Raw genomic sequence first — 57,671 nt, forward strand, 5'->3', positions numbered from 1 at the left:
TGAAGAATAGGGTGCCGATGAAAATCAACAGAATTTTGGGAACTTCGCCCAAACCAAAATAAAGAATTAGGAGGGGAATAAAGGCAGGGGCTGGCATATAGCGAATGATGCCAATGATAGGTTCCAGAAGCGATCGCCAACTCGCAAACGAACCCATTAATACACCCAAAGGGACAGCAATAATCGCTGCTAAGAAGAAACCGCTAAAGACCCGAAACATGCTGTAGGCGATGTCTGTGGGCAGTATTCCTTCCGTCCAAAGGCGTTGCAGTGCTGCTAGAGTTCGCAACGGAGTTGGCAGAAAGATTGCATATACTTCATAGTTTGCAGCGATGTATTCAGAAACCATCCACCAAAGGGCGATCGGTACAGTGATTGACAAAACAATCAGCGTCCAGGACAAGTTCTTAGGAATATCTTCCGCAATTCGCCAAAATACAGTAGGCGGCAACATTCTGGGCGCATCAGAAACATTTTCGTTCCCTATAAACTCGCTAGATTGGCTCATTTGCTTTGCCTCAAAACTGCCTTAAATTTCCTGTGCTTTTGCAAGCAACATGACCTACCTAAATCATCAAATGACTGGTAGGAGGTAAGAGGTTGCCTAAACCCAATTCCTACCTGCTACCTAACCTTTCAATTCTTTATCCCTTCCCTGCCTGTTCTGCGTAAGCTTTGACAAACTGATCGTCAAAGATGTTGCTCACGTCAGGAGCTTCTTGAACCAATTCGCTTTCTACCAGGAATTGGCTAATTTGTTCAGCAGCATAGGGCAAAGAAGACATATCTGAACCTGCTTCAAAAGCCTTGAGGTTGTCCTCAATACTGAAGATGGTTGTGCCCTGGTCGTATTCTTTGTACTCATCAACAGTCACGCCTGCCCGCTTCGACATGGTGTCGAATGCCTTGTCCTGATTGCCTTCAATGAATTCCAGCGTGGCAAACCAGGTGTTAACTAGCGCCTGAACGTCTTCGGGACGCTCATCAATCATTTGACGAGTCACAACTAGGTGATCGGGAATTGAACCCGGATAATCTGCTGAAGTAAACAGTGGTTTGCTTCCCGGACGTTCTAGAGCCTGAGTGGTGAATGGGGCAAACACTCCAACTGCGTCTAACTGACCTGCCGCAAAAGCCGCCGCTGCTGCCCCAGTCTCTAAAGGCTGAAAATCGATATCGTCCTGAGTCATGCCAGCATCTTTTAGACCCAACAACAGTAGGAAATGGTCAACCGTGCCCTCTTCTGCTGCAACTCGTTTGCCGCGCAGGTCTTCAACAGAGTTAATTTCCTCGCTGGCGATAATCATGTCATTGCCAGTCGAGTTGTCGTTGACTAGAACAATCACCTGATCGGAGCCAGCAGCTACTGAGCTAATCGTGTCATTGAGCGTCTGAGTATTTGCGTCAAGCTGTCCAGAGGCTAGGGCATTAATTGAATCGAGATAGCCGTCAAACCACGTCAGTTCAACGTTGACATTGTTTTGCTCAAACAACCCTTCCTCATCAGCTACCTGCCAGGGAATCCAACCGGGCCAAGCGCTGAAGCCCATAACGACAGGCTCAGCAGCAGTATCCGTACCAGGGGTTGCAGAATCCGTGCCAGGATTGGGCGCACAGCTTACTACAACGACTAAACCAAACAGAAAAGCAACTCCCCAAGATAACAGCTTGCGAATTCTCAATTCAGGCTCCTTTAGAACAGGTTGATTAGTGAATGAATAGCGATAACTTTGCTGATGGCTTTAATAAACTTGAACTATTTTCAGTTGGAGATTCACCCAATGTAGATTCACCAAACTGTAGGCTGGGTAGAGTTTAAGAAACCCAACAGTCTTTGAATCAAGCAAGGATTTAGACCTGTTGGGTTTCATGTTTCAATCCAACTTATACAGGTGTCAAGTTTTGCGTTTTAGAAGTCGTTCGAGTAGAAGGAACTTGTGACTGTAGCCAGTCAAACCAAATGGCTAATCCTTCTCCGGTTTTTGCAGAAACGGGAATAATTGTTGCATTTGGATTCATCTGACAGACGTTGGAAATGATTCGGTCTATGTCAATCTCTAAATAAGGGGCTAAGTCCATTTTGGTAATGAGTAAGCAATCTGCTTCTTGAAACATCACCGGATATTTCAGCGGTTTGTCTTCTCCTTCAGTAATGCTTAAAAGGGCAACCTTGGCATGTTCTCCGACTTCAAATTCAGCAGGACAAACCAGGTTTCCAACATTTTCAACTAACACCAAATCAAAATCAGAAGGGTTGTATTGATGCTCTAGCTGATGCAGTCCACCCGCTACCATTTTGGAATCCAGATGGCAGGAACGTCCAGTGTTGATTGCGATCACAGGAACGTTATATTGGCGCAGGCGATCGGCATCTAATTCTGTTGTCATATCGCCTTCAATTACGGCGATTTTTAGCTTTTGGTTTAAAGCTGACAGGGTTTTTTCTAGTAGCACGGTTTTACCTGCACCGGGACTGCTCATGATGTTGAGGCAGGTGATTCCCCATGCGTCAAAGTGGGCACGATTGTGGTCGGCTCCTTCCTGGTTTGCGTGGAGCAGATTAATTCCCAGGGCAGCGTCAAAGGTTTGATGCATAACTTTCCGCAGAGTCAGAACAGTATTCGATTCGGTCAATTTTTAGCTCTCGCCCTGAGCGAATGTCTTCCAGGGGCGATCGACATTCAGGGCAAGCATATTGAACGCCGATTTCAGGGCGATATTCCTGCTGGCAATGGTGACAAAAGGCAATCAAGGGCGTTTCTTGAATGACCAGTTTGGCGGCTTCTAGAAACGTGTTTCGGGTTTGCACTTCAAAGGCAAACTGCAAGCTAACAGGTTCCACACAGGTAAACTGACCGACAGTAAGATGCACATGAGAAATTTGGGGGCGTTCTGGCTGCGCTTCCCACCAATCTCGCACTGTTAAAATCAGTGCCTTTGTCATATCCGTTTCATGCATAGCAAAAAGTCCAAAATTTGCCTCTCGTTTTTCATTCCTCTAGCTCCAATCAACCAGTTCGGGTTGAGCCTCGGGGTGAATGTAGGCAGGTTTTTGCGATCGCGGCAGTTGTCCCGACAGCACCAGATGCGCCATCGTGTCGCAGATGACCCGTGTTGCCATTAATGAAGTAATATCGCTGATGTCGTAGGGAGGTGAGACTTCAACCACTTCCAGCCCACAAACTGGAGCTTTTTCGACAATCTTGCCAAGCAGGTAGAGTGCTTCGCGGGGCATCAGTCCACCGGGCTCTGGCCAACCTGTGCCAGGGACAAAGCCTGCGTCAATGCAGTCAATGTCGAAGCTGATATAGACGCAATCGGTGCCATCTAGGGCGCGTTCTAGAGCAAAGTCAACCGCAGCATCCAAGCCCCGTTCAACGATGTCAGTAACGGTGAGGATGTTAGTGGCGCGATCGCGACATACTTTCACACCCTGACGCGGTACCTGCCAACCGCCGATACCAAGCTGCACCAGATTTTTGGCAGGAGCATTTTTCATATTGGTGGCGTGAAACCAGGGGCAGGTGTGCATCCGCTCGTCTAAGTCGGTTTCCTGAGTATCCACGTGGCGATCGAAGTGAATGATCCCTACTTTTTTGTCACCTAGATGCCGACAAACCCCGCGTACAGTCGGAAAGCCAATCGAGTGGTCTCCACCCAGAATGATTGGAAATGCACCAGAACTGAAGACGTGAGCGACTCCTTTGGAAATCTGGTCAAACGACTTCTCGTTATTGGCTGGAATGGTAAAAATATCGCCAACATCGCAAAGCGTAATTTGTTCGCGTAGGTCGATGCCTAGCTCAAAGTTGTAGGGAGTGTAAAGCGCAGAAATGCGGCGAATTCCCTGTGGTCCAAAGCGGGTGCCAGGACGGTAAGTCGTGCCCGAATCGTGCGGCACACCGATGATCGCCACATCATATTCCCCGACCTTTCGTACGTCTTCTACGTAGGGCGCTTTCAGAAAGGTATTGATACCTGCATAGTGAGGCAGTTCGCCGCGAGAAAAGGTGGGAATGGAGCGATCGCGAATGCTTTCAGCCGCTTCTAGCCCAAACTCTAGCCCTCTAGCGACTTCTTGCTGCCACCCAGTCATGGGCAAATGAGTTTCCCGTTCTAGAGCATATTGAGCCTCTGTTTGAGGTTGATGTCCGTTAGATGGATTTTGAAAGAGAGGATCATCAGTCATGTAAGTCACCCAGAAATCGTTGAATTATGCTAATTCTTTGACTGACCTGGGAAACTCGCTTGAGTTCAATTGAACTGCAAAGCAAAGCCCAGGAGACAGTCTCAGCCATCAGACTGCTTCTCCCGGGCTTTTATCCCGCCGTGTGGCTAGCTCACCTTCCATCTAAATGGCTGCAATGGCTAGCTGGCTTCTCTCGGACCAGACACTCAAATCGTAGGACCTGAACCGGAACCCTAGAAGCGACCTAATTGTTTCTACTAGCTTCAGCAGAGGGAACCTTAGTAAAGAACCCGTCAAAATTCGGTTTCCAAACCAGACCGCCTCTGTTCAAGATTCGAAGCAAAGTGGCTCGAACGCCCAATAGAGTGTTGCTATCCCTTCGCTGACAAACCTTGCAGATGCTTAGTAAAAGAGTTACCAATGGAACTAAATAAAAAATGTCATAGATGCTACTAAAGAACGTCAGGATCGATCAAATCTCTTAATTTTTGTCTTCCCCTGACGGCTTCCGACTTACTCATAAACTGCTGCTAAAGCCTGATGGCGTGCGATCGCCCAAAAAAAACAGCATAAGATAGACAAGAATGTAGATTTTTAGCTTTGCTTAGCCTTGCGCTGCTTTCTTTTGACCAGCCTCACCTAACCAGCCTCAACAGTTGCTAATGACCCCAATTCAATCCAGCAGTGCCCCGTCGATTCGATACCCCCGTCGCGCAGTTGAGCGGGCAGAGCGGGCGGTGCGGTGTGCGCCCTTTCAACTCCATCTGTTCGCTACGATGCGTCAGGAGAGTGTTGGGTTAAAGGCGATCGCCGGACAATCCGGCATCCAAAACCGCTATACCCGTCGCTCCCTGCCCGAGTTAGTGGCAGAAAATGATTTACTTTGGCTGATTCAAACTGGATTGCTGCGAAGAGAGGTAGACGGACAGGGCTTAACAGACAGCTTTCGACTGACGCCACTGGGTCGGCAACTGGTTGAAAAGTGGCAGCACAAGGGTGAACATCTACCTGCACCGAGCCTACTCGATCGCTTACAGAATGCTTGGAATCGTTGGGTTCGCCTACCAGACTGGATACGATAGCTGCCCCAAATCGCTTAAGTATTTCCGAACCAGTTCAACTGGCTCGAAACTGGCTCAAACCTGGCTCAAAAAAATATCTCGAATATAATGACTGGTCGAGGGATTGCGTAAAGCGTCCAAACGTTCATTTTCATATCAGCCATCCCCTCGTTCGGCAAATCTGCCCGATCGCCAGGGATTTCTCGGAGGTTTTGCATGAAAGCCATCATGGTTGTCGGGACAACGTCCCATGCTGGGAAATCGCTCCTAACTGCGGCGCTATGTCGAATTTTGTGTCGCCGAGGTTGGCGAGTTGCTCCATTCAAAGGCCAGAATATGGCGCTCAATGCTTACGTCACTGCAAGCGGTGGCGAAATTGGTCATGCTCAAGCAGTGCAAGCATGGGCTGCTGGGGTTACTCCTCGGGTGGAGATGAACCCAATTTTGCTCAAGCCTCAGGGCGACATGACTTCTCAGGTCGTGCTGAAGGGCAGAGTCGTAGGCAGGGTCGGTGCGGCTGATTATTATGAACAGTACTTTGAACCGGGCTGGCAGGCGATCGAAGAATCCCTGGCGCGCCTGGGAGAAGAGTTTGACCTGGTCATCTGTGAAGGGGCCGGTAGCCCTGCCGAAATTAACCTGAAGCATCGTGACCTGACCAACATGCGTGTGGCTCGTCATCTCGATGCGCCTACTCTACTCATTGCTGATATTGAGCGTGGCGGCGTTTTTGCTCATATCGTCGGTACCCTGGAGCTGCTGGAGCCAGAAGAGCGATCGCTGGTTAAAGGAATTATCATCAACAAGTTTCGAGGACAGCGATCGCTCCTGCAATCGGGCATTACCTGGTTAGAAGAGCGTACCGGAGTTCCTGTTGTGGGGGTCGTTCCCTGGCTCGATCATGCCTTTCCGGCAGAAGACTCCCTTTCCCTGCTTGAGCGGAATGCTAGTCCTGCCAGCAGCGAAATCAACATTGCGGTGATTCGGCTGCCCCGAATTTCTAACTTTACCGATTTTGACCCACTAGAGTCAGAACCCAGCGTCTCAGTCCGATATATCGGCTTGAAGGATTCACTGGGCTACCCCGATGCCGTCATTCTTCCCGGTTCCAAAACGACGATCGCTGACCTCATCATGATGCAGCGTACAGGCATGGCTGAAGCGATTCAAAACTACGCTGCTGCCGGAGGCACCGTTATGGGAATCTGCGGTGGTTTCCAGATGATGGGCAGAATGTTGGCTGATCCAGAAGGTATCGAAGGGCAAGAAGGTCGATACAAAGGGTTAGGACTGCTGCCCTTAAAAACGGTGATTACAGGGCAGAAGGTTGCGCGCCAACGCCTAGTCACGTCTAACTTTCCTCAGACAGGTCTACCCGTCACAGGCTACGAGATTCATCAGGGGCGCAGCCACTTACTAGACGTTGAATCTCCTGAGAATGAAGGGGCTTCTTTCAAACCCTTGTTTGACGATGTGAATTTGGGTGTGGTTGATTCAACCCAATCAATTTGGGGAGCCTATCTGCACGGCATTTTTGACAATGGTCCCTGGCGGCGTGCCTGGCTAAATCGTTTGCGTCAGCAGCGAGGGCTGAAATCGCTGCCGACTGGCATCTCCAACTACCGAGAACAGCGGGAAGCCATGTTAGACTCCCTTGCTGACGTGGTTGAGTCCTACATCGACTTAACGCCGATCATGCCCTACCTGGGCAAATAAATTTCAGGGTTGTGTTATGAGCATTCTGATTCGGTTTTTGCCCGACGATGTCTCTGTTGAAGCTGAGGTAGGAGAACCGTTGCTGCAAGTGGCAGATCGGGCAGGTCTGACTATTCCTACAGGCTGCCTGATGGGTTCTTGCCATGCCTGTGAAGTTGAAGTAGAAGGTGGCGATACGATTTGTGCCTGTATTACTGCTGTGCCATCTGGTCAGCCGCAGCTTACGATCAATTTGTTTGTTGATTCAAGCTGGTAATGGGTGATGGAGGCAAGCGAACACTTGGGCAAACAGGTTAAGCGGGTGGCGATCGCCCTCGGTAGCAATGTCGGTGACTCTCCTGCCATCCTCAAATCTGCTCTGGATATTCTTGATCACACACCGGGCATTGTTCTACAAGCAACGTCACACTGTTACCGCACGGTTGCAGTTGGGCCACCGCAACCCGATGTGTTGAATGCCTGTGCGCTGCTTGCAACAACTCTGGAGCCACAGGACTTGCTGAGTAACCTGCTGCAGATTGAAGCAAAGTTTGGGCGAGTCCGACGAGAACGTTGGGGTCCGCGATCGCTTGACCTTGATTTGCTCTTGTTTGACGACCAGATTTTGCAGCAGCCTGGTCTACAAATTCCGCATCCGCGCATGAATCAACGGGCATTTGTGCTGGTACCGCTTGCCGAAATTGCTGCCGATTGGGTTGAACCCGTATCTGGGAAAGCGATCGCCGAGTTACTTCAGCAGGTGGACTGCTCAGGAGTCAAGGAAATTGTCTTGGCTCACGACTGATTACTCCCTTCCCGGTTAAAGATTAGGGACTAAAAGATTAGGGATGCCCCCACGTCGCGGGGGCATCCCTAATCTTTTAATGGGAGAGTAGATGACCTCAAAGATATCCATGTTCTGCGAGAAACGCCGAACTCACTCCATCATTGGCAGGTTGAATCAGAGTTTCCAGGTCGGCGATCGCCTTTCCTGTTTGATCTCCCCCTAACCGCAAAAACTTTTCCACATATTTACCTAGCACGTCGCCTTCTAGATTGACGAGAGCATTCAGCTTGAGGTGACGCAGATTTGTTTCAGCATAAGTCAGTGGAATCACTGCCACCTTAAACCAGGTGCCCTCTGAATTGCAGTCTGCAACGGTTAGGCTTACCCCATTCACGGCAATGCTGCCCTTGGTGACGATGTAGCGAGCCACTCGCGGATCAGTGACCGCAAAGCTCATTTCCCAGGAGTTCGCCGTTTGCACCGATGCTTGCAGATAACCTACTCCGTCTACATGTCCGGTAACAAAATGTCCGCCTAGCTTACTGCCGACCTGCAAAGAGGCTTCTAGGTTGACGTAATCATCGCCTTCTCGCTGTCCTAACGTAGTGCGGTACAGCGTTTCAGGGGAAGCAGTGGCGATAAACCCGTTTGGCAAAATTCGGGTTACGGTAAGGCACACGCCATCGACCGAGATGCTGTCGCCAATCGCCAAATCTGTCAAAAACCACTCTGGTGCAGTCGTACCGCAGGAGATTTGTAGCTGGTCGTCCCCTAGAGAGTGAATCGTTCCTGTTGTCTGGATTAGTCCTGTAAACACGGTTTTACGTCCGTTTAGGTTTAGTTTGCGATCGTAAAGAATTTGCAAAAAAATTGAACTAACTTCAAATCCTTTTCACCTTAGCCGTCCTGATTTCAAGCTCTTGATCCTGAAACTTGGTGTTGGGGTCAATTTAGACTAGCTGCTGAGATCCCGACAGGCAGGCATCTCCATTGTTTCTCCAGTTAGCAGTCCATCTGCAGGTTTGCTTGAAGTTAGGCTAGAAGCCTGTCCTGAGAGCAGATTTTACTCGCTTGCATCGTGATCTTTTTAGTCAAAGATTCAGGTTTTTGGCTACGGATCAGGGCAAGATCAGGGCATACTGGAGTTCAGTAAAACTTATACGCCGGAACTTGTACAGGGAGAAGCAGGTGTTTGAACCTGGACACTTTTAAGAGTTGAGTGAAAATACTCATCTCAGCTCTGATAATTTTGACCGCAAAGGATATAACGGTAAGTGTCTAGCTATAACCTCACGCCCTTTGTCAGCCTAAATGTTACGTCTATCTGTCATTATGGATTCACTAACCCCAGTTTATCTGTTTGAGTTGAATCGTCCTTGCTCAATGGATTCTAGAGGCTAAGCCAATGATTGAAATGAAAGTCGCTGGAATTGCCCTGGATGCAGCAACCCGTAGCCCTATTGTGCTTTTAAGGGATGCTTCAGACCGTCGCCAGCTCCCTATCTACATCGGGCAGGACCAGGCAAGGGCAATTATCAACGCGTTAGAAAATCAGGCTCCGCCCCGTCCTTTAACCCACGACCTGATTGTTAATCTCCTAGAAGAGTGGGACATGGCTTTGGAGCGAGTGGTGATTCACTCTTTGCAGGACAATACCTTTTACGCCATCTTAACGGTGCGGCAAGGGGAGAATAAGAAAGAGATCGATGCTCGTCCCAGTGACGCGATCGCTGTTGCCCTGCGTACCAAAAGCCCAATTTGGGTCATGGAAGAAGTCGTTGCAGATGCCTCGATTCCAGTTGATCGAGATGCAGACGAAGCCGAACGGCTTGCCTTTCGCGATTTTCTCTCTAACCTGCGTCCAGAAGACTTCACCCAAAGAGGGCGATACAGCAGCGGCGAAGCTTAGAATGATCTGACACAGCCGCCTCAGTTTAATGCGCTATCGTCGCTTTGGCAAAACAAATCTGAATATCTCGATTTTCTCCTTGGGAACCATGCGCTATTTGGCTTCTGAGGAGAATGCTCGTTTGACGGTTGAGCGATCGCTCAAGTTGGGAATCAATCACTTAGAAACCGCTAGAGGCTACGGCAAAAGTGAACAGTTTTTAGGAAAGGCGCTGGTCGATCTGGAAATTCCTCGCACTCAAGTTCACATCACCAGCAAAATTCCTCCAACTGCCGACCCGGCCGCGGTGGAACGCAGCATTGATGACAGCCTCACTGCTCTGGGCACGGATTATCTAGACTGCCTTGCTATTCATGGCTTAAACACAGAGGAACATCTCGCCTGGGTGCAGGCTCCAGACGGCTGCATGAAGCCTGTGGAACGGGCGATCGCCACCGGTAAGGTGCGTCACGTTGGCTTCTCGACCCACGCACCGCTAGAGGTGATTTTGAGGGCGATCGCCACTGACCAATTCGAGTTTGTCTGCCTCCATTACAACTACTTCTTTCAGCGCAATGCTCCCGCTTTGGAACTTGCCAGCCAGAAGGATATGGGCATCTTCATCATTTCGCCAGCTGACAAAGGTGGAATGCTCTATACCCCGCCGCCAATGCTCTCAGAACTGTGCCATCCCTTCTCGCCGCTGGAGCTGAACTATCGGTTTTTGTTGAGCGATCGCCGCATTACGACCCTCAGTGTAGGTCCGGCAAATCCGACAGAGTTAGATGAGCCGCTGGCAGTTAGCAATCAAGACGGCTCACTCATTGCGTCAGAAGTAGAAGCTCTAGAGCGGCTGCAAACTCAGCAGGTTAAGGTTTTAGGGAGCGATTGCTGCAGTCAGTGCTATGCTTGCCTGCCTTGCCCCGAAGCGATCAATATTCCTGAAGTGCTGCGCTTACGCAATCTGGCTGTCAGCTATGACATGACTGATTTTGGGCGATACCGTTATGGCATGTTTGAGAATGCGGGACATTGGTTTCCGGGGAGAAGGGGCGATCGCTGTACCGACTGCGGCGACTGCCTGCCCCGCTGTCCCGAACAGCTTGATATTCCCACGCTGCTGCGAGACACGCATGAGCGACTAAAAGGAAAATCAGGACGGCGGCTCTGGGGGGAGTGATAGCGTAAGGTATGGACGGATTTCTAAATTTAAACAAACCTGCGGGGCTAACTTCCCACGACTGTGTTGCGAAAGTGCGGCGTTTACTTAAGCTCAAGCGAGTTGGGCATGGCGGCACCCTTGATCCGGCAGCTACAGGCGTTTTGCCGATCGCTCTAGGGCGAGCTACCCGTCTGCTGCAATTTTTGCCTGGAGATAAAGCCTATCGCGCCACGATTCGCTTTGGCGTGAAGACAACTACCGACGACCTGGAAGGCGAAATTCTCACGGCTGTACCTGTACCAACCCTAACTCTGGAGCAAGTTGAGCAGGCGTTACCCCAGTTTCAGGGAAAGATTCAGCAAATTCCGCCCAGCTACAGCGCCATTCAAGTGCAGGGCAAGCGGCTGTATGAATTAGCCAGAGCAGGCGAAGCGGTAGAGGCTCCCATTCGCACCGTTGAAGTGTTTCAAATCGATGTGCTGGACTGGCGATCGGGTGATTTTCCTGAACTAGAGGTGGCGATCGCTTGTGGTGCGGGAACTTATATACGGGCGATCGCTCGTGACTTGGGCAATTTCTTGAATAGTGGCGGCACGCTTGCATCCCTGACTCGCACTGCCAGCAGCGGCTTTCTGCTGAAGGATAGTCTGACGCTTGATCAGCTATCTGAGCAAATTCAGCAGGGCACCTTTTGCCCTATTTTGCCTGAATTTGCTTTAGAGCATCTGCCTGCAGTCAACCTGTCGGCACCGGAGGGTAAGCGTTGGTGTCAGGGACAGCGAATTCGCTTACATCCTGAACTCTTCCCAGCACAAGCTTGTCGGGTGCGCCACGAAAATGGTCTTTTTCTAGGAATAGGTCAGCTTGTCGAGCCAGAAGATATTCAGTTAAACGATGCTGAGGTAGAAGACAGCGCATCAGGAAATGGACTAATTCTGTCTGCCCAAGTTGTCCTTGTCCCGGAAGGGTAGGGATGGGTGGCGATCGCTTGCTCTCACCTATCCTTCTTCTATCGATTAAGTCTCACTTTAGCTTCGCGCTCAAGATTAGGGGCGCTAATGCGACGGTACTTGGCATACAGGCCCATGTAAATTCCATAAAGAATGAGACCGAGGGCAACGACTCCCAACAGCCACGGTCCGTAGGGCTGCTCTGCTAGTGCTCCTAATGCACCCCCAACTCCTCTTGCCTGCTCTGGGTTGGATTGGCGTGCTGCCACTATCAAAAAAAGACCAATAATTGTGTAGACAATGCCTCTGGAAGTAATGCCAACTCTGCCAAACCAGGTTGCGGCTTTGCGTTCAGCCTGGCTCATTTCCCTAATTTTGAGTTCCTTACAAAACTTGGCGCTAAATGCTTCATAGAAGAAGTAAAAGCCCAGACCGATTACAAATGCACCTCCCAAACCAACCAGCCATTGCCCAAACGGTTGAGAAAGAATTCGGGCTGTCCAGTCTTGAGCTGACGAGTTACCACCGTCGCTGCTGCCCGCCGCTGCACCAGCAGCAAGCTTAATCGCAGAAAATGCTAGTCCTGCGTAAATTACGCTAGTAGTCGCATAGCCCAACCGTTGAGCAATTCCTTTAGCGTCTGTACCAATGCCCTCTGGGTCAAGAACTGCTTGAACCAATCGCCACAGAACATATCCTGCCAGACCAATTGCGATGATGACGAGCAGAATCTGCCCAAAGGGTTGCTTCACAATTGATTGCAGGGCACCCTGGGTGTCGGTCGTTCTACCCCCTGTGCTAAAAGCCGCTTGAGCCGCCAAGATGCCGACGACGGCATAGACGACTCCTTTTGCGGCAAAGCCAAACCGAGCAAACCGCTCAATCCAGTCCGAAGAATCAGAGGAGTTAAAAGATGGCTGTGTCATTAGCTCAAGGTGAAGTCCTGCAAGCAGTACTGTCGCTCAAATCGCCTAGACGATGCATCTACCTAGAGCCAGAAGTAGGGGGAAAATTAGGAATTTAAAGTGCAAAAGGAAGAAATTAAATAAACCCGTGCATGACTTTTGTGTTTGTATTTTCTGCTTGAATAGGTGATACAAAATCCGTTGCGTAAAGAAAAGTCATTGTCATGTTATGGGTGAAGCATCTAGTGGAGAGGCTAACTAGGTTGCAGAGATTATGACCGAATGCTTTGCCCTCACTGATTACCGCTACTTCAGTAGAACTAAGAACAAGTAGAATTAGTTTTTGGCTTTTCTGAACTTCTAATTTCAACTCATTCTGTAGCGTTTGAACTGTTCTAAAAAATCAGAAGAGATAGTTTGCTTTTCGCCTATTTCAGTGTTTTGGAACAGAACGGTAAAGGCCCCTGCTCCTAATCCAGCCTGAGGAAACATCCGGTAGCAGGGAAGTTCTGATAAGTGGGATTGAAAGTTCTGTAAATGAGAAATTGTTATGGGCTGGAATTGGGGAAACTTTTGCAAAAGCCACTCGCTGACCTGCTCATTTTCTTCAGGTGAATAGGCGCAAGTCATGTAGGCTAAGTAGCCTTGAGGCGCAACAAGCTGAGCAGAATTAGCTAAAATTCTTTTTTGCCGATTTGCGTTTTTGTTGATGTTGACTGGATGAAAGCATCCAGGCGCTTTTTCACCTTTAGCAAGCAAAGATTGACCGGTGCAAGGCGCATCCACAATCACGACATCAGCAGTTTTAGGAATTTTCTCAGCGAGAATCTTTGAGTCAAGGCTAATCACTAGTTTCTCCGCAGTGTGTTGGCTAAAGGCTCCTGAAACGGGACAGCGCTTTAGGTTAGAGACTAGTGCGCCGATTCTTTTGCCAATGACTTCATTACTGATTAGACTTTCAGGCTGCAAGGTTCTTAACGCAAAGAGGCTTTTGCCACCGGGTGCAGCACACATGTCAATGACGAGTTGTATTGGCTGAGTTCCTAACTGAGTTTCTACCTGAGGAATGGCTAAAAGTGAAGAGGCGGCGAAGACTGAAGAAAAGTCCAAGCAATAATAATATCCTTGCTCGTGCAGGGGATGTTTTCCTGGTTTCTCAGTAGCAGAAAGGCGATCGACAAAGGTGGGTTGCCAAGAGAGGGGAGGGGCGATCGCAAAGGGCACTTCTGTGCGATCGCGACACCACAAAATGCAGGAATAATCGGGCTGCGGCTGCATCAAAGCTTCAATAAAACGTTCTTGCTCTGATAAATCTGAGAATAGCCGCCGACTGAACTTGAGTAAAAGATTAGATGGCTTTTCCAAAAAAATAACGAAGAATTGATAATTAACTAAATCTAAACCGGGCTGACTTTAACCCCTTAGTTTTGTCACTTATTCTAGGATATGGGTCAGGCTGATTGTTCTTGCAAAGACGGGGATCTCTACCTTCTCACCCCCATTACCACTCGCACTAACATCCCGAATAAGCGAAAATAGAACCAAACTCTCTTGCCTTACCTTGAGCACCTCACCCAAATCACACACAGCAAATGTGCAGTCCGGTTTGGCCAAAGTCAGACCGCAAGATTCTCACTTTAATCGCGCCCGAGTTAGTTTGCGGCAGGCGCTAAATCAATATACTCAGTTTTTGCGGGTGCCCAAGCGAGGTGGGGGCAGCATTGAGCTTCAGGCTGCAATTAAGGCAGACTTAGACCACATTTCTACAGCGCTCGATAAGCTTAATCACAGTGTTTTTCGGGTGGCGGTGTTTGGGTTGGTGAGTCGGGGCAAGTCGGCGGTGTTGAATGCCTTGGTTGGGCAAAAATTACTGCAAACGGGACCGCTCAATGGTGTGACGCAGTGGGCGCGTTCTGTTTACTGGTCGCCTTCGGTCGCAGGTGAACCCTTTCAGGTAGAACTGATTGACACACCTGGACTAGACGAAATTGGCGGACAGGCACGGGCTACCTTGGCGCGAGAGGTGGCGCAACAGGCTGACCTGATTCTATTTGTGATTGCGGGTGACATGACTCGCACCGAATATCGGGCGCTGATGGAATTACAGCAGGCGCATAAGCCGCTGATTTTGGTGTTTAACAAGACTGATCTTTATCCAGACCGCGATCGCCAAACTATTTACGAAAAGCTGCAAACCCTATTTGCTAGTAGCGGAGATCGATATCGTCCGATTCTTTCCCCGGACGACATTGTGATGGTAGCTGCTGATCCTGCACCAGTAGAAGTGCGAGTGGAATGGGAAGACGGACGCGTCACCCATGAATGGGAAGCCCCACCGCCCCAGGTGGATGAACTTAAGCAAAAGCTGCTAGAAATTTTGAACCGAGATGGGAAATCGCTGCTGTCCCTGAATGCGTTGCGACAGGCGAGAGAGTCAGAGGAGGCGATCGCCCACAAAACTTTAAAGCTGCATCAGGCGGAAGCCGAAGACTTGATCTGGCAATTTACCCGGTGGAAGTCCATTGCGATCGCCATCAATCCAATTGCTTTCCTGGATGTGTTGGGTGGTGCTGCAACTGATTTAGTCATGATCCGATCGCTAGCGCGGCTGTATGGGTTGCCGATGACTCGCTACGAAGCAGGTAAACTGTGGAATACGATTGTCTGGAGTTCAGGCGGACTGCTGCTAGGCGAATTGGGCAGCGGTTTGTTGCTGGGTGTGGGCAAGAGTGGTGCAGCCGTTGCCAGCGGGTTTGATAGCATTTCAGGATTTGCGGCTTATACAGGAGCGGCGATCGCCCAGGCAACCTTAGCAGGCTATGGCTCTTACCGAGTTGGCAAAGCTGCTCAAGTTTACCTGGAGCAAGGCTGCACTTGGGGACCGCTAGGAGCTAACACCGTCATTCAAGACATCCTCGAACAGATAGAGCCAGATAGCGTTGTTCATCGATTGCGCCGAGAATTAGGACAGTAGGGCACTTGCTCAGGCTTAAATCAGTCAACAAGCGCAGAAGCTAAAGTCACGAAAGTTAAGGTTGCACAGACCTAAGAAATGCAACTAGTACTTGCAAAAGCCACGCTCTAACTTCAGGGGAAGAATCACATGGAGCAACATCAAGATCGATCCCAGGATTACAGCAAAAATCTTGATAACTACGGCAGAAACCTTACTGCCAATACGCTATCGATTGCGGTATGGGTCGCGGCTTTAATTTCAGTGATTACAACCGGAGCCGTCACACTGATTATTCACGGCTATGACATTACCAATCCGGCTGCTCTGACAGGAATTCGCAGTACCAGAGAGCGACTAGATCAGCTAGAGCAACGCATGACTGATCTGGAAGCCAACATTCAGGGAAATAGTGATGACTCCTCCCTGGTCACGACCCTGGCAGATCTGCGAGCAGAACAGCAGCGGCTTCAGCAATCCATTAAAACGATGAAGACTGAGCAAGTTCGGCTTGAGCGCCAAACCCGTTCAGCCGAAACTCGTCTCGCCAATGTTGAGTGTGACCTGATCCAACACAACCTACAAGCTTACGGGACACGAGGACTTGAGCGAGGCGACTACCGCGTCGATCCAGCAACCTGCCAAACGGACGCTGCTGAATCTGGGGAGCAGGCTCCCGCTCAGTCAAATGGTCAATCCAACAATTCTCTGCCTCGTCAAATTATCCCTGCTAACCCAACCCCTGCTAACTAACGCTCAGGTGAATGGCGACTTAGCCCCTAAACGTTGAACCGGAACAGCAGCACATCGCCTTCCTGGACCACATACTCTTTGCCCTCACTGCGAACCAGCCCTTTTTCCTTGGCAGCGGTCATTGAGCCATTGGTCACAAGGTCTTTGTAAGCAACCGTTTCAGCCCGAATAAAGCCCCGCTCAAAGTCTGAGTGAATTACTCCGGCTGCCTGGGGTGCAAACATTCCCGCCTGAATTGTCCAGGCGCGAGTTTCCTTTGGCCCGGTGGTGAAATAGGTCCGCAGTCCCAGCAGTTCATAAGTAGCGCGGATCAGCGACTTTAAGCCCCCTTCCTCAACGCCGAGAGAGCCAAGGAAATCTGCCCTTTCTTCTTCGGGCAATTCGACTAGCTCTGCCTCAACTTGAGCAGAGACAACTACCACCTGGGCATTCTCCTGCACTGCCAAATTCCGCACCTGGTCAACCCAGCCATTTCCCTCTGCTAAATCGTCTTCAGAGACGTTAGCCGCGTAGATGATCGGTTTGCCCGTCAGCAAGCCTAGCGGCTTGACCCAGATTTCTTCCTCTTCATTGAGCGGCACCTGACGGGCAGATTTTCCTTCATTCAGGGCTGCTGCCAGTCTTTCTAACATTTCCAGCTCTGCCTGACCTTCTTTGCTAGAACGGGCTGACTTGCGCGTGCGCTCGATTCGCCGCTCGATTTGCGATAGATCGGCTAGCGCCAGTTCTAAATTAATTACCTCAATGTCGCGGAGCGGATCAATTGAGCCAGAAACGTGAATGATGTCATCATTTTCAAAGCAACGAACGACATGGACGATCGCATCCACTTCACGGATGTTGGCAAGAAACTGGTTGCCCAGTCCCTCGCCTTTACTGGCTCCCTTAACCAACCCCGCAATGTCTACAAACTCTACCCGCGTGGGCACGATTTCAGCCGATTCGGAGATTTTGGCTAAGACCTGTAGACGTTCGTCTGGCACTGCAACCACGCCGACATTCGGCTCAATCGTACAGAACGGGAAGTTAGCCGCTTGCGCCTTGGCATTTGCGACCAGAGCGTTGAATAAAGTAGATTTGCCTACATTGGGTAGTCCGACGATCCCGGCTCTTAGCATGTCGTTGTTGAAGAATCATAAGTCCAAAGTCCAGTTTTACAGGTTTTAGACCGGATCGGGTACTGCTGGCTGTGGAATTGGAGTCGGAATTGGCTGTGGAACTGGCGTAGGAATCGGTTCGGGCACCGGAGCCGGAATTGGTTGCGGAATTGGAGTGGGAATGGGCTCGGGGACTGGGCTAGGGATTGGTTCTGGGACGGGTCCAGGAACCGGGCTGGGTGTAGGGGACGGTTCTGGGATCGGCGGCAGTGGGTTGGGGTCAGGAATTGGTGAAGGGGGAAGTGGCTCTGTTCCAGGGATTTGAGGTCCGGGGTCAGGAGTTGGAGTGGGATAAATCAAGGCAGTTTGTTTTATTACTCAGCCTCTTTAGGGTAGGAAGCGATCGCCTCCTTTACCTCCTCCCAAAGAATGCAAATGGCAAATTCAAAAGGTCGATTTATAGCATTTTACTCGAAAGCTACAGATGAAAGGGCACCCCACCGAGCGGGGTGCCCTTTCATCTGTAGCCCTAATTTTTGGAATTGGTATTAGAAACGCAATCTGCCAGTTGTAATTAGTTGTAGCCCAGCAACAAGGGAGACAAACGCCAGGAAAAAAGTCCATAAGCTAGTCGGTCTCAGGACAACGCCACCACTAACGAAGACCAGTAGAATTCCTAGCCCAACCAAAACCCAGCCTAAGCTACCCGCACTTCGGTTAAAGAAAAGCAGCGCTACAACTCCGCTTGTGACTGCTAAGACTGAACCCGCAGCAGAAATATCGCGCCACCAATAGGGGGGCTGTTTGCGTAGTGAAAATGATATTTTGCCCTAGAAAGTAGATCCCGACTAGCAGTAGTGCTAATCCAATAAGTTTGAGTAGAAGCCGCATTGCCCGTGATAACGCTACTGCACAATCTTAGCCAGGCAAAGGGCGATCGCCCTAAAACGCTACATCTCTAAACTCGCGCAAGTAGAGTTGCTCCGATATCTGCACTTGAAACCACAGTCCTTGCTCAATACCGACTTCCAGAAAAACCTGGTCAGTAGCATCTGGACAATGGATCGTAGATAACCACTGCCAGCGCTTGTAGTCTTCTAAAGCTGATTCAAGCCGTTTCGTTTTACTGATCTGTCTCATGGGTAGACCTCAATGCTACTCCCCCTCCCTACTCTAGTCATTCAATCGCGTTCCTGTTGAATTCTTAAAGTTTAATTCTTGAAAAACATACGTTCTGTTAAGTGAGCACTTTTCAAAAATCAAATTGAGTTCCCCTGGATAGAGAGTCCGCTGTAAAGTTGTCCATCACCCGTCCATTCCTGGCAGGCTGCTAGTCCCGAGTTTGGGTCTTGCGAATAGGTGTCTGTCGGCACCCAAACCCGCACGGTTTGGTCAAGCAAAACCTGGTAGAGATATTCCACATCTGGCTTGAAGCTCAGTCCGATGCGCAGGTTTGAGAAGTCGTCTTCACAAATCTCAAACCCAAACCGCACGACGATTTGAGCAACTAGACATTCTGGAGTATCAGAATATTCTCCGGAAATGTCTCTTTCTTGCCAAAATTTCTCCAGGAATCGGTTCAGAATTGGCAAAACTTTGGCAGGGGAACCATTTCGACTGGCATAAATAATTGCCGGGTTGTCCTCTACAACGATGTGACAAGGAATATTAGCCATTTGCCTCCTGGATTAATTAGGTTAATCCTCGATTAATTTTTCTTATTACTATCTAGATATAGCAGTCCTAAATTAATTGTTTTAAGACGATCGGGTTGTGAGCGCACCCCGTCGGGGTGCGCTCACAACCTATTTAGGATTGCTACAGTGATGGGCTGAATTTGCTGTTCTTTTTCCCACATTCCCACCAGCACAGTTTAGGAGCATCGCGAGTGAACGCTGCCGAGCAAGCAATAAATTTTGAAGTTGCTACCCAGATCGCAACGGTCGTGAATTTGTTTAAGGCAGAGTTCCCAGATGTGAGGGCTGACCTGAAGCCTTGGGCAAATGACCCGGATACCCGTGAGCTGATTGATCCTGACTCGATCGACATTGGCTTTCACTTTCCAGGCAGGAGCCGGTTGTTTCAAAGCCGCAGTATTTTGCTCCAGATCCGGTTTCATGCCGATTTGCTGACCAACTCGTACCGGGCGATCGGCGTTGAGGCAGCTGGGTTTGACCATCAAGGTAAGCAGTGGCAGTTTTCTACCATCCAGGATTGGTGCTTTGTCGGCGTAAGCTGTCCCTCGACCGAGACTGGAGAGCAGTTTAAGCGGCTTTGTCGGCAGATTCTTGAGTTGTTTAATCAGGCTGAAGAAAAGCTTGAGGGGTAAGCAGCTATTTGAAAAATTGTTCTTTTCCGATAATTTGTGTTGCAGGGAGAAAAGTAGGCAAGATGGGGCAGACAGTGTGTGTTTTCCTAATTTGTGTTGCAGAAGTGCTGACAGAAGACGAAGTGTCCAACATAATGGTTGTGAAAAACCTGTGAATTCTGCTTTACTAAAGTTAAAGTTCTGATAAGGGTAATTTCACAACTCTTGACTTTGTTCCTGAATTAAGCGATCGCCCCATTTGAGTCCTTGCAGGTTGGTGTGAGTTAAGCGTTCACCTATGGGTTCATCTCTGGCTTAAATGGGTTGATGGGAGTCACTGGGGACGTGGGTGCAATCCCCATAAAGATTAGGGTGTGAGTTTGTTAGGGTGCGACAGTTAAACGAAACGCAAGAATGCAGTGCAAGTAAAGCAATGCAAAGTGGGCTAGGCATTATCTACCGTGCTTCAGCCGACTAACCGGGGAAGCATTTACCGCAGTCAAAAAAAATTCATTCAAACTTTCCGGATGAGCCATTGACTTCACAGAATTATTAAGTACAGGCTCTACCTGACGAAAGTTTCCATGAAGAATTGCACGTTTAGGAGTTCATTCTCCTAGGCGACGTGTCCTAGCGGTAATTTTGGCGGCTAATGACCTAGCAAGTACAGCCATTCTAGGGGGACTCTATGGCAGAGCAATTGAGATTTCAGACTGAATACGCGCAAGAAGGTGCAATACGTCAACCCCAAGTCGATTTCGCTGAAGTGCCAGATCGGGTGGGCTTGCCGCTACAAGATGTAGATTTTTCTCCATCTGAGTTAGCTAATGCTACGCCAGCTTGTATTCATCTTGATTTGGAGGAACTGGACTGTTTTGAGGTCGTTGATCAGCAGTTCCAGGAGCATGGGGTCGAATTCTCAAATGCGATCGCTCTGCATCCCTCTAATCCAGCTTTTCCATCTCGTTCTGGTTCCAAGGTGTTGATTGGTTCACCCAAAAACGGCTGGGTTGAGGCGACTTTCCGCTGCCCGGTTCGATTTGTCAGTGGGTTTGTCACCAGCTCTCGCCGCACGGTGCTAGCCGCTTTTGATGCCAACAATCAGCCCGTTGCTCAGGCAGAAACTCCGGGGGCAAATCTGGCAGGGTCGGGGTCCGACGTTCCGCCGAATGTGCAGCTTAGCTTGAAGGCGGCAAACATTCACCGGATCACGTTTTATGCCTTCGATGGGCAACTGACGCTGAACGATTTTAGCTTCAGCTTCCAGTAGCACCCCGCTTAATGGAGATACTTTTGAATGTGAAAGCCTGCTTTCACGTTCAAAAGTCATTGTTGCAATCGTTAAAGCTTTCAACAGTGCTAGTTCTTAAGTTTGAGTTTGAAGTGAATGGGTTCTTTGGCGCTAAGCGGATGTACGGGCTGACCTCGCTGTAGCGCCAAAAGTTCCCTGACTCAACTAGCTCTGTGCTGACTTGGAGGACTGTCTCCATGCGCGATCGCCATTCCATGCCCAAACTGACAACTTCAGAAGGGCAAAAGCTTTTTTCAGCGTCTCTTTGAGAAATTAGCTCTTATGAGAAATTAGCTTTTATTTGCCGCCATAGTAAAAGGCGATTTCTTTTTCCTTTAATGGCGCAAAGTCGGCTGCAACCAGCATTTGATCGAGTTCTGCCTGGGAAATGTGCTTGGCTCCAATGCGGACAATTCGCGATCGCATCGTATTTGAAACGCCGCTGCGCTGCCGCCCTGCTTCCAGTCCCATCACTTTGTGATAGAGGTCTAGTTTAGCTTGGGGAATGGGTGAGCCATCAAAATCGTTTCCGCTGGCGATCGCTACATCGATAGCATCTGCACCCGTTGTTTGACTAGGATTTACTTCAGCAGCCATAGGAGTTCGTTGGGGAATGCGCTTCAAAGTGTACGCAGGCATTTTACCAGGGGGCGATCGCCCCTGTGATACTGATTCGATTATTTGAAGGCGCATTCTACACGGGACACGCCTTGAATAGACCTCCTGCATGAATGGGGGCGCGGCTTCGCCGCGCCCCCATTCATGCTTAAAAAATGATCCATGCAGAATGAATGTGAGAACAGCATGAGAGGCATAAAGAAAATCTTTGCTGAGCCTTGGTTCTCCAAAAAGTTGACTACTCTGAAGGGGATGAAGTCCCCAGCGCTATCACAAGCAAGCAGAGAGTCTTATGGCACAGAGTTTTGGTTTAATTGGCTTAGCAGTGATGGGTGAAAACCTGGCGCTTAACGTCGAGCGCAACGGGTTTCCGATTACGGTATACAACCGTTCACCCGAAAAAACAAACACGTTTATGGCAGAACGCGCTCAGGGCAAGAACGTTGTAGCTGCCTATTCGTTAGAAGAATTCGTTCAATCCCTAGAGCGTCCCCGCCGAATTCTCGTCATGGTGAAGGCGGGTGGTCCTGTCGATGCAGTGATCGAGCAACTCAAACCCCTGCTAGAGCAGGACGACATGATTATTGACGGTGGCAACTCTCTCTATGAGGACACCGAACGTCGAGTTAAAAACCTGGAATCAACGGGTCTACAATTTATCGGCATGGGAGTCAGCGGTGGTGAAGAAGGCGCACTCAATGGCCCTAGCCTGATGCCCGGTGGCACCCGCGCTGCGTATGAGGCGATCGAGCCAATCGTCACCAAAATTGCCGCTCAAGTAGACGATGGACCTTGCGTGACCTACATCGGGCCAGGTGGTTCAGGGCACTACGTCAAAATGGTGCATAACGGCATTGAATATGGTGATATGCAGCTGATTGCAGAAGCCTATGACCTCTTGAGAAACACGCTGGGGCTTGACCACAACCAGCTTCAGGAGGTGTTTGCTGAGTGGAACACCACCGATGAACTCGACTCTTTTTTAATCGAGATTACCGCTAACATTTTCAAGAAACTCGACCCGGATACCGGGATGCCCCTGGTAGACGTAATCATGGACGCAGCAGGGCAAAAAGGCACAGGACGCTGGACTGTCGTTAGCGCTCTAGAATTAGGCGTAAGCATTCCCACGATCACGGCGGCAGTCAATGCGCGTATCATGTCGTCCTACAAAAAAGAGCGGGTAGAAGCTTCTAAGCAGCTATCGGGCCCAACGGGCAAATATGACGGCGATACCCAGAGCTTCATCAATAAAATTCGGGATGCGCTCTACTGCTCTAAGATTTGCTCCTACGCTCAGGGCATGGCACTGATCGGCAAAGCATCCCAAGAGTTTAACTACGGCATCGACCTGGGTGAAACGGCGCGAATTTGGAAAGCTGGTTGCATTATTCGGGCACGCTTCTTGGGCAAGATCAAACATGCCTATGACGAGAACCCCCAGCTTGCTAACCTGCTGCTCGCACCTGAATTCGTTCAAACGATTCTCGATCGTCAGGAGGCTTGGCGAGAGGTGCTGGCTGTTGCGGCTAAGCTAGGAGTTCCGGTTCCTGCATTTAGCGCATCGCTGGACTACTTTGATAGCTATCGGCGCGATCGCCTTCCCCAAAACTTGACTCAAGCTCAGCGTGACTACTTCGGTGCTCATACTTACGAGCGTACCGACAAGCCTGGAGTATTCCACGCAGATTGGTTCTAAAGCTCGATTTATCTATCATGCATGGGGCAGGGTTTCACCCTGCCCCATTTTTTGTCCTAATTGCATTTAGGGGATTTATACCACTGCAAGTTCTGGCGATCGCTCTGTGAATTATGTCCGTTCCGGAGTGATATCTGAAAATTCACAGAATCTTTAAAAAGAGCTTTTCCTTCCCTTGTGCATTCCCTTCAATCTTCGATTCGTCAGTCTTTTGAGCGACTGGAAGCGATCAGCTTAAGTCTTGATTTTGCTCAGAATTTTGATCCCCTTGCGCAACTCAGCGATTCAACCTGCTACCAGAGGTGTATAACATTAAGGTCAAGCAGCAGCTTGCAGCCAAAATGTTTGAATCTGTTCAAGCAGCCTTAATATCAAGCGCTGAAAAAGCGTCGCTCTGATGCAGACCATTCCAAACGGTTCTGTAAGATAGCTACAAAACACAGACCAAAATGATGTGTATCATCCATTTAGTATTCAGAGTAACTGCAATTTTTTACAACGAAATCTACTGAACTGCTGGCTAAAGTCTGTGTTCAGAAATATTTGACTAATCCGTCTTAACCTACTTAGGATTCAAGCTGTTTTTACATTCAGGAAAAGTCTAAAAGCATTGCGCTGATTCACTCTTGTTGAAAGAAAGACAAGAGTCTGTTTGAATGAAATGTGGTATAAGAAGAAGACTGCAATCACATCTACTACCTCCAAAGATAGAATTTTTAGAAACTCAGGGTCGATTTCTTGTATGGTTGCAACTGCGTAGCTAAAAAGTTTGAACGTGCAAACAATCTACCACCCAGTTTGATAGAGGAGTCCTGATGTCGGAAGTCGTTGTTCAGCCACCTGGTGGTACGCCACCTACACCTGTTTTTTTCGGGCTAAGGGCAATCAGTAGTCGAGCCATTGTCTTGAGAAGACCTTCTCCCGAAGGCCCGATTATTGCTTTTGGGAGCAATAGCAATGACAGCATTCGAACAGTTTCCCGAAGTAATACAGATCGGTTTATCCTCCGGGGCGTCGATGGAAACGACACTTTAGAGGGCGGTGCCAACAACGACAGGCTCTTGGGGGGGCGTGGCAGTGATCTCCTCTCCGGTGGCAGAGGTAGAGACGTCGTCTATGGGGAGTCGGGAGCTGACCGAGCTTATGGAGGCAGCGAAGGCGACTTGCTCTTTGGTGGTGCCGATAATGATGAACTCTTTGGCGAACAAGGGGCAGATGCTCTGCGCGGCGAGGCAGGCAACGATCGCCTCTATGGTGGCAGAGATAATGATCTGCTCATAGGTGGTGCTGCCGATGACGTAATGTTGGGTGACCAAGGTGTGGATCGTTTGCGCGGCGGGGACGGCAACGATCGCCTCTATGGTGGCAGCGAAAGCGATCGCATCCATGGGGATAATGGCAACGATATTATCTTTGGAGATGCTGGTAACGATCTGGCAATGGGAGGCTCTGGCAACGACCAAATTTATGGCGGCGTAGGCAACGACCGCCTGCTAGGCGGTATCGGGGATGACATTGCCTTCGGAGATGCCGGAAACGACACCGTTGCCGGAGAAGAGGGCAACGATCGTCTCTATGGTGGCAGTGGCAGGGATGCTGTTGTCGGTGGTGCTGGAGACGACGTAATTTTTGGAGATGTCTCCCGGCGAGGAGATAGTGGAGTCGATGGTAATGATCGCCTCTTTGGTGGCGATGGCAGCGATCGCCTCTCTGGTGACGGTGGTGATGATTTGCTCTCCGGCGACGCAGGCGCAGACGTGCTGACGGGTGGTGCTGGCAGAGATACGTTCCGCTTGGGTGAAGACTCAACAGGTAATGGGCAGCTAGACCGAATTCTGGACTTTACCCCGGGCGAAGACACAATTGAGATGAGTCGCTCGTTGTTGCCAGGAGCCAACCTTGGGACAGGGCAATTAAGCGCAGAAGATTTCACTATTGTTCAAAACATTAACTCGGTAACAACCTCCCCGCTCGGTCAGTCAGAGGTTCGTGCCAGAGTGATTTATGAACAAAGCACTGGTCTAGTGTATTACTACTCTGGCAACGGTCAGAGCGTTGCACTATTCCAATTGCAGAGCAACCTTAATCTCAGTGCTTCTGCCTTTGAGATTTTTTAGTTGGAAAGGATAAGGAATGGAGGATGAGGGATGAAAGCTTTTGTCCCTCATCGGTCGGTCTAGCTACCAGAGAGCTTTAGCATTGCAACTGCAACTGCACCAGTTACATTACAACCTGGGTCATGTTCTGCATCAGCAGGAAGATCTGCCAGGAGCGATCGCCAGTTATCGACAGGCGATCGCTTTGTGCCCTAGCCATGCCAGCGCTCATTACAACTTGGCAGTAGCGCTGGATGAACAGGGACAAACTGAGGCGGCGATCGCCTATTACCGCCAGACCATCTTGCTGCAAGAGTCTGAGAATGATTCTGAGAATAATTGGAATCAGCTTTCTCTGAAGGCTTACCTGAATCTAGGTCAGGCACTCATCCAGCAGGGACAGTTGGATGAAGCTATTCAAACTTGCCAGCAGGTACTGGCTGGAAATTTGAGCCATTCTGCCTCAGCAGAATTTTACTGCTGCTTAGGTCAGGTATTTGTGGCTCAGGGGCAGGTGAATCGGGCGATCGCTGCTTATCAAAGTGCAATTTCACTACAGCCTGACTTAGCTGTAGCGCATTACGAACTGGGGAAACTTTGGCAACGGCAGGGACAATACGCCGCTGCGGTTAGCTGTTTTCAGCAAACCATCCAACTTCAGCCCGACCAGTCAGAGGTGTATGGCAACTGGGGTTCAGTGCTATTGAGATTGGGCAAGTTCAATGAGGCAATGTTGTGCTGGCAGCGGGCGATCGCCCTCCAACAAATTTTTGTGGAATCGTTTTGTCAGCGAGTCGCTACCCTGACGGAAACAGACTCCTTGACGCAAGCAAAAGTCGCCTGCGGTCGGTTTCTCACGGCGCTTCAGCATCAGCCTGACGACCCAACCGTCCTGACTTACCTCCAGCAAACCTACCTGCATCTAGCGAATGCGCTGACCGAATACGGCGGTAGCGGTATCTATCAGCAAGCCGAAACCTATTATCATCAAGTTCTTCAACTTGAGCCGCAGAATCCCATTCTGCATCTGCGGCTAGCAGACTGCTTAGTCAAACAGCAGCGATTGGAGGAAGCGATCGCCCACTACCGCCAGGGTTTAGGGAACTGCAAAGCTTCAGCAACAACCCAACTAGAAGTTCTAAATCCCCTAGCCCCTAGCCCCCAGCCCCCAGCCCCTTCCCCCTGCCTTGGACTTAACTGCCCCCCCTGCCTCACCCAAATCTTTCGCTCCTTCGATCCAATTCACTTGGGCAGAGGAATTCACACCTTGAGTAGCCGGGAGACAATCGCCCCTGACCCTGCTCCCCTTGCCGTTGCAAAAATTGCCGGAGGTCGTGCCTGGATTGCACCCCAGAAAAATTACTGGCAGGTTTGCAATGCGATCGCTATTTTCACTTCCGACAATGACCTGTTAGCAGACCTTTCCCGCGAATATCCAGGGCAGCTACCCGGGTGCCAGAATGCTCAAACTCACCATCGCGTGTTTGACCTGAACGAATTTCCGCCGCTGGAGCAAATTCAGGGAAAGGTTGCTGTTTTATCAGGGCTTTCAGGACACGTTTACTTTCACTGGATGGTGGATGTGCTGCCGCGCCTGGAACTGCTTCGGCAGAATGGCATTGCTTGGAATGAAATTGATTATTTCTTGGTGAATAGCTATCAACAGCCCTTCCAAAAAGAGACGCTCACTCAACTAGGAATTCCGCTAGAGAAGGTATTAGAGAGCGATCGCAATCCTTACCTTGAGGCAGAGTGGTTAATTGTTCCTTCCTTTGCCGGACATTTGGGCTGGGCACAAACATGGGCAGTCGATTTTTTGAGACGCGAGTTTTTGCCGCAAAACTCTGCAACAATATCTGGTACGGGTCATCTTAAAAAATCTTTTGAATATCCTGAACGGCTTTACATCAGTCGCTCTAAAGCTCGATATCGGAACGTCTTGAATGAGACAGAAGTCATTCACCTGCTAGAGCAATATGGGTTTGCTGTAATCACGCTAGAATCGCTTTCCTTCCAACAGCAAATTGCTCTATTTGCTGCGGCAAAAGTAATTATTGCCCCCCACGGTAGCGGCTTAACCAATTTGGCATTTTGTCGCTCTGGCACTAGAGTTGTGGAACTTGTTTCACCCCATTACATCAGACATTATTACTGGGTGATCAGCCAATATCTTCAGCTAGAGCATTATTATCTGCCAGGTGAAGGATTGGCTTGCCAACCCTTGCGTGAATTGATGTATCAAAACCCTTTAACGGAAGATATTTTAGTGGGGCTTGATGCGCTCCAAAGTTTATTAAAACGAATGGATTTAAACCCTATTTCAACCCGAATGTGACTGAATTTGAACCGAACCCGTGCATCTGAACGCAAAGGACGCTGAATATGGTTTCAACTGTAGACTCAACAACGGCAGCCGCCCATTTTGCTGCAAAAGCCGAAGCTCATCTGAGTGCAGGACGGTTAGACGATGCGATCGCCACCTGTGAGCAAGCGTTGACCATTCAAGCTGACTTTGCTCCTGCCTGCAAATTGCTGGGAAATGCCCTGCAAAAGGCAGGCAAAACCGAAGCGGCCATGGGTTGGTATCAAAAGGCTTTGACGATTCAGCCGGACTGGGCAGAAGCGCACGCTAACCTGGGCAGCCTGCACGCACAGCAGCAGCAGTGGCAGCAGGCTATCGCCCGTTTCCAAAAAGCGATCGCCCTCAAGCCCAATTTTGCTGGAGCGTTCCGCAACTTGGCGCGAGTGCTAACCCACACCGGAAACTCCAAAGCGGCGGCTGAGTGCTGGTATCAGGCGTTGGCGCTGGAGCCAGATAAAGCGCAGCCCGAAGACCACGTCAATCTGGGCAATGTGCTGTTTCGCCAAGGAGACCTATCCAAAGCGATCGCCTGCTATCGTCGAGCCATTCAGCTTGATCCTGACGTGGTGGGAGCCTACCAAAACCTGGCAGAAGCGCTGAGGCAACAGGGCGAATTGGACGAGGCGATCGCCTGCTACCGCAAAGCAATTGAACTGAGCAGCGCCAATCCTGAAGCTGACTCATCTCCCTCTCCTACGGTGCCACTAAATGGCAGCAACGGACATTCCCTCGGCTCAGCAAATGGAAATGGAAATGGCGTGAAGGGAGGGGATTCCCTCAATGGCAACGGTTCCACGAACGGCAAGCTTTCTCTAAATGAAAGCCATACGAATGGGAGCCATTCCCTCAACGGTGGACGGTCTGAGAATGGGAAGTCGCCCAGCCAGCCTCCGATTCAAAAAGCAGCCACTTACTGTGTCGAGGGCAAATGGGATCAGGCGATCGCTGTCTGTGAGCAAACCATTTCTCAGGCGCAGCGGGAAACGGCAGCGGCTCATGCCACTCTGGGTAAAGCCCTGCAAGCTAAGGGCAGACTCGCCGAGGCGCAGCGGCATTACACCGAAGCGTTAGAAATTCAGCCAACGGCAGATGTGCTGACCAGCCTCGGAACGCTGCACACGCAAAATCGCCAGTGGCAGGAGGCGCTGACCTGCTATCAACGAGCGATTGCCCTTAACCCCAACTTTGCCGAAGCGCACCGCAGCCTAGCAAAAGTTTGGCAGCAGCTCGGTAAACCTGAACTGGTGGCAGACTGCTGGTTTCGAGCATTCACTCTAGAGCCACGCTGGGCAACGGCAGAGGAACACCTGAGCCTGGGCAACACGCTGCTAGAGCAAGACAAACTGGAGCAGGCGACCACTTGCTATCGTCGCGCTCTGGAGCAAAATCCTGGTTTTTCTGAGGCGTATCACAATCTCGGTGAGGTGTTTGGTCGTCAGCAAAACTGGCAAGAAGCGATCGCCTCCTACCGCAAAGCGATTCAGCTTCAGCCGAATGCAGATTCTTACCACAGCCTGGGCAAGATTTTGGCGCAGCACGAACGCTGGGAAGAAGCTGCTGCCTGTTACCAGAAAGCGACGAATTTTCAGGCAAATGGGTGGGAGCTTCACTACAACCTGGGCAATGCGCTGCTTAATCTTGAGCAATGGGAAACGGCCGCTGCTGCCTACCGTCGCTCGATTAAACTTAAGTCCGATTTTTCCTGGTCGCATCACAATCTAGGCAATGCGCTGCTGCAACTAGAGCGTTGGCAAGAGGCGACGGATGCGTTCCAGCGAGCAAATGAGTTAAACCCCAATTTTCAATGGTCACACGTCAATCTAGGCGACGCGCTAGCCGGACAGGGACAGTGGGAAGGAGCGATCGCCGCCTACCGCCACGCCCTGCGAATGCAGCCAGATCTACCTGCACTTCAGCAAAAACTGGGCGATGCGCTGCAACAGCGAGCCAAGTCAGATTTACAAAGCGCCTTTGATTGCTATGTTCGGGCAATTGAGCTACATCCTGACGACGTACAGCTTTACTATCAAGCGTTGGAAATTCAGTCTGACAATGCTGAACTGCACTTGAAACTGGGACTGACGCTGGCAAAACAAGGACGAATCGATGGAGCGATCGCCTTTTGTCAGATGGCAATCCAGCTTCAGCCCGATTACACCGAAGCGCATTTTGAACTGGGTAAAATCCTGGAGCGACACAATCAGCTAGAGTCTGCGATCGCCTGTTACCAAAAAGCGATCGAGCTGAAGCCTGAGTTTGTCTGGCACCATCAATGTTTGGGTGAAACACTGGCAAAGCAAGACCGTTGGCAAGAAGCGATCGCCTGCTACCAGGAAGTGATCGCCCTTGACCCAGATATTCCTTGGTCTTATCACCACATGGGTAAGGCGCTAGCGCAACAGGGACATCTGGAGGAAGCGATCGCGTCCTTCCAGAAAACGCTCGACCTCAGCCCTAACCATGCCTGGTCCTATTACTTCATGGCAGATAGCTTTGCCCGTCAGCGCCAGTGGCAGGAGGCGATCGCCTGTTACCGCAAAGCGGTAGAACTGGAACCTCATTCTTTTGTGATTCAGGCAGCACTGGCTGAGACGCTGGCAAAACAAGGAGATTTGGAAGAGGCGGTAACTGCCTATCAGCGATCGCTTCAGCTTAACCCCCAGGCATCGTGGGCCTATTCGCGTCTGGGTGAAGTGTTTGCCAAGCAGGGACAAGTGGAAGAGGCGATCGCCGCTCAGCAACAGGCAATTCAAATTGACCCGGACAACCTTCAGCCATATCACAAGCTAATTGAAATGCAGCCTGAACAAATGGATTGGTATCTGCAATTAGGCGATGCTCTGGTTGCTCAAGCTCAGCTGAATCAGGCAATCATTATTTACCAAATTGCGCTCGATCGACACCCTAGTTCAGACTTGGTTCGAGTGAAACTGGCAGAGGTTTTGCGACAACTGGGCGATAGCTTAATTGAGCAAAATAAACCCGAAAAAGCGATTGCTCCTTATTGTCATGCGACTGAATTAAATCCTGATTTGTCTGAATTGATTTTGCAGCAGGTTGAAGTTAACTGTCCTCAAATCTATTCGCTGCTGCAGATTAAACTGACCTGTCAGTCTCAAATACAATCGGTAGATTCATCTGAGCCGATTGTTACGGAACTAATCACCAATTCACTTAGCAGCTTATCTAGACAAGTTGAGCCATTAGTTGAAGCTTTGGTGCCTCAATTAGCACTTGACGAAGTGGCGATCGCTCCTTACTCCCAAGTGGTGCAGGAAATAACGCATTCCGAAGATTTACTTTTAGCGTCAGAAGAATTCTCTTCCCCAACCTGGGTACCACTAAATCGATGGATTAAATCTCTTTTCAAGCAGTCCTGGAATCGCAAATCACAACTTGAATAAGGCAACGAGAAATTAAATTGTTTTTCATGGATCAGTTATTCTCTATTAGTTATAGATTGCTAAGTCCATTGAGCAAATAGTTCATGGTCGTGATCGATAACTAGCTTAATCAGAAGGATGGCAGAAAGAAATGTCTTCATCAACCAATTCAGTGACTACAGCATTGCCCAACAATAGCTTGCATAGAAATACTCAAACATTAGATGAAGCAATTTCAGCCTGCAAACAGGCATTGTCTAAAAATCCTCATGATGCAATCGCTTACAATGACTTGGCAGAAGTTCTCTATGTTCATGGACAGCTAGAAAAGGCAATCATTGCTTGCGATCGCGCACTCAAAATCGATCCTAATTTTGCTCTGGCTTGCAAAAATCGAGGTAGCATTTTGCAAGCACAGGGACATTTAGATCAGGCAAGAAATTGGTTCGAGAAAGCAATTCAACTCGATCCACAAAACGACTTGTTTCATCAGCTTCTAGAGAATTTGTTGGTTGAACAACGCTATCTTGAAGAGGTAACGATTAACGCTCATCGTCAAGCTACTACGCTCAGCCCAGATTCCTCTGAAGCTCACTATCAGCTTGGGAAAGTCCTGGCTCAACAAGGAAAAGTTGACGAAGCAATTGGCTGTTTTCGGCTAGCAATTACGCTGAATTCAGAGGTTTTTCAGCTCTATTTTGATTTAGGAAATTTGCTGCTACAGAAGAATCATCTGCCAGAGGCGATCGCCTGCTTTCAACATGCTGTTCGGCTCAGCCCAGAAGATGCCCAAGCTCACCATTACTTAGCCGAAGCGCTAGTTATTCAAGGACAGACCGAAGCGGCGATCGACTGTTATCATCGCGCAATTCAGCTAAATCCAGAACTTTACGAGTCACATCAGCGATTAGGGGAAGCTCTGGCAATTGTGAATCAGCTAGCAGCTGCGACTGCTAGCTATCGTCGTGCAGCCGAACTAAACCCAACTTCTCATGTATCTTATTTCTATCTAGCTGACATATTGGAGCGGCAGGGGCAGCTAGAAGAAGCGATTTTGTACTATCAGAAAACGCTTGAATTAAATTCTGAGAACCATATTGCTTCCTATCAACTAGGTCGAACTCTAGAAAAACTGGGGCGAGTTGATGAGGCGATCGCCTCATATCGTCAGTCCACTCAATTGAACCCAAACTTTTGCTGGTCTAACTATGCATTAGGAGAAGCACTTGCATGGCAGCGAGATTGGCACAATGCGGAAGAATATTATCGTCGGACGATCAAATTGAACCCAGACTTTTTTGGAGCTTACGAGAAACTAGGAGACGTTTTATCTCGACGTATTTCACATCGATTCTACCCCTGGGTAAAAGACAATCTATTACAACCAGGGAGACTCGAAGAAGCGACTTTCTGCTACCAGAAGGCTATTCAGCTTAATCCAAGCAATTTTTGGAATTATTTTCAGTTAGGGAACGTCTTTTCAACCCAGAAAAAAATTAATGAAGCAATTCCTTACTATCAACAGGCCTGTTATCAAAAGCTGATTAAGACCAAGCCTGATTTAGCAAACTATTCCTGGCAGTTTGGTAGCTCACACAAGCCAGACTTTTTCATTTTGGGGGTCGGTAAAGCGGGCACAACTTCTCTGTATAAGTACCTGGTCAAACATCCCCAAGTTTTGCCTGCCCTACAGAAGGAAGTTAATTTTTTTAGTCACTATTTTGATGAAGGATTACCCTGGTATTTAGCTCAATTTCCCTGCGAAATTGAAGGGCTAAAGTTTTTAACTGGGGAGGCAACACCATGCTACCTTGCATTTCCTGAAGCTGATCAAAAGTTATTCTCCTTATTTCCTGATGCAAAACTCATCCTGCTCCTGAGAAATCCAGTAGATAGGACAATTTCTCACTATCATGATATTGTGCGGGCGCATTATGAAGAACGTTCTTTAGAGACCGCAATTTTTTCCGAATTAGAAATTTTGAAGGATGCTACAGAGGAAACTTTAACTGACGGTAGTTATTTCAGTAAGTCTTGGAGTTATGTCTTAAATAGTCTTTACGTGTATTCAATTAAAAGATGGACGAAGCTATTTCCTAAAGAAAATTTCTTAATTATAAAGAGTGAAGACTTGTACGCAAATCCTGCGAAGGTAGTAGCAGATACTTTCAACTTTTTGGGATTGCCTAACTACCAGCTCAATAAATATAAGAATTACTACCCAGGAGACTATAAGTCTCCTGTAAGTGAATCGTTACGGCGGACCTTAGCGGATTACTTCAAGCCACACAATCAGATGTTGGAAGAATATCTTGGTATTGAGTTTAACTGGAATTAGTCAGTGATACAAATCTCCCCTTAATTTGTTCTAATCCAAAAGGAGCTTCCGTGTCTAGCCACACTTGCGTCAATCTCTAGCTTCTTCCATAGAGGTAATAGAATGTTGCTAAGCTCTGGGTCAACGCCTACAAAGGCGTTAGGTAACAGAACATCGAATTTTTTGCCTTCTGCTAAGAGATAGGCTGCCAGCATGTACTGCTCAGAATAGTGTCTATCTTTCCACTGAGGCGGATAGTCAAAGGGTAGAAAGACATCATGAAATTCTACAAAAATGCCTCTCTTTAATCGAGGCAAAATATCTAAGAAAACGACCGCTACGTCTGAATTCATAAATAAACGATGGGAGTTATCAACGAATAGAAAATCTCCTTCTTCTAACTGCTCAAAAATACTAACATCAACATCCTCAATTGGTTTTCTAACCATCGAGTCGCAGATAGAGTTCACTTCGTCACGCGGCTGCGGATCAAAGGAAAAAATTTTGGTTCTTAAGTTGCCATCGGTAATTGCTCGTCTCGCAAACTTAGTAGAATTTCCCGATCCAATTTCAAAATATTGTCCAGGGTTACAGAGCCGTAGCAGGCAATAAAGCGCAGTTGAATCGCTTCCTGGAATCCAAGAATTAATCCAGGCAGGCTCTTTCAGATTGTCTTGATCAGGCACTTTAGGAAGTTTGAGTAAATCACTTTCATACTTCAGAAATAGATTCAATACTTCCTTATAGGACTGTCTGCGCTTATCAATAAGCTCGTGAAGTTTTGCATGGGGAGGCTTACCATATCCATATCGAGGCTGTGGATTTACTGGGTAGTCTAAAGTAATGTCCATGCGTTGTGAGTTATTTTCAGGTAAGTGAGGGTAAGTATACTTCCTAAGTAAGCGATATTGTAGAGTGTGTCAGGCAAAGCCGTAATGCACTGTGTTACAAAGCTTGATATGTTAGCAATAGCGTAACGTATCATACATGAACTAAGCCTACTTATTTAAGTATTTTTTCTTGTTGGACAGAGCAAATTAAGTTTTGCCATTCTACTGAAGTAGTCAGGTAATAAGTATCTAGTTTTTCTCCTTTTTCAAGAGAAAATTTTGCAAAACTTTCTATCCAATTTAGAACCGCTTCCGTTCTTGAGAAGGGAATGTCTTTTATGGATGTTTTTAGTAGTTTGGACATTCCACTCAAATCACCCTGATGCTGTAACCGCCAAGCATTCCACACTATAGAGCCATAGGCGATGCGTTTGGCTAACTCTTGAATCCAAGATGGATCAAGTAAATCTGTCTCGTTCTCACCTTTAGTAGAGTCCTCACCAGACAAAGCTTGCTCAATCATGGCAATATGCTCCGCCAGCATTCGCTCTTCTTTGAACATTTTGGCGGCTCGTTGATGACACGCTTGACCCACAGAGGCGCGTAACTGGTTATCCCCAGCCCAAGCTTGAAGCGTATTGACCAACTCTCTAACGGTTCCCTCTGGATCTCTATTGGGATCGGGTAGTAGTTTGCCAGTGTCGCCAAGTTCTTCGGGAATGCCACTAACAGATGAGGCAATCACAGGCAATCCTTTTGCCATTGCTTCCATGACAGATAAAGGCATTCCTTCGGCTTTTGAAGGAAATACAAAAACGTCGCTTGCTGTAAGCAAATCGGGAATATCTGAGCGCTGCCCCAAGAATTTTACTCGGTCTGTAACGCCTAGTTTCCTAACAGACTCCTTGAGCTGGGATTCAATGTTGGAGTAGCGATCGCCCGTCCCAGTTCCCGCCCACAAAAAGTAAAGCTTTTCCCAAACATCAGTTTGTTTAAGCTGCTGAATTGCTTCTAATAGATACTGATGCCCTTTAACGGGTGCAAGGCGAGCGGAGGTTAAGCAGGCGATCGCTCCATCGGGCAATCCTAGCTGCTGCCGCAGTTTTCCTCGAATTGATGGATCGGGTGATTCAAAATATTTGGCGGGACGACCGTAATGGATGATCTGGATTTTGCTCTGAGGAATTCGATAGATTTGGTGAATTAGATCTGCATTCTCTTGAGAAACAGCCACTAAGGCTTTTGCTTGACTGTAATGATGAGAAACAGCGTCGGTATAATCTACTCCATCTCCATAGGAAAAGTTGGCGCATTCAGCATTAATGAATCCCAAAACAATCGCATAGGGGATACCTAACTGAATTGCAGTTTGCTTTGCTGCAAAGGTGGAAAATGGCCAGCCATCGCTAAACACGATTAGATCAGGCTTCGCTTCTCTAAAGATATTTTCAGCACTGCCAAGATCCTTGAGCGTGCGCGTAAAGTCTTGACCCGATGTAAAACCTAAATTGATTTGCTGAATGCCTAATTCTTGCTCCCGTTCAATTTTTTCATTGAGCGGTTTACCATGAGCATTAGACACCTGATAGCCCAAATTCTTGAGTTGACAAACCAGGGAATGTTCGTACTGAGCTAAGCCCCCTTCTCCCGGATCATCACTATATAAAAGAATGTGTTTCATTAAAGTTGAGCTGAAGAAATAGGGTGGCGATCGCACTGCTTGATAACATGTATCACTCGCTGCCAGTCGGATGAATTAATCAAAGAGTATACATCTAACTCATAGCCATATTCAGCTGAAGCTGAGGTAAAAAGATTAATCCAGTTTAAGACAGTTTCAGTCGATGAAAGTGATGTGTAGTTTAAAGATTTCTCTAAACAGTTTGCCATCTCTTCGCTGCAACCGTCCCGATACATTCTCCAGGCAATCCAGACTAAGCTTTGATAGCGTTCTTGCGCTTTTAGTTGGCGAATTGAGTCTGGAACGTCAGCTCGATCAAAAAATTGATCCATGACGTTTTCCATATCGGTGCGTAGTCTGGAACCGCTCGACATCAGACTGTCAGAATGCTGACGATATCGGGCGTGAATTTGGCGTATCCAGGCAATTTCGCAGCCCATTAATGCCAGCCTGAGCATCCAATCTAAATCTTCTCCAATCGCAAAATCAGTATTGAAGCCATTAGTCCGCTCACACCAGTCTCGATGCACCATCAAGGCGCTAGGACGAGAGACTTTATAAAGTACCAGTGTGGCTAAATCGAGTTTGGGCGCGTAGTGCCACGGTTCTACAGTGGAAACAAATTTTCCTTGCTGGTCAATAATTTGCCAACCCGTTTTGACCATACCTACGGATGGATTGGCATCGAAGTAAGTAACCTGAACGGCTAATTTGTCGGATGAAAATAGATCATCTCCATCCAGGAAAGCAATCAGTTCACCCCTGGCTAATCGCATACCCCGATTACGGGCTGCTGCTGCTCCCTGGTTTTGTTGATAGACGTATTGAAGGCGATCGCCATACGCCTTTGCCACCTCCCGAGTTGCGTCTGTGGAGCCATCATCCACCACAATGATTTCGTAGTCGCTATAGGTTTGATTCAGTACGCTTTCGATCGTTTCAGCAATATATTCAGCACAGTTATAGGCTGGAATAATCACACTAACTCTAGGTGTTTTTTGAGTTAGAACGATATGCGTTAACTGCTTCCATTCGGGTAAGTTACTGAGTGCATGAGCGTCCAATTCTTCCCCAGAACCGAGTGCATAATCGCTGAAGGATTGCACCCAATTAGACACAGTTGCTGAAGGTGAATAGGGCGAATAAAGCAACGCACGACGCAAATATTCTGACATTTTGCTCAGTTGAGAAGTTTGGTAGAATCGCCAGCCTAGCCAAACTAAATAATTGTAATGGGCCGCTCTTTCTAGCTTAGAAATAGACTTAGGTAAGTCAGGTTGAGCAAAAAAGCTTTCATAAATTGCGTCAAAGGATTCTGCTTGCTTCAACACATTTTGGTGGCTGGTAGCGCTGCTGGAGTGCCGCCGATAGCCTAGAGATAGTTTCTCTATCCAAGCCGATTCACAGCCCATCGCAGCCAAACGAATTAACAGTTCTGCGTCCTCCGCATAGCTGAGCCGCGTGTCAAATGCGCCTGCTTCCAGCCATTTACGTCGCAGCATCAGAGCGCTGGGCAAAACGGGTCGCCACAGTAACCAGGTTTCCAGGTTAAGGTGCGGCAAGCCTAGCCAGGGTTTGTGTTCTGCAATGATGTCCTTGCCCTGTTCATCAACCATGTACCAACCACTGGACACTGCGCCTAGCGATGGTTTTGCCTCAAAGCAGGCAACCTGGTCAGCTAATTTGTCGGGAAGGAAAAAATCGTCTGCGTCCAGGAAAGCAATAAATTCACCCTTGGCTGCTTGAATGCCGAGATTACGGGCTGCCGATACGCCCTGATTTTCCTGGTGAATGTAGTGGATGCGGTTGAGATAGGGTTTGAGGACAAGCTGGGTCTGGTCGGTGGAACCGTCGTCAACAACGATAATTTCAGAGTTGCTGTAGGTCTGATTCAGGACGCTCTCGATCGCTTGAACGATATAGCGATCGCAGTTATAGGTCGGAATCACCACGCTCACGAGCGGCATTTGTTGAGCAAGTTGACTAGCCATCTAATCACCCCAGCGGACAGCGTTTTCGGCACAAGTATCGCCCTAACTTTAGCCCATTCTCGCTGCAAAATCCTGAAAGTATGAGCAAAAGCCTGTGTTCTGAAATGTATCAGTGTGGCGATCGCCACCACAAGATTCTCTGATAGCACTGAGAGCATGGGAAAGGCAAATAAATCACTCAAGCAGGTTCTAGAGACCTACAGCATCAGCCAAAGTCGGCTAGTTTTGGCTTCTGGCATTGATCGATCTACACTCTTTATGTGGCTGCATGAGCAGGAGGAACCTGCCCCAGAAACCATCGTTGAAATCGTCAAAGCTCTGAAGCAGATTAATCCTGATGCGGCTCAGCAGTTTATTCAGCTTTATCTAAGCTAAGCCATGAGTCTGGAACAAAATTTAGGATATTTCTTTTTTGACAAGCGCTTGCTCAACCGAGCTTTGACCCGCAAAGCCTATGCACTGGAGCAAAAACAGCAGAACCAGATCCATGAAGATCAGGAAATTTATCGCACGCTGGGAGATAGCGTTCTAAAGACGGTCTTGACCGAATTTTTAGTGCGATCGGGCTGCAATTCCAGGCAAGAGATCACAACTAGAAGAATTGAGCTAGAGCGGGAAGAAAACTTGGCTCAACTAGGCAAAGTTTTAGAAATTGGGCTGTTTATTAAACTTGGAGTGGGTGAAAAGAAAATGCGGGCAAACGAGCAACCCTATGTATTAGCTGAAACGCTAGAGGCAATCATTGGCGCAGTTTATTTAGACGGGGGATTTAGTAACGCTAGAGGGGTAGTCAAAAAAATATTTCAGAATGATTTTCCAGATGAGGTTTGAGGGCTAAAGCTTGGGGAGGGCGATCGCTACTATCGTTTAATGCTTGAATTGCCTTAGGCTAACTTTCCTTCAAAGAAAATAGCCTAAGGCTAAAAACATCGATAGCTCAACCATTGCAACTGTGTAGATGCAATCTTACTTTTGTGATTTGCGCGTCAGTATAGAGCCAGCACCAAGCATTCCAAACGCAAAAAGCCCAAGTAAGGAAGCAGGCTCAGGTACTGGTTCAGAAACCACCTCAGGGCTAAAGAGCAACGCTTGCCGATTCCTAATAGCAGGTGTATTGAAAGAAAACTGCAGGACCTCACCTCTTTGACTACCAAATGCATCACGGATACCAATGGTTGCGTCATTTCCAAAGGCTCGAAAGTCTTCGGAGTCCACATCTAGATAAGAGAACAAAATTTCATTACTTTCCTCAAAAAGAACTGTTTGGAAAGTAACAGCGCTCGGAGAATCAGGAAAACCTTCGGCAAGGTTCCATTGAATAATGAAGCGCTGTTGTCCTGACTCACCTAAAGCTTGGAGGTAGCTAGCATCTGTACCAGGGGAGAAGAACTGCCAGTCATCCCATAACGGTGCAATAATTGGCAAATCGTCAGATTCTTCACTCAATAAGTTGACGTTGGCGAATTGGCCGCTTGACCCACCAAACGTTAGAAGACCATTGGGACTCCAAGAGATGCTGTTAAAGTCTTGCCCAAAGAAATTGAACGTGAATCCCAATTCGGCGGAAACCATTTCATCGTCGGCACCAGCGAGTACACGGGTTCCTGTTGTAGAAATATCTTCAAATACAAATGGAACTTCAGTAACTGAATAGTCGAGATTGACAGAAGGAAATGTATTGACGGATAACTCATAGTCGCCCGACTCGAAATGGTCTCCGACCAAAGAAAAATCTGAAAATCCAGTTAAACCTAAATTGACATTTCCACTTTCAGGCACTATTCCAGAGAGTCTTGAGAGTGGTCTATCCCCCCCATCATCATCTGTTCCTAAAAGATTACCTTCATCATCTAGACGTCCTAGAATTGAGTCGAAATTACCTTGGATAAACTCAGCAACAAAGCTTGCACCAGCTTCAAGTCCTGTAAATGTAAAAAAGTCTACGTCACCAGGGCTTATAGAACCATTTACACTTGCTGCATCGGATGGTAAAACTTGACGATCAATAAAGGAATTATTGGGTTCAACCTCAGTAATTCCATAAGCTGGATAAGCGGATAAAACGGAAATTGCAAAGCATAGCTTCGTTAAGAGAATCTTCCTCATGATTTCTATCTCCGGACAGATGTTAACCATTATTTGCGACAGATTGCTGAGAGGATTAAGCTCAATAATCAGTAGTAAGGCTAGCTAGTGTTTTGAGGAAAGCATCAAGTACAGAGAGCATCTTTTTGAGAAAAAACAAAAACACTATTGGTCATAAATCTTTTGTAAAGATTTAGCTTGCTCCGCTCACCTTTGACCATTTTGAGCAATAGAGCAATGATTAGAATTCGGCTTTAACTTCTAGTGGGTTTGGTGCCACTCTGCTGCTTTCTCTCGAATTGCCTGTAGCTCTGCGGCTGGCATTTTATTGAGGTTTGCTAGAATGAAGTTCATCCTTCCCTGAGAGTTTAATTTGTCACGGTGACGAGCGAGGAAATCCCAGTAAAAGAAATTGAACGGACAGGCTTTTTCACCTGTGCGATCGCCTGCCTTGTAAACACATCCCTTACAGTAATCACTCATTTTGTTGATGTAATTGGCTGAGGCGGCGTAGGGCTTTGAGGCGAGAATGCCGCCATCGGCAAATAGACCCATCCCAATTACATTCGTCTGCATCACCCAATCGTAGGCATCAATAAAAGCAGAGTGAAACCAATTTTCAACTTCTTGAGGTGACAGTCCGGCAATCAGTGAGAAGTTACTTAACACCATAAGTCGCTGAATGTGATGAGCATAGCCCAGGTTTTCTACCTGTTTCAGCGTTTGATGTAGACAGTTCATATCGGTTTTGTCTGCATCCCAAAAAAACTCTGGTAGGGATTGAGTATGGTTAAACCAGTTGCGTTGAGGGTAGTCATCTTCCACATAGGTATACAAGCCATGCATGTACTCGCGCCAACCCAAAACTTGGCGGATAAAGCCCTCCGCGCTATTCAAATCTAAATCATGCTGATAAAAGGCCCGTTCCGCAGCCCGAATCACTTCTAGCGGCTGCAATAATCCCAGATTCAGATATGGGGAAAGCAGCGCGTGCCACATCGTTTCTTCGCCTGTCACCATTGCGTCCTGGTAAGGTCCAAAGGTTGGCAACCTTTCCTGAGTAAATACTTCTAGCACTTGTAGCGCTTGCTGACGGGTTACGCCCCAGCGGAACGGTTCAACGTTGCCGTAGGTGGAAATTTTTTCGGACTTTATCCAATCGATTACTGCCTGAGTAATATCATCTGGCTCAAACCAAAGAGGAGTAGGGGTTTTGAGTTTACTTTTGGGTGGTTTGCGGTTTTGTTTATCAAAGTTCCACTCACCTCCCGTGGGTTGGCTACCTTCCATCAAAACCTGAAAGCGCTTGCGTCCTTCTCGATAAAAGAATTCCATTAATAGGTTTTTTCGCCCTTTTGCCCATTTCCTAAACTCCTCTTTTGTCCAGAGAAAGCGATTGTTGGGGATAAAGGTGAGTTTGCAGGACAACTCTAGGGATTGAATCAGGTGAAGAAAAGGGCGATCGCTTGGCATCATTACTCGTAGCTCAGTGATACCATTCGCCTTTACCCATTGATTTAACGGCGTTGCAAAATCGTCTGCACTCTCATAGGTAACTGACCAGCCCGCCTGCCGCAATTCTTCGGCAAAGTGACGCATTGCTGACCAGACTAATACTAATTTTTGCTGATGGTAAGGACGCTGCTGTGCCCAATTTCGGGACTCAATTAGGATAACGGGCGATCGCTCTTCCTCAACGCAGCTTTGCAATGCTGCTTGCTCCATCCAAAGCTGGTCGCCCAATACCCAAATTCCCGTCGTCATATTCAATGCATTACCGCTAGTAACCTCTTGATTCTAAAAGCTTCAGCAATGATAAGGATTGAGTATTGCTTAACGGAGGTATATTTTGAACCCAAAAGCTACGATGTCCCATTAAAAACAGGCTTAGATCCAACAATAGACAGGGATTGGTATAGTGTTGTAGGTTGCACAGATTGCAAGTTACTGTAGCCCGTGCATCTTTATTCAAATTAGTATTAATGCTTCTATGGTTCAGGAATGGCATCGCGAAGAGTACACGATTAGCACCGATCGTCAACGGCTTGATCTGCAGGAGATCCATAACTTTTTGGCGAATCATTCCTATTGGGCGATCGGTCGCTCTTTTGAAGCAGTCAAAAAGTCTATTGATCACAGTTTGCCCTTTGGAATCTATCGAGATACGCAACTAGTTGGTTTTGCGCGTGTCCTGACAGACTATGTGACTTTTGCCTATCTTGCAGATGTTTTTGTTGTGGAATCGTTTCGGAGAAACGGTTTGGGACAATGGCTTGTTGAGGTGATTTTGGCTCATCCAGAGCTTCAAAGTTTGCGACGGTGGCTGCTGGTGACTCATACTGCTCAACCGTTTTACCGCAAATTGGGTTTTACGGAACTTGAGCATCCAGAGCAACATTTGGAAAAACCAGTCCTCAAAACAGACATCAGGCTCCCTTAAGCAAGTGCCAGCACTGTTGGGCGATCGCCCAATCCTCCTCAGTGTGAATCACTAACACTCGTACCGCTGAATCAACGGTCGCAATGTCCTGATCGGCTGGGGAGTGAGTGTTTTTCTCAGCGTCAATGTTTAAGCCTAAGAAGGTAAATCCTTCACAGGCAGCCGCCCGAATTGCAGCGGAGTTTTCGCCTACACCAGCCGTAAAAATGAGAGCATCCAACCCGCCCAAACTAGCCAACATTGCGCCAATTGAGGAACGTAGGCGATGGACATAGATATCAAATGCTAGCTGAGCGCGAGTGTTGCCCTGGGCGATCGCCTGATCAATCTGCCGCATATCTGCCGATATGCCAGAAACGCCCTTTAGCCCCGACTCTTTGTTTAACATCTGATCCATCTGGTCAACGGTGTAGCCTTCCTGACGCATCAGGTGAATTAAAATACCCGGATCAACAGAACCAGAGCGGGTACCCATCATTAAGCCTTCAAGCGGCGTAAAGCCCATTGTCGTATCTATACTGTGCCCATCACGGATAGCGGTAAGAGAGCACCCGTTTCCCAGATGGCAGGTAATTAAACGCAGGTTTTTGAAATCTCGCCCTAAGATGTGAGCCGCCCGCTCAGCGCAATATTGATGGCTGATACCGTGGAACCCATAGCGCCGGACTCCCTGTTCAAACCATTCATAGGGAATCGGATAGGTTGCCGCAGCAGCAGGGATTTGAGCATGAAATGCAGTGTCAAAGACAGCAACTTGAGGAATCCGATCGCCCAGGGTTTTCTCGATCGCCTCAATTCCCTCCAAGTTAGCTGGATTGTGAGCAGGAGCCAGAGAAATGAGTCGAGCGATCGCCTCTTTCACGGGTTTGTCAATCAACACACTTTGCTGATACTCTTGCCCACCATGTACAACTCGATGCCCCACCACATCGATCTCAGAAGCCTGGGTAATTACCTGGGTTGAGCCGCTCCAGAGCGTATCCAGAACATGAGCGATCGCCGCCGCTCGATCTGCCGAAATTTCGGTTTGCAGCGTTTTCCCTTTCGCCGTTTTGACCTCGATTTCTGCAAACCCTGAGTGATGAGTCCAATCGACCTTTGCTTCCCACAATGGCAACGGTGATTGGTTGGGTAGCCCGTCATCCGCTATCTCGTACAGACAGCTTTTTTGGCTACTCGACCCAGCATTGAGAACCAGAATTTTCATAGTAGACCTACTCCACAACAAGAAAGGGATAATCAGGAGCAAGTCACTCTTGATTCAACGACTCACTGTAGTTGATAGAGACATTTGACGCTGCATGAAACAAATATTGTCCTGCTCCCAACACCAGTTTAAAGAAGATAGTTGTACCTGGAATGCCTCTCTATGAACAGTGAAATCGCTTCTAAATCCGACTGTTTGTCCGGGTTGGATGACTTCCGATGGAAAGACCAGAGAACCTATTCCTCCTCCCATAATGTTTCCGCCGGAGTAACCGTAGCTTAAGCCTGCTGCTCTGACCGCTTGATCGCTGTTATTAGTTAGACAACCAACTAAAAAATCACCATCCGGCTCAAACCCATCTCGATAAAACTGGAGCTTGTAAAAATTCAAACAATTGTGAAGCGATCGCCCGATCCTCTATCTCAACTCGACTACCTTAGAGGTAAGGGGATTCGAGGCTGAGTAAACTCTGAAGGACAAGTAAAATCAACAGATCTGTCTTTTGGAGGAGAAAGCCAATAGCTGAACCCAACTGTCGAAAGAAGTAGTGAGTCTCTCTTTTGGGATACAACCACAAGTAGACTCAAGGGCAACATTACAGGGATGCGAACGGCAATGTCTAGTCACTATGGGGTACTTGAGAGTACTGCAGACCGAGAGATGAATCTGAACGAAGTTTCTGATAGACAAATACCTGTTAACGATGTAGAAATGCCCGTACAGGGGTTTTGGGCAGCACCGGTTGTATTGATTGCTTTAGCTGGGGTTGTACTGGCTTTGAGGCGATCGCTCACCTGGAAACTGACGCACAGTTACGTTCCTCCTTCTCCAAAATTAAAGCAATTACCCTGCTCAAACTGTCGCTTCTTTGGCTCTAATCCTTACCTTAAATGTGCGGTACATCCAGATAAAGCACTAAAAGCAGAAGCCATGACCTGTTCTGACTATTGGGCGCAGGATAGCGACCGATTTTCTCGTTAAAGAGAAATACCTTCTCCGAATGCAATATCGACTGAACTATCGCCCCTATAGCCGTCGTTTTCGACAACCGTTACTCACTAGTCATGGTCTGTGGAGCGATCGCCAGGGGATTTTGTTGCAACTGACTGATGCTGAAGGGCAAGTTGGACTAGGTGAAATTGCCCCGATTGAATGGTTTGGCAGTGAGAGCTTATCTCAGGCGTTGGCGTTTTGTCAGCAGCTACCTGAGCAAATTACGATAGACACTATTTTCTCGATTCCAGATAGTTTGCCTGCCTGTCAGTTTGGCTTTGAGTCTGCCTGGGAAAGTTTGGATGACAGCAGTTTGGCAAAATCCAATCCTACCCTCACCTACAGCAGCCTTTTACCCACAGGAAAAGCTGCTCTGTCTGCCTGGGAGCCGCTTTGGAGTCAAGGGAGCCGCACATTTAAGTGGAAAATTGGTGTAGCGCCTGTAGCGGAAGAATTACAGGTGTTCACTCAACTGGTACATGCTTTACCTTCCACTGCCAAACTGCGACTTGATGCCAATGCAGGACTAAACTGGCAGCAAGCCTGTACCTGGCTAGAGGTAGCTGATAGCGTTGGAGTTGAATTTTTAGAGCAGCCTTTACCCGTCAGTCAGTTTGACCAACTGTTGAAACTGAGCGATCGCTTCCAAACGCCGCTCGCCCTAGACGAATCGGTCGCCACGCTAGCGCAAATGCAGCAGTGTTACCAGCAGGGCTGGCGCGGAATTTTTGTCGTGAAAGCAGCGATCGCAGGTTCTCCAGGTCGTTTGCGTCAGTTTTGTCGAACCTATGAGCCTGATGTGGTGTGGTCGTCCGTGTTTGAGACGGCGATCGCCCGCCGTTTTATTGAGACCAAGCTAATTGCTGATCTTCCACCTCCCTCCAGAGCGATCGGTTTTGGCACTGAACATTGGTTCGCAGAAGATTGGCAAGCGTCTTTTGAGAATGTATCTTTTCAGAAGTAGTAGCCAAGCAAAATCTTATGCTCCCCCTAACCTATTTGCCCCATCAAACTGCAAATGACTGGTTAGGGGGATGTGATAGTGAGAAATTTGCAGAACTGGTTACACAGTTTTTAGCAGAATTACACTCACTTAAGGCTTCAGGTAATTTACCTAAACTTTTGTTAGTTGAGCCAGATCCAATTCGCTTCTTGGCTCGTTTTATTGCCGCTTGTAGCGCAAACTATCCCGTCTTTTTAAGCAATCCTGGCTGGGTTAAAGCAGAGTGGGAGCAAGTTCTGAGCCTGGTTCAGCCCGATTTAATCTGGGGAGAGGCAGATCGAGTAACTTGCAGTTTACCTGCTTTTCCAGATATATCCCTTAAAAACCTTACACCTAGCTTAACTACAGAATCCCATCACGCTCAATCAGGATGGATCATGATTCCAACAGGTGGGTCGTCCGGTAAAATCCGGTTTGCAATTCACACCTGGCAAACGTTAATGGCTGCGGTGCAAGGGTTCCAGCAGTATTTTCAGACGAATCAGATCAATTCCTTTTGTGTATTGCCGCTTTATCACGTGAGTGGGTTGATGCAATTTTTACGCTCATTTACCACGGGGGGAAACCTGGTGATTGTGCCTTTCAAAGCAATCGAAAGAGAAATGAGAGAGATTGATCCGGCAGAGTTTTTTATCTCTCTAGTACCAACTCAACTCCAGCGACTATTACATGATTCTCATTCGAGCGACTGGCTTACACAGTTCCACACTGTGCTGTTAGGAGGTGCCCCAGCCTGGGCTGAACTGCTGCAAGTTGCTCGAAAACATCAGATTCGGCTAGCTCCAACCTATGGCATGACCGAAACTGCGGCTCAGATTGCGACGTTAAAGCCAGATCAGTTTTTGGCAAATCAGAGTCACTGTGGAAAAGTTTTACCTCATGCTCGGATCACTATCTGGGATGCCAACCTGCCTTTAGGAGCAAACCAATTAGGTCAAATCACAGTTCAAGCTGATTCCCTTGCCTTAGGTTATTACCCTGAACCGGGTTTTGGAGAGACATTCAGGCTAGATGATTTGGGTTTTTTGGATGAGCAAGGCGAATTACATGTCGTCGGGCGAAACAATGACAAGATTATTACGGGTGGAGAAAATGTATTTCCAATTGAGGTAGAGGCAGCAATTCGGGCAACGGAATGTGTTGCAGATGTAGCGGTGCTGGGGCTAAACGATCGCCATTGGGGACAAGTCATAACCGCAGTTTATATCCCGAAAAATTCAGCCATTTCTGCGGATAGTTTGCGACTCGCCCTGAGCGATCGGCTCAGCAAATTCAAACAGCCTAAATACTGGATCGACGTCAAATCTTTGCCCCGTAACGCTCAAGGAAAGATCAATCGAGAGCAGCTACGCCAAATCGCTGTTGATTGGTTGGCTACTCGCTCCACTGATCCAGCCAGTGAATAATTTCTGCTGATAAAGGACTGCGGGTTCTGCTAGCCGAATCAATGCAAACGTGTCTGCTCAACGCTCTTGATAGGCTGGCAGGCGGGACGGATAGATCAGGTGAACTGTTAGCCTTCGCCGCAAATAGGTGATAAGTAATTTCAAATTCGTCTGGCTTGGTCTGTTTGGGCTGCATTTGGATAGCGAGGCGATCGCCACAAAACATCGGGCGGAAAAAATCGACACTCGCATGAGCGATCGGAAATGCAGTTTTTGCTTTACCAAAAAATTGTTTCAAATCAACGCCTGCTGCTGCCAGAGAAGCTTCATAAGCCTCATGGCACATTGATAAAATGTTAGTAAAATAAACGACTCCAGCCGCATCCGTATCTCGAAAAAACACCGTTCTCAAATAGACAAATGCCATAAGTGTTAACCTGAAGAGTAACTTAAGCCTTGCAATTTAAGCCTTGCAATGGCTTTTGTGAAAGGTCATATAGGTCGGGGTGTTCAATTACAGCAGTTGTTGTAAACCTGTTGATAGGAAAACTTACTCATGCGGTTTCATAAAATTGGTTCTATTAGCCTAGTCACGCTGTTGATGACCTTACTCATAGGTGGACTTGGCAGCGTTGCTCTGTCTCAAAAACAGCCCAGTGGGTTAAGCGGAAATATGATAAAGGCGATCGCCCCTTCCGCTCAAACTCTGCCCAACACAAAGCAAAATCAGAGCAATGAGCAAATAATACTAGATATTCAAGGCGCACTTGAAGAAGGAGATCTCGTGTTGCCTCAAGACGGTAGTCTTTACGATGAACACACCTTTGAGGGGCGGGCCGGACAGTCTGTAGCGATTGATTTAGAGAGCGCTGACTTCGATACATTTCTCATCTTGCTCGACCCCCAAGAGCGAATTGTCGGGCAACATGATGACGTGTCCCAAGACAATTTCAACTCCACGCTAAACGTTACCCTACCCGTTGATGGCACTTACACCGTGATTGCAAACGGTTTTGACAGCAACAGCAGAGGTCGGTATCAGCTCCTCATTAGAACGCCCACTCAGTCTGCTAGTCGCTAAGCGGTCGTACCTAGTTAGCCACCGCTGTAAGAAGCCGATGATTTTGGGGTGGCATGGAGTATTCTAGTTCACCCCAAGTCAGCAGATTGAAACACAAGAGCGGGATGCTTGATGTGAACATCCCCATTCAAGCACAGTTGCCTAATAATGGCTTCAACCTGTCTCACTTCGGCTTCGTTGCCATCAACCAGCACTACATATTCATATCGGGAAGGGCACGAAAGCTCTAACAAAGCATTTTGTCGGGCAAGGCGGTGACAAGCTCTCGTTTCGAGTAAGCCACAACCCGTTGCCCCAATTCCAGCACCTGCAATCGTTCCTAACAAGGTTGCTTGGACCGTTCCAACTGCAAGAAGTAACCCAACTCCGGGAATAGCCAAGAAGCCAAGCCCTGCCATACAGCCTCCTACAGCGCCCAATAGCGTCCCTGCCAGAGTCGCGCCTGTGACCCGTGCCTGAATTTCATCTTCGGCTCTGGCTTGCAGGCTTACTTCATTACCCTGCTCATCTGCGCTTAAAGGGATAACGGAAAGGTGAACGTTATAAAAGCCATACTTTTTCAGCTTATTAATAATTTGTTCTGCATCTTGAAAGTGAGTAAACGTTGCAACTGAACGCGGGCTAAGGGCATAGACCATTTTTCCCTCCTGGGAGGTACAAAGAGATAATGTGGATGCGATTTGTGCAGAGCTATACAAAACTGACAAAACCTGCCACAGTCAGTGACGTATGACACAGGGGCTTTTCGCTAGCCCGTACTTTTAGTAAATAGAACTTTCAGCTAGTCCGCTAAACAGGTTGACAAAATTCAAAATAAAAAGAAATTTTTTAACAAACTGCTATTCAGCATGAAGCAATTCAGGTTATGAAATGCTTACATTGTGTACAAGTTCCAGGTTTATGATTGGGTATTGGTTTGACTAGGTTTATGTTCAAGCGACTTGAAAGAGAGCTTGGCATTGCTAAGCCGATGTAAGTAGCCGATGTAGGTAAAGGAGCACGGGAGTTGGAGCATACTAAGCTCACTTGCATATTGGAACTCTTAGCTGTGAGGCGTTCCACGTCTCTAACTCCACAGCTAGAAACAGAATTAGAAACACAGTTAGAAACTTTGCTTTTAGCAGATGAGCCACTGTCCAACGCTTTTGGAGTAACTGCGGCTAATGTGAAATCTGTTGTGCAGCAGCGATCGCACCTACTCCAGCAGATTTATCCCGAATTCGACTCCTTTTGCCGAACCCACTTAGGTTGGCAGACCTATTCCCTAGAAACCCTGTGGAATCTATGGCTACCCCTGGCAGTTGAGCTTGCTGAAAAACGCCGTCAGTTAGAACGTCCCCTGATGCAAGGCATTTTGGGCGGACAGGGAACTGGAAAAACGACACTAGCAGCCATTTTGACCCTGATTCTAAAGCACCTGGGCTATCGAGTGTGCAGTTTGTCACTCGATGATCTGTACAAAACCTATAGCGATCGCCTCCAGCTTCAACAAGCAGACCCGCGTTTGCGCTGGCGTGGACCACCGGGAACTCATGACATTCAGCTAGGCTTGGTTACCCTACAACAGTTGCGTTTAGCTGAGCCATCCCAGCCCGTGCAGATTCCCCGGTTTGACAAATCTGCCTGGAATGGAGCAGGCGATCGCACCGATCCAGAAACCGTAGCCGGAATAGACATCGTTTTGTTTGAGGGTTGGTTTGTAGGTGTGCGACCCATTGACCCAGCTTTATTTGAAACTGCACCGCCACCCATTGTCAGCCCTGACGATCGCGCCTTTGCTCGTGAGATCAATCAGCGATTGCATGACTATCTACCGCTTTGGGACTTGCTTGATGCTCTGATCTTGCTTTATCCAAAAGACTACCGCCTCAGTCAACAGTGGCGACAGCAAGCAGAGCAACAAATGAAAGCAACGGGGCGATCGGGCATGACAGATTTAGAAATTGAGCAATTTGTCAGCTATTTCTGGCGATCGCTCCACCCTGACTTATTCATCACTCCGCTACGACACGATCCACACCTGGTAGACCTGGTAATTGAAATTAACCCAGCTCACTTGCCGGATAACGTTTACCGTCCTGGCTAATCAGAACGTCATAATTACCACAGATGCTCAGCAGCTCTCGGAGCAAAATTCTGTTATACAGGGTCAAGATATTCAGGGCTGTGTAGGACTTAACATGCAAACTCACTTTTCCAGAAAACGAGATGTTGGTAGCCTTTCTACCCGACGATGGGGCGCAATGTTTCTGGCAATTCCAGTGATCTGCCTGACGGTGCCGTTGATCTGGTCGCTCTGGATCAGACAGCAATCGGTGTCAGATCGCCCAGCCGATCAGACAACTGCTGAAACTAATACACCGCAACTCTTAGCTGAGCAAAACCAGCAGCTAGAACAACAGCGATCGCTCATAATCGTTTTAGCTATAGCGACTAGTATTGGCATCTTGAGTTCTGCCGCAGCCTGGTATTTTTTAAATCGTCTCTCTCAAGAATTGCAAGAGCGAACCAAACAGCTTCAGGAAAGTGAGAGTTTGACACAGGCGATCGCTGCTAATGTCGTTGATGGCATTATTACGCTTAACCAGCAGGGACAGATCGAAACCTTTAACCAAGCAGCAATGCAAATGTTTGGCTATGAGCCAGCCGAAGTAAAGGGTAAAGAGATCAGTGTGTTGTTGCCCTTGTCAGATGAGAATGGAGAGGCGATCGCCCAGGATGACCAAAACCAGATTGTTCCAAAAACGATCACGGGCAAGCTCTTTCAGCCTGTCCGTCAGCAAAAAGGAATGGGTAAACATAAGGCTGGAACTCCCTTCCCTATAGAAGTTTCGGTGAGTGACATCCCGGTTCACGATCGCCACATTGTCGTGATTCATGACATCACCGCAAAAGAGCAGGCAGAGGCAGAGCTACAACGGCAATCTAATGAACTGAATCGCCTCGATACTGCTTTAACCAAAACAAAAGCAGAACTACAGTCCGTTTATGTAGCTTGCTATGATTTGAAGTCACCGCTCCAGGCAATTTCTCACCTCTCAAAGTGGATCGAATCAGACCTGAGTAACTGGGTGGTGGAGGAAACTCAACCCCAAATGAATCTCTTGCGAGAACGAGTCGATCGAATGGAGGGTTTGATTCACGGGATTCTTCAGCAATCACCGGGAAAGGATGAGGAATGAGGGAGGTACAGCTTGTTCCCCTAAAGTGAGAACAGTATCATCCTCGTTTTGAACCCCTAGAAGTTTTGAGCCCCTAAAACAATGGCACATTCACATCGATTGAAGCACCAAAAATTGCGCTGTTGAAATCAACATCTGAGTCAGATGAGTCACCAAAGCTCACTCCGCCAAAGAGAATGATACGGCTGTTGCGAGAAAGGTCGTAACTCAACTGCGCCACAACCTGGTTGTAAAGATCTTCTCGATCTTGTTGGGTAAAGTTAGTTAGGGTGAGTTGGTAATCTAACCCGACCTGAAGGTCAGGCTGAAGGTTGTAATTGAGTCCAACGCCTACAGTGTTAGTGATGCGACTGCGATCGCTTGGATCGGCAAACCCTAACCGCAGTTGATAGAAACTATCCAGTCTTAAATCAGAGGCTAACGGGTCGCGTCGTGCCAGGGTTAGCCGCAGAGAGTGATCATTGAAGAAGCGATCGCCATCATCAAAAAGCTGCTGATTGCTCCAACCAATTTCACCATAAGTACGAGCCGACAAAAACTGGCGAAGGCTAGCTCTAAACTCCAACTCTCGATAGTCCAGTTCTGACAGTTCGTTGTAGTGGACTAGCCCACCTTCTACCGAAGCAAGCAATAGTGTGTCTGGTCCAAGACGGGGAGCTGCTAAAAGCGTAGCACTGAGGCTGATTAGCTCATCCTCAATCGGGTCAAGTCGGTCTAACAAAATGTTGTCGCTCTTAAAGTAGCTCAACCGACCGATGAAGAAAACAGTTTCAGCAGGAGAATCTGACTGAGTCTCGATCTGCTCCAACTCTTGTTCTCGTAATCTCAGAATTCCCAGTTCTTCATCACCTTCTGACTCGTCAACTTGCTCATTAGTTAGGGCTGGGTCTGGTTCAGATGGTGGTTCAGCCGGTAGTGTCTGCTGTAGTTCTTGTTCATTAGTTGGGACTAAGTCTGGTTCAGCTGATGGTTCAGTCGGTACTGTCTGCTGCAATTCCTGTTCCCGCAGCCGCAAGACTCCTAATTCTGGGTCGCTAGCTCCAGTGGTATTGACTTCAGAATTTTCTTCTGAGACGAAAGCTTCTGTTTCAGGTCGTCCAACCCTGGATTGAGTAATCATTTCGGGAGGTGCTACTTGACCCCTAAATGGCATCTGAAGTGACTCAACCTTGGGATTGGCGATCGCCTTGTCTACAGCAGTTTGTCTGGAAGGTGACTGCCCCTCAACGTGAGGTGTAATGAGTGAGTCAGGTGGAGCAGTTTTGGGAACAGCATAAGCAGCACTGTTGTAGACAAAAGCAATCCAGAAAATTGGTAACTTCAGGAGATTAAAGTCTAGAGGTGCGGATTGCTTGTGCTGGTAGGTAGGAGCTTTCCTGTTTGCCGAGATAGATGTTTGAGGAGCATTAAACTCTCTCCAAATTCGGCTGAGTCTTAAAAACACCGGTTAAATTCTTCCATTTCAAAAATCATATCTGGGGGATGGTTAATCCGATCAGGCGACTGTTTCCTGATACAAAAGTTGGACATTGCCAGCTTTTGTATCAGGAATAATTCTGTCCCCAACGTTACTCAACTCAAAGCTAATATCCGCTCATCAGTCGCGGTTGCCATTGCCGTTGCCGTTGCCATTACCGTTGCCAGGACGGTCTTCATCTCGACCATCTCTGTTGTTGGGGATGTTGATAACAGGACGGTCGTTGCCATTGCCGTTGCCATTACCATTTCCAGGACGGTCATTGCTGTTGCCGTTGCCGTTGCCATTTCCAGGACGGTCGTTGCCGTTGCCGTTACCGTTGCCATTACCATTTCCAGGACGGTCGTTGCCATTGCCGTTGCCGTTGCCATTACCATTTCCAGGACGGTCATTGCTGTTGCCGTTGCCATTACCATTTCCAGGACGGTCGTTGCCGTTGCCGTTACCGTTGGCATTGCCGTTGCCGTTGCCATTACCATTTCCAGGACGGTCGTTGCCATTGCCGTTGCCATTGCCGTTGCCGTTGCCATTACCGTTGCCATTGCCAGGACGCTCGTCATCATCATTGCCAGGACGCTCATCATCGTCATCATCCCGACCATCTCTATCATTGGGAATATTTATAACAGGGCGTCCATTGCCACCATTACCGCCATTGCCGTTGCCACCGTTGCCGTTGCCGCCATTACCGCTGTTGCCACCGTTGCCACCATTGCCATTGCCGTTGCCACCGTTGCCGCCATTACCGCTGTTGCCACCGTTGCCACCATTGCCATTGCCGTTGCCACCGTTGCCGCCATTACCGCTGTTGCCACCGTTGCCACCGTTGCCGCCATTACCGCCATTGCCGTTGCCAGGAGGTGTTTGCCCTTGTCCAGGTGGGTTGTTACCAGGATTAGGACGATCGTCGCTTCGACCCTGTTGGGGGACTACATCTCGAACGGTTGGGTCTTGTACTGGAAGCCTGTCAGTAACTGGAGTGGTGATAATCCCTCCAGCATTCCGATCAGGAGTAACGTTTGGCTCCTGGTTAATAGAGTCTCTGCCTGGAGGTGTATTATTTGTTCCTGAATTAGTAGGTGGGTTAGTAGGATCAGATGAGGAATTAGCAGGTGTATCAGGAGTTGTTGCGGTGGGCTGTCCACCCTGCTGTGGCGATCGCACAAATTCAGGGTTTTCGATTACCTCTGCGTCTGGGATAGGCGGCTGAGCGCTAACCGCGGCCCGCATTTCCTCTTGAACGGGGGCGATCGCTTCATCGGGAGTTTCTAAGACTTCAGTTGGAGTTAGCCCACGGACTAGCTCACTCGATTCATAAAAGGTAGTGAGGTCAAAGTCATAAACCCCTTCTAGGCGAGCGCCCACTGCCACTGCGAGTTGACCACCCCGAAGCTCCTGTGTTTGAGAACCATCCTCGTTAGATACTTCAATCCCGCTATCGGTTAGAGCACCTACAATCGTGGTGTCTGTCTCAGGAATGTAGCGAACAAATAGAGCAGAACCTTGAATTCCAGCTGCTGCGTTGGGTGTGCGGATATTGGTTCTGCCTTGTCCCGGTGGAATCAGCAGCAAAACCGTTCCGTTAGAAAGCTCAAAATTGCGTGTTCCAGATGAAAACCGGAACACGACCTGTTGCCCCAACCGTCCTAAAGAACCATCATTAAACCGGATCTCTGCCGAAGATGAGCGGGCAGTTGAAAGCCCGTCTCCAGGAGTGAGTACGTCAGAAATGCGAGCATTACGGGAAGACTGGCTCTGAGGCAGCAGTTGCACCCGATTTCGAACTGCCTCAATGACTGCCCGCCTCAGAACCGTCTGAGCATGGACTTCCGTCGGTAAAAACATCAAGCTGCATACGAGTGCAGCAACTACGGGAGTAATACGACTGAACATTGGCAGTCTCCATTCGCTGAAGTACAAAGCACTTCACGCTTTGCAAAACACAAACTCTTCAAGTTGGCTCTGAAAACCTCTTTCCACAGCACAAAGCGTGTCTCCGGACAGAAGCACCCACTTTTCTTTTCTTTTTTCAGTAGAAGCACAGAATTTTTCTGTAAATTTTTATTTTTTAGAACTAATTAAAGATGTAACTCAGAGAATTTACGGCGTAAGCACCCGTGTCGTTTTCTTAGAATAACAAAACCTTGTACCGCATTATGGATGTTTCTCAGTAATCATGCGGAAGTTTTACGTTAGAGGCGATCGCTCCCCTTCTTCTTCACCAAAAGAACATGAAGTGAATGTATCTTAAGCACTGCTATATCTAGTTCTCAGGCAGCGGCGCAGTGTCTTCTGCTTTTACTTTAGTCAAGTCTTCTAAAGAACCTTGCTTAGAATCTTCAGGTGACACAGTAATGTCTGCTTGCTCAAAGATAGCGGTATCTGCTTGCTCAAAGACGGCAGTGTCTTCCTGCGTCAACATAGCAGTGTCTGCCTGTTCAAAGATGGCAGTGGAACCCTCTTCTAGTTGAGCAGTCGCCACAACTGAGTTTAAGACAATGGGTAGTTGTTTCAATGCTTCATGCACTTGGCGGACTGACGTATAGCGTTGAGTAAAGTCGTAGCGCACCATCTTGGTTAATACATCAGCACACTCAGAACTAACCTGAGGTGCCTGCTTGCGCCAAATCACTTCGCCTGTCATGCCATCATGATTGAGCATGTGAGGAGGTTGCCCCGTTAAAGCTTCGATCGCAATCATGCCTAAAGCATAAATGTCACTGTTAAAGTGAGGTCGCCCAGCAGACTGTTCATTAGGCATATAGCCTGGAGTACCCACCGCCACCGTAAACTTAGTGTTGCGCTCAACGTCAGCTAGCTGAGTTGTAATTCTTTTAGCAATACCAAAGTCAATGAGAACGAGTCGATTGTCTGACTTGCGCCGGATAATGTTTGAGGGTTTCAAGTCACGGTGGATCACGCCCTGACTGTGAACAAACTCCAGCACACGCAGGAGATCTTGTAGGATTACAACTACCTTTGATTCAGGTAAGGGAACACGAGAGTTGAACTCATTAGAGAGTGGCTGTCCTGCTACAAATTCTTGAACCAGATAAAACTCCTGATCTTCCTCAAATGAATTCAGGAACGAGGGAATTTGATCGTGTTGCCCCAACCGTTCTAGGGTTTCGGCTTCGGTCGCAAACAGCCTTCGGGCTAGCTTCAGAGTATCCAGATTATCGCTGGCAATTCTCAACTGTTTCACCACACAGGGTGCACTGCCCGATCGCTTCATATCTTCAGCAATATAAGTTTCGCTAAAGCCACCAGAACCGAGAACTTTAACAATTTTGTAGCGATCGTGTAATACTTTTCCCGAAAGCGCTTGTTCTCGCTCTTGGATTAGATCCTGTAAGTCATCTTGCTGGCTAATAATTTCCTGGACAATGGGGGAAGTGGCGTATTGTTTTAGCGTGTCGCGCAGGTGTTGTTTTCGCTGTTGTTCTTTGACGGAGCCTGCCATGAGTTGAGAAAAGCCGCTCAGGGCGATCGCCCCTACCGGAATAGCCGTTGGTAAAATCAGCTGACCATAAGTAAATGCAATATAGCTAATGCCTCCCCAAGCGATCGTCATTCCCATTGCCCAGACCCAGCGCATTGCAGGCTGACGGGGGCGGCTCAGCAGCAATCCAGCCCCAGCTAAGCCAATCAGCAGAACCAGTCCTCGCAGTGGGGCTTGGGGTAATGCTTCTGCTAGCGATCGCCCTTGCAATAGAGAGGCGATCGCATTAGCGTGAATCTCAACTCCAGCCATTGGTTCAGAGTAGAGCCAGCTTTTAGAAAAAGGAGCAGCATGAAAATCTTGATGTACCGCTGCGGTTGACCCAACTAGAACGATTTTGTCTTTGAAATACTCACCCGATTGCAGGGTAGTCTCCCAAGTTGTCGGATCTAACACATACCAAAAAGGAATGTGCTCAAACGTTTGGCTCGGTCCATAGAAAAAGATGTGATTCCCTCTAGGTGTAGAATGCTCAACTTGAGCTGCCCGAAGGGTTGCATCCACAAATGTGGGAGTGGTCGCAGCCAATTCTCGATAAGCCTCTGCCTCATTCGCTGGAGAATTTTGGATCAACTCAACAAGGAACTGATTGCCAAATCGATGGATTTTGCCATCAGGTTCCATAAAGAAATTAATCGAGCCAGCCTGATTAGGGTGATGTTGAAACAACGCCAAGGGCGAGGTCAATTGTGTCGTAAAGCCCTGTGGTGTTTCTACATCGTTATATTGAGCGGCTAGCACTACCCGTTCTGCGTGTTGCTGAATCGATTGAGCAAACTGCTGGTCATCCACTTCACCGTAGCTACTTGGTGCTGAGAAGATGATATCGAGTGAAACTGATCGGGCACCTGCTGCCATCAGCTTATCAATCACTTGGGCATAGGCTGAGCGCTGCCAGGGCCAGCTTTGAATTGGCTCTAGATAGGAATATTTATCCGGATCGGTTTGATAGAATTCCTGCTGTGCCAAAGACGTTTCGTCGATCGCCAAAATCACAACTTCTGGAGGAGCTGCGATCGCCCCTCTCACTTCAAAGAAAAGAGCTTGTACCTGCCGCTCTAAGAGATCAACAATTCCTAAGTTCAGGGCAGTCGTCGCTGCCGCCATCAGTACCCATGCTCCGGTTAAGCCATGTCCCCAGGTACTCAACCGAAATTTCTGGAAGCTTTTTGTTGTCTTTCCTGGTTGAGTGCGATCGCGGGGTGCGGTTGCAGCGTCCGAAACAGGTGCTTTTTTTCTGCCCATTACCCTACCACTTCACAATTGCTTCATGCTGCTGTTTCTATTGATACGCACCCAT

The 57,671-nt window shown here is 48.3% G+C and carries 50 protein-coding genes and 1 riboswitch (1 of these 51 running past the window's edge); of the genes, 25 read left to right on the forward strand and 25 right to left on the reverse strand.

What is annotated here, in order from left to right; all coding sequences use genetic code 11:
* The 5 genes from H6F88_RS03240 to H6F88_RS03260 form a co-directional block, all read right to left on the reverse strand.
* Positions 1-508: the 5' portion of an ABC transporter permease gene (locus H6F88_RS03240; protein WP_190641294.1), read on the reverse strand. It extends 350 nt beyond the left edge of the window; 508 of the gene's 858 nt are visible here — the first part of the coding sequence; its start codon is at positions 506-508; its stop codon lies beyond the left edge, outside the window.
* A gap of 136 nt (positions 509-644) precedes the next feature.
* Complete coding sequence (locus H6F88_RS03245) at positions 645-1,682, reverse strand: ABC transporter substrate-binding protein (RefSeq protein WP_190641295.1); 1,038 nt, start codon at positions 1,680-1,682, stop codon at positions 645-647.
* Positions 1,683-1,884: 202 nt separating this feature from the next.
* Complete coding sequence (hypB, locus tag H6F88_RS03250) at positions 1,885-2,595, reverse strand: hydrogenase nickel incorporation protein HypB (protein WP_190641296.1); 711 nt, start codon at positions 2,593-2,595, stop codon at positions 1,885-1,887.
* Complete coding sequence (hypA, locus tag H6F88_RS03255) at positions 2,579-2,959, reverse strand: hydrogenase maturation nickel metallochaperone HypA (RefSeq protein ID WP_190641297.1); 381 nt, start codon at positions 2,957-2,959, stop codon at positions 2,579-2,581. The genes hypB and hypA overlap by 17 nt, the downstream gene beginning before the upstream one ends.
* A gap of 39 nt (positions 2,960-2,998) precedes the next feature.
* Entirely contained in the window at positions 2,999-4,189 is a 1,191-nt protein-coding gene (locus H6F88_RS03260) for an agmatinase family protein (protein WP_190641298.1), read from the reverse strand.
* Positions 4,190-4,306: 117 nt separating this feature from the next.
* Positions 4,307-4,437: riboswitch (guanidine-I (ykkC/yxkD leader) on the reverse strand.
* 414 nt (positions 4,438-4,851) lie between these two features.
* On the opposite strand from H6F88_RS03260, the gene H6F88_RS03265 reads away from it, so the two are divergent.
* The 4 genes from H6F88_RS03265 (at position 4,852) to folK (ending at position 7,750) form a co-directional block, all read left to right on the forward strand.
* Positions 4,852-5,271, forward strand: a complete 420-nt coding sequence (locus tag H6F88_RS03265; RefSeq protein WP_190641299.1) for an Npun_F0494 family protein — start codon at positions 4,852-4,854, stop codon at positions 5,269-5,271.
* A 195-nt stretch (positions 5,272-5,466) separates the two neighbouring features.
* Complete coding sequence (cobQ, locus tag H6F88_RS03270; RefSeq protein ID WP_190641300.1) at positions 5,467-6,966, forward strand: cobyric acid synthase CobQ; 1,500 nt, start codon at positions 5,467-5,469, stop codon at positions 6,964-6,966.
* A gap of 16 nt (positions 6,967-6,982) precedes the next feature.
* On the forward strand, positions 6,983-7,222 hold the full coding sequence (locus H6F88_RS03275) for a 2Fe-2S iron-sulfur cluster-binding protein (protein ID WP_190641301.1): 240 nt from the start codon (positions 6,983-6,985) through the stop codon (positions 7,220-7,222).
* 6 nt (positions 7,223-7,228) lie between these two features.
* Entirely contained in the window at positions 7,229-7,750 is a 522-nt protein-coding gene (folK, locus tag H6F88_RS03280) for a 2-amino-4-hydroxy-6-hydroxymethyldihydropteridine diphosphokinase (protein ID WP_190641302.1), read from the forward strand.
* Positions 7,751-7,847: 97 nt separating this feature from the next.
* On the opposite strand, the gene ribE is transcribed toward folK, so the two are convergent.
* Positions 7,848-8,549 (reverse strand): riboflavin synthase, encoded by a 702-nt coding sequence (ribE, locus tag H6F88_RS03285; protein WP_190641436.1) that lies wholly within the window; start codon positions 8,547-8,549, stop codon positions 7,848-7,850.
* A gap of 588 nt (positions 8,550-9,137) precedes the next feature.
* On the opposite strand from ribE, the gene H6F88_RS03290 reads away from it, so the two are divergent.
* Genes H6F88_RS03290 through truB form a run of 3 tightly spaced genes read left to right on the forward strand, consistent with a single transcriptional unit; the run spans position 9,138 to position 11,753 of the window.
* Positions 9,138-9,641 (forward strand): bifunctional nuclease family protein, encoded by a 504-nt coding sequence (locus H6F88_RS03290; protein WP_190641303.1) that lies wholly within the window; start codon positions 9,138-9,140, stop codon positions 9,639-9,641.
* Between the two features lie 28 nt (positions 9,642-9,669).
* A complete protein-coding gene (locus tag H6F88_RS03295; protein ID WP_190641304.1) occupies positions 9,670-10,800 on the forward strand; it encodes an aldo/keto reductase in 1,131 nt (376 codons plus the stop codon).
* Between the two features lie 11 nt (positions 10,801-10,811).
* Complete coding sequence (gene truB, locus H6F88_RS03300) at positions 10,812-11,753, forward strand: tRNA pseudouridine(55) synthase TruB (RefSeq protein ID WP_190641305.1); 942 nt, start codon at positions 10,812-10,814, stop codon at positions 11,751-11,753.
* Between the two features lie 38 nt (positions 11,754-11,791).
* On the opposite strand, the gene H6F88_RS03305 is transcribed toward truB, so the two are convergent.
* Together H6F88_RS03305 and H6F88_RS03310 are read right to left on the reverse strand one after the other, a co-directional pair.
* The gene (locus H6F88_RS03305; RefSeq protein ID WP_190641306.1) at positions 11,792-12,658 is read right to left on the reverse strand and encodes a DUF1206 domain-containing protein; all 867 of its coding nucleotides are present in this window, start codon (positions 12,656-12,658) and stop codon (positions 11,792-11,794) included.
* A 345-nt stretch (positions 12,659-13,003) separates the two neighbouring features.
* Positions 13,004-14,002: an RsmB/NOP family class I SAM-dependent RNA methyltransferase gene (locus tag H6F88_RS03310; RefSeq protein WP_190641307.1), complete on the reverse strand. Its 999-nt coding sequence runs from the start codon at positions 14,000-14,002 to the stop codon at positions 13,004-13,006.
* A gap of 229 nt (positions 14,003-14,231) precedes the next feature.
* Between H6F88_RS03310 and H6F88_RS03315 the strand changes: the two genes are divergently transcribed.
* Positions 14,232-15,611, forward strand: coding sequence for a DUF697 domain-containing protein (locus tag H6F88_RS03315; protein ID WP_190641308.1), 1,380 nt, complete (start codon positions 14,232-14,234; stop codon positions 15,609-15,611).
* Between the two features lie 129 nt (positions 15,612-15,740).
* The gene (locus tag H6F88_RS03320) at positions 15,741-16,343 is read left to right on the forward strand and encodes a hypothetical protein (protein ID WP_190641309.1); all 603 of its coding nucleotides are present in this window, start codon (positions 15,741-15,743) and stop codon (positions 16,341-16,343) included.
* Between the two features lie 26 nt (positions 16,344-16,369).
* Here the strand turns inward: H6F88_RS03320 and ychF are convergent, their stop codons facing one another.
* From ychF to H6F88_RS03340, 4 genes are all read right to left on the reverse strand, one after another.
* The gene (gene ychF / locus H6F88_RS03325; protein WP_190641310.1) at positions 16,370-17,461 is read right to left on the reverse strand and encodes a redox-regulated ATPase YchF; all 1,092 of its coding nucleotides are present in this window, start codon (positions 17,459-17,461) and stop codon (positions 16,370-16,372) included.
* 45 nt (positions 17,462-17,506) lie between these two features.
* The gene (locus H6F88_RS03330) at positions 17,507-17,800 is read right to left on the reverse strand and encodes a gamma-aminobutyric acid A receptor, epsilon-like protein (protein WP_190641311.1); all 294 of its coding nucleotides are present in this window, start codon (positions 17,798-17,800) and stop codon (positions 17,507-17,509) included.
* Positions 17,801-18,382: 582 nt separating this feature from the next.
* Entirely contained in the window at positions 18,383-18,580 is a 198-nt protein-coding gene (locus tag H6F88_RS03335; protein WP_190641312.1) for a hypothetical protein, read from the reverse strand.
* A 119-nt stretch (positions 18,581-18,699) separates the two neighbouring features.
* Positions 18,700-19,116, reverse strand: coding sequence for a histidine kinase (locus tag H6F88_RS03340; protein ID WP_190641313.1), 417 nt, complete (start codon positions 19,114-19,116; stop codon positions 18,700-18,702).
* Between the two features lie 212 nt (positions 19,117-19,328).
* Between H6F88_RS03340 and H6F88_RS03345 the strand changes: the two genes are divergently transcribed.
* Together H6F88_RS03345 and H6F88_RS03350 are read left to right on the forward strand one after the other, a co-directional pair.
* The gene (locus tag H6F88_RS03345) at positions 19,329-19,769 is read left to right on the forward strand and encodes a hypothetical protein (RefSeq protein WP_190641314.1); all 441 of its coding nucleotides are present in this window, start codon (positions 19,329-19,331) and stop codon (positions 19,767-19,769) included.
* 667 nt (positions 19,770-20,436) lie between these two features.
* Complete coding sequence (locus tag H6F88_RS03350) at positions 20,437-21,018, forward strand: hypothetical protein (protein WP_190641315.1); 582 nt, start codon at positions 20,437-20,439, stop codon at positions 21,016-21,018.
* A 318-nt stretch (positions 21,019-21,336) separates the two neighbouring features.
* On the opposite strand, the gene H6F88_RS03360 is transcribed toward H6F88_RS03350, so the two are convergent.
* Positions 21,337-21,636, reverse strand: a complete 300-nt coding sequence (locus H6F88_RS03360) for a DUF4090 family protein (RefSeq protein WP_190641316.1) — start codon at positions 21,634-21,636, stop codon at positions 21,337-21,339.
* 313 nt (positions 21,637-21,949) lie between these two features.
* On the opposite strand from H6F88_RS03360, the gene gndA reads away from it, so the two are divergent.
* The 5 genes from gndA to H6F88_RS03385 all read left to right on the forward strand — a co-directional run bounded on the left by gndA (position 21,950) and on the right by H6F88_RS03385 (position 33,535).
* A complete protein-coding gene (gndA, locus tag H6F88_RS03365; protein WP_190641317.1) occupies positions 21,950-23,356 on the forward strand; it encodes an NADP-dependent phosphogluconate dehydrogenase in 1,407 nt (468 codons plus the stop codon).
* Positions 23,357-24,171: 815 nt separating this feature from the next.
* Complete coding sequence (locus H6F88_RS03370) at positions 24,172-25,473, forward strand: calcium-binding protein (protein WP_190641318.1); 1,302 nt, start codon at positions 24,172-24,174, stop codon at positions 25,471-25,473.
* A gap of 40 nt (positions 25,474-25,513) precedes the next feature.
* The gene (locus H6F88_RS03375) at positions 25,514-27,787 is read left to right on the forward strand and encodes a tetratricopeptide repeat protein (protein WP_190641319.1); all 2,274 of its coding nucleotides are present in this window, start codon (positions 25,514-25,516) and stop codon (positions 27,785-27,787) included.
* Between the two features lie 47 nt (positions 27,788-27,834).
* Positions 27,835-31,218 carry a tetratricopeptide repeat protein gene (locus H6F88_RS03380; RefSeq protein ID WP_190641320.1) on the forward strand — a complete coding sequence of 1,128 codons (3,384 nt, stop codon included), beginning with the start codon at positions 27,835-27,837 and terminating at the stop codon, positions 31,216-31,218.
* 130 nt (positions 31,219-31,348) lie between these two features.
* Positions 31,349-33,535 (forward strand): tetratricopeptide repeat protein, encoded by a 2,187-nt coding sequence (locus H6F88_RS03385; RefSeq protein ID WP_190641321.1) that lies wholly within the window; start codon positions 31,349-31,351, stop codon positions 33,533-33,535.
* Positions 33,536-33,555: 20 nt separating this feature from the next.
* On the opposite strand, the gene H6F88_RS03390 is transcribed toward H6F88_RS03385, so the two are convergent.
* The 3 genes from H6F88_RS03390 to H6F88_RS03400 form a co-directional block, all read right to left on the reverse strand.
* Complete coding sequence (locus H6F88_RS03390) at positions 33,556-34,365, reverse strand: class I SAM-dependent methyltransferase (protein WP_190641322.1); 810 nt, start codon at positions 34,363-34,365, stop codon at positions 33,556-33,558.
* A gap of 151 nt (positions 34,366-34,516) precedes the next feature.
* The gene (locus tag H6F88_RS03395; RefSeq protein WP_190641323.1) at positions 34,517-36,025 is read right to left on the reverse strand and encodes a glycosyltransferase; all 1,509 of its coding nucleotides are present in this window, start codon (positions 36,023-36,025) and stop codon (positions 34,517-34,519) included.
* Positions 36,025-38,016: a glycosyltransferase gene (locus H6F88_RS03400; RefSeq protein WP_190641324.1), complete on the reverse strand. Its 1,992-nt coding sequence runs from the start codon at positions 38,014-38,016 to the stop codon at positions 36,025-36,027. Before H6F88_RS03400 ends, H6F88_RS03395 begins: the two co-directional genes overlap by 1 nt.
* Positions 38,017-38,172: 156 nt before the next feature.
* Between H6F88_RS03400 and H6F88_RS03405 the strand changes: the two genes are divergently transcribed.
* Both H6F88_RS03405 and H6F88_RS03410 read left to right on the forward strand, forming a co-directional pair.
* Positions 38,173-38,391 (forward strand): helix-turn-helix transcriptional regulator, encoded by a 219-nt coding sequence (locus H6F88_RS03405; protein WP_190641325.1) that lies wholly within the window; start codon positions 38,173-38,175, stop codon positions 38,389-38,391.
* Positions 38,392-38,394: 3 nt separating this feature from the next.
* Positions 38,395-38,847, forward strand: coding sequence for a ribonuclease III domain-containing protein (locus H6F88_RS03410; protein WP_190641326.1), 453 nt, complete (start codon positions 38,395-38,397; stop codon positions 38,845-38,847).
* 135 nt (positions 38,848-38,982) lie between these two features.
* On the opposite strand, the gene H6F88_RS32575 is transcribed toward H6F88_RS03410, so the two are convergent.
* Entirely contained in the window at positions 38,983-40,122 is a 1,140-nt protein-coding gene (locus H6F88_RS32575) for a PEP-CTERM sorting domain-containing protein (RefSeq protein ID WP_199333424.1), read from the reverse strand.
* A 240-nt stretch (positions 40,123-40,362) separates the two neighbouring features.
* Positions 40,363-41,865 carry a cryptochrome/photolyase family protein gene (locus H6F88_RS03420; RefSeq protein WP_190641327.1) on the reverse strand — a complete coding sequence of 501 codons (1,503 nt, stop codon included), beginning with the start codon at positions 41,863-41,865 and terminating at the stop codon, positions 40,363-40,365.
* A gap of 226 nt (positions 41,866-42,091) precedes the next feature.
* Here H6F88_RS03420 and H6F88_RS03425 point away from each other — a divergent pair, with 226 nt between their 5' ends.
* Positions 42,092-42,541 (forward strand): GNAT family N-acetyltransferase, encoded by a 450-nt coding sequence (locus H6F88_RS03425; protein ID WP_190641328.1) that lies wholly within the window; start codon positions 42,092-42,094, stop codon positions 42,539-42,541.
* Here the strand turns inward: H6F88_RS03425 and H6F88_RS03430 are convergent.
* On the reverse strand, positions 42,528-43,748 hold the full coding sequence (locus H6F88_RS03430) for an acetate kinase (protein ID WP_190641329.1): 1,221 nt from the start codon (positions 43,746-43,748) through the stop codon (positions 42,528-42,530). The two genes, H6F88_RS03425 and H6F88_RS03430, sit on opposite strands and share 14 nt — an antisense overlap.
* 54 nt (positions 43,749-43,802) lie before the next feature.
* Entirely contained in the window at positions 43,803-44,138 is a 336-nt protein-coding gene (locus tag H6F88_RS03435) for a hypothetical protein (RefSeq protein WP_190641330.1), read from the reverse strand.
* 270 nt (positions 44,139-44,408) lie between these two features.
* Here H6F88_RS03435 and H6F88_RS03440 point away from each other — a divergent pair, with 270 nt between their 5' ends.
* From H6F88_RS03440 to H6F88_RS03450, 3 genes are read left to right on the forward strand one after another with little or no spacing between them, the layout of a single operon-like run.
* On the forward strand, positions 44,409-44,729 hold the full coding sequence (locus H6F88_RS03440; protein WP_190641331.1) for a hypothetical protein: 321 nt from the start codon (positions 44,409-44,411) through the stop codon (positions 44,727-44,729).
* 19 nt (positions 44,730-44,748) lie between these two features.
* Positions 44,749-45,705 carry an o-succinylbenzoate synthase gene (locus tag H6F88_RS03445; protein WP_190641332.1) on the forward strand — a complete coding sequence of 319 codons (957 nt, stop codon included), beginning with the start codon at positions 44,749-44,751 and terminating at the stop codon, positions 45,703-45,705.
* Positions 45,706-45,722: 17 nt separating this feature from the next.
* Entirely contained in the window at positions 45,723-47,150 is a 1,428-nt protein-coding gene (locus H6F88_RS03450; RefSeq protein ID WP_190641333.1) for a 2-succinylbenzoate--CoA ligase, read from the forward strand.
* On the opposite strand, the gene H6F88_RS03455 is transcribed toward H6F88_RS03450, so the two are convergent.
* On the reverse strand, positions 47,119-47,556 hold the full coding sequence (locus tag H6F88_RS03455; protein WP_190641334.1) for a thioesterase family protein: 438 nt from the start codon (positions 47,554-47,556) through the stop codon (positions 47,119-47,121). The genes H6F88_RS03450 and H6F88_RS03455 overlap by 32 nt on opposite strands.
* Positions 47,557-47,685: 129 nt before the next feature.
* Here H6F88_RS03455 and H6F88_RS03460 point away from each other — a divergent pair, with 129 nt between their 5' ends.
* A complete protein-coding gene (locus H6F88_RS03460) occupies positions 47,686-48,210 on the forward strand; it encodes a PPC domain-containing protein (RefSeq protein WP_190641335.1) in 525 nt (174 codons plus the stop codon).
* 68 nt (positions 48,211-48,278) lie between these two features.
* On the opposite strand, the gene H6F88_RS03465 is transcribed toward H6F88_RS03460, so the two are convergent.
* Positions 48,279-48,848 (reverse strand): hypothetical protein, encoded by a 570-nt coding sequence (locus H6F88_RS03465; protein ID WP_190641336.1) that lies wholly within the window; start codon positions 48,846-48,848, stop codon positions 48,279-48,281.
* Between the two features lie 410 nt (positions 48,849-49,258).
* Here H6F88_RS03465 and H6F88_RS03470 point away from each other — a divergent pair, with 410 nt between their 5' ends.
* Positions 49,259-50,296 (forward strand): glycerate kinase, encoded by a 1,038-nt coding sequence (locus H6F88_RS03470; RefSeq protein ID WP_190641337.1) that lies wholly within the window; start codon positions 49,259-49,261, stop codon positions 50,294-50,296.
* Positions 50,247-51,392: a PAS domain S-box protein gene (locus tag H6F88_RS03475; protein ID WP_190641338.1), complete on the forward strand. Its 1,146-nt coding sequence runs from the start codon at positions 50,247-50,249 to the stop codon at positions 51,390-51,392. The genes H6F88_RS03470 and H6F88_RS03475 overlap by 50 nt, the downstream gene beginning before the upstream one ends.
* Positions 51,393-51,465: 73 nt before the next feature.
* Here the strand turns inward: H6F88_RS03475 and H6F88_RS03480 are convergent, their stop codons facing one another.
* From H6F88_RS03480 to H6F88_RS03490, 3 genes are all read right to left on the reverse strand, one after another.
* Positions 51,466-52,836, reverse strand: a complete 1,371-nt coding sequence (locus tag H6F88_RS03480) for an outer membrane beta-barrel protein (RefSeq protein ID WP_190641339.1) — start codon at positions 52,834-52,836, stop codon at positions 51,466-51,468.
* Between the two features lie 153 nt (positions 52,837-52,989).
* On the reverse strand, positions 52,990-54,762 hold the full coding sequence (locus tag H6F88_RS03485; RefSeq protein ID WP_190641340.1) for a FecR domain-containing protein: 1,773 nt from the start codon (positions 54,760-54,762) through the stop codon (positions 52,990-52,992).
* 370 nt (positions 54,763-55,132) lie between these two features.
* On the reverse strand, positions 55,133-57,616 hold the full coding sequence (locus tag H6F88_RS03490) for a serine/threonine-protein kinase (RefSeq protein ID WP_190641341.1): 2,484 nt from the start codon (positions 57,614-57,616) through the stop codon (positions 55,133-55,135).
* Between the last annotated feature and the right edge of the window lie 55 nt (positions 57,617-57,671).

The organism is Oculatella sp. FACHB-28, from assembly GCF_014696015.1.
Lineage (GTDB): Bacteria > Cyanobacteriota > Cyanobacteriia > Elainellales > Elainellaceae > JAAUTN01.

Excerpts from the sequence above, each read along its gene's own strand:
- hypB (WP_190641296.1), bottom strand. The coding sequence starts at position 2,595 with ATGCATCAAACCTTTGACGCTGCCCTGGGAATTAATCTGCTCCACGCA.
- hypA (WP_190641297.1), bottom strand. The coding sequence starts at position 2,959 with ATGCATGAAACGGATATGACAAAGGCACTGATTTTAACAGTGCGAGAT.
- H6F88_RS03260 (WP_190641298.1), bottom strand. The coding sequence starts at position 4,189 with ATGACTGATGATCCTCTCTTTCAAAATCCATCTAACGGACATCAACCT.
- H6F88_RS03265 (WP_190641299.1), top strand. The coding sequence starts at position 4,852 with ATGACCCCAATTCAATCCAGCAGTGCCCCGTCGATTCGATACCCCCGT.
- cobQ (WP_190641300.1), top strand. The coding sequence starts at position 5,467 with ATGAAAGCCATCATGGTTGTCGGGACAACGTCCCATGCTGGGAAATCG.
- H6F88_RS03275 (WP_190641301.1), top strand. The coding sequence starts at position 6,983 with ATGAGCATTCTGATTCGGTTTTTGCCCGACGATGTCTCTGTTGAAGCT.
- folK (WP_190641302.1), top strand. The coding sequence starts at position 7,229 with ATGGAGGCAAGCGAACACTTGGGCAAACAGGTTAAGCGGGTGGCGATC.
- H6F88_RS03290 (WP_190641303.1), top strand. The coding sequence starts at position 9,138 with ATGATTGAAATGAAAGTCGCTGGAATTGCCCTGGATGCAGCAACCCGT.
- H6F88_RS03295 (WP_190641304.1), top strand. The coding sequence starts at position 9,670 with ATGCGCTATCGTCGCTTTGGCAAAACAAATCTGAATATCTCGATTTTC.
- truB (WP_190641305.1), top strand. The coding sequence starts at position 10,812 with ATGGACGGATTTCTAAATTTAAACAAACCTGCGGGGCTAACTTCCCAC.
- H6F88_RS03305 (WP_190641306.1), bottom strand. The coding sequence starts at position 12,658 with ATGACACAGCCATCTTTTAACTCCTCTGATTCTTCGGACTGGATTGAG.
- H6F88_RS03320 (WP_190641309.1), top strand. The coding sequence starts at position 15,741 with ATGGAGCAACATCAAGATCGATCCCAGGATTACAGCAAAAATCTTGAT.
- ychF (WP_190641310.1), bottom strand. The coding sequence starts at position 17,461 with ATGCTAAGAGCCGGGATCGTCGGACTACCCAATGTAGGCAAATCTACT.
- H6F88_RS03335 (WP_190641312.1), bottom strand. The coding sequence starts at position 18,580 with ATGAGACAGATCAGTAAAACGAAACGGCTTGAATCAGCTTTAGAAGAC.
- H6F88_RS03340 (WP_190641313.1), bottom strand. The coding sequence starts at position 19,116 with ATGGCTAATATTCCTTGTCACATCGTTGTAGAGGACAACCCGGCAATT.
- H6F88_RS03350 (WP_190641315.1), top strand. The coding sequence starts at position 20,437 with ATGGCAGAGCAATTGAGATTTCAGACTGAATACGCGCAAGAAGGTGCA.
- H6F88_RS03360 (WP_190641316.1), bottom strand. The coding sequence starts at position 21,636 with ATGGCTGCTGAAGTAAATCCTAGTCAAACAACGGGTGCAGATGCTATC.
- gndA (WP_190641317.1), top strand. The coding sequence starts at position 21,950 with ATGGCACAGAGTTTTGGTTTAATTGGCTTAGCAGTGATGGGTGAAAAC.
- H6F88_RS03370 (WP_190641318.1), top strand. The coding sequence starts at position 24,172 with ATGTCGGAAGTCGTTGTTCAGCCACCTGGTGGTACGCCACCTACACCT.
- H6F88_RS03380 (WP_190641320.1), top strand. The coding sequence starts at position 27,835 with ATGGTTTCAACTGTAGACTCAACAACGGCAGCCGCCCATTTTGCTGCA.
- H6F88_RS03385 (WP_190641321.1), top strand. The coding sequence starts at position 31,349 with ATGTCTTCATCAACCAATTCAGTGACTACAGCATTGCCCAACAATAGC.
- H6F88_RS03390 (WP_190641322.1), bottom strand. The coding sequence starts at position 34,365 with ATGGACATTACTTTAGACTACCCAGTAAATCCACAGCCTCGATATGGA.
- H6F88_RS03395 (WP_190641323.1), bottom strand. The coding sequence starts at position 36,025 with ATGAAACACATTCTTTTATATAGTGATGATCCGGGAGAAGGGGGCTTA.
- H6F88_RS03400 (WP_190641324.1), bottom strand. The coding sequence starts at position 38,016 with ATGGCTAGTCAACTTGCTCAACAAATGCCGCTCGTGAGCGTGGTGATT.
- H6F88_RS03405 (WP_190641325.1), top strand. The coding sequence starts at position 38,173 with ATGGGAAAGGCAAATAAATCACTCAAGCAGGTTCTAGAGACCTACAGC.
- H6F88_RS03410 (WP_190641326.1), top strand. The coding sequence starts at position 38,395 with ATGAGTCTGGAACAAAATTTAGGATATTTCTTTTTTGACAAGCGCTTG.
- H6F88_RS32575 (WP_199333424.1), bottom strand. The coding sequence starts at position 40,122 with ATGAGGAAGATTCTCTTAACGAAGCTATGCTTTGCAATTTCCGTTTTA.
- H6F88_RS03420 (WP_190641327.1), bottom strand. The coding sequence starts at position 41,865 with ATGACGACGGGAATTTGGGTATTGGGCGACCAGCTTTGGATGGAGCAA.
- H6F88_RS03425 (WP_190641328.1), top strand. The coding sequence starts at position 42,092 with ATGGTTCAGGAATGGCATCGCGAAGAGTACACGATTAGCACCGATCGT.
- H6F88_RS03430 (WP_190641329.1), bottom strand. The coding sequence starts at position 43,748 with ATGAAAATTCTGGTTCTCAATGCTGGGTCGAGTAGCCAAAAAAGCTGT.
- H6F88_RS03440 (WP_190641331.1), top strand. The coding sequence starts at position 44,409 with ATGAATCTGAACGAAGTTTCTGATAGACAAATACCTGTTAACGATGTA.
- H6F88_RS03445 (WP_190641332.1), top strand. The coding sequence starts at position 44,749 with ATGCAATATCGACTGAACTATCGCCCCTATAGCCGTCGTTTTCGACAA.
- H6F88_RS03450 (WP_190641333.1), top strand. The coding sequence starts at position 45,723 with ATGCTCCCCCTAACCTATTTGCCCCATCAAACTGCAAATGACTGGTTA.
- H6F88_RS03455 (WP_190641334.1), bottom strand. The coding sequence starts at position 47,556 with ATGGCATTTGTCTATTTGAGAACGGTGTTTTTTCGAGATACGGATGCG.
- H6F88_RS03460 (WP_190641335.1), top strand. The coding sequence starts at position 47,686 with ATGCGGTTTCATAAAATTGGTTCTATTAGCCTAGTCACGCTGTTGATG.
- H6F88_RS03465 (WP_190641336.1), bottom strand. The coding sequence starts at position 48,848 with ATGGTCTATGCCCTTAGCCCGCGTTCAGTTGCAACGTTTACTCACTTT.
- H6F88_RS03485 (WP_190641340.1), bottom strand. The coding sequence starts at position 54,762 with ATGTTCAGTCGTATTACTCCCGTAGTTGCTGCACTCGTATGCAGCTTG.
- H6F88_RS03490 (WP_190641341.1), bottom strand. The coding sequence starts at position 57,616 with ATGGGCAGAAAAAAAGCACCTGTTTCGGACGCTGCAACCGCACCCCGC.